The organism is Achromobacter sp. DH1f (assembly GCF_000633435.1).
Taxonomy (GTDB): domain Bacteria; phylum Pseudomonadota; class Gammaproteobacteria; order Burkholderiales; family Burkholderiaceae_B; genus Achromobacter; species Achromobacter deleyi.
Genome location: NZ_AYMF01000011.1, coordinates 1 through 56,635 on the forward strand (window position 1 = coordinate 1; position 56,635 = coordinate 56,635).

At 68.2% G+C, this 56,635-nt stretch carries 51 protein-coding genes and 1 pseudogene (1 of these 52 cut by a window edge); 27 read left to right on the forward strand and 25 right to left on the reverse strand.

Annotated features, from left to right (window positions below):
* Both U858_RS0110960 and U858_RS0110965 read left to right on the forward strand, forming a co-directional pair.
* A pseudogene (locus U858_RS0110960) lies at positions 1-262 on the forward strand (amino acid ABC transporter ATP-binding protein); the annotation flags it as partial.
* Between the two features lie 166 nt (positions 263-428).
* On the forward strand, positions 429-1,445 hold the full coding sequence (locus U858_RS0110965; RefSeq protein WP_025137202.1) for a tripartite tricarboxylate transporter substrate binding protein: 1,017 nt from the start codon (positions 429-431) through the stop codon (positions 1,443-1,445).
* Between the two features lie 126 nt (positions 1,446-1,571).
* On the opposite strand, the gene U858_RS0110970 is transcribed toward U858_RS0110965, so the two are convergent.
* Positions 1,572-1,931, reverse strand: a complete 360-nt coding sequence (locus tag U858_RS0110970) for a hypothetical protein (protein ID WP_025137203.1) — start codon at positions 1,929-1,931, stop codon at positions 1,572-1,574.
* 94 nt (positions 1,932-2,025) lie between these two features.
* On the opposite strand from U858_RS0110970, the gene U858_RS0110975 reads away from it, so the two are divergent.
* Positions 2,026-2,388, forward strand: coding sequence for a glyoxalase superfamily protein (locus U858_RS0110975; RefSeq protein WP_025137204.1), 363 nt, complete (start codon positions 2,026-2,028; stop codon positions 2,386-2,388).
* A 3-nt stretch (positions 2,389-2,391) separates the two neighbouring features.
* Here the strand turns inward: U858_RS0110975 and U858_RS0110980 are convergent, their stop codons facing one another.
* The 8 genes from U858_RS0110980 to gtdA all read right to left on the reverse strand — a co-directional run bounded on the left by U858_RS0110980 (position 2,392) and on the right by gtdA (position 10,080).
* The gene (locus U858_RS0110980) at positions 2,392-3,567 is read right to left on the reverse strand and encodes an ABC transporter substrate-binding protein (protein ID WP_025137205.1); all 1,176 of its coding nucleotides are present in this window, start codon (positions 3,565-3,567) and stop codon (positions 2,392-2,394) included.
* 28 nt (positions 3,568-3,595) lie between these two features.
* Positions 3,596-4,819, reverse strand: a complete 1,224-nt coding sequence (locus U858_RS0110985; RefSeq protein ID WP_025137206.1) for a 3-hydroxybenzoate 6-monooxygenase — start codon at positions 4,817-4,819, stop codon at positions 3,596-3,598.
* 19 nt (positions 4,820-4,838) lie between these two features.
* The gene (locus tag U858_RS0110990; protein ID WP_025137207.1) at positions 4,839-6,191 is read right to left on the reverse strand and encodes an FAD-dependent oxidoreductase; all 1,353 of its coding nucleotides are present in this window, start codon (positions 6,189-6,191) and stop codon (positions 4,839-4,841) included.
* A gap of 20 nt (positions 6,192-6,211) precedes the next feature.
* A complete protein-coding gene (locus U858_RS0110995) occupies positions 6,212-7,216 on the reverse strand; it encodes a tripartite tricarboxylate transporter substrate binding protein (RefSeq protein ID WP_025137208.1) in 1,005 nt (334 codons plus the stop codon).
* Entirely contained in the window at positions 7,209-7,607 is a 399-nt protein-coding gene (locus U858_RS0111000) for a chorismate mutase (protein ID WP_025137209.1), read from the reverse strand. The genes U858_RS0110995 and U858_RS0111000 overlap by 8 nt, the downstream gene beginning before the upstream one ends.
* Entirely contained in the window at positions 7,604-8,242 is a 639-nt protein-coding gene (gene maiA / locus U858_RS0111005; RefSeq protein WP_025137210.1) for a maleylacetoacetate isomerase, read from the reverse strand. The genes U858_RS0111000 and maiA overlap by 4 nt, the downstream gene beginning before the upstream one ends.
* 12 nt (positions 8,243-8,254) lie before the next feature.
* Entirely contained in the window at positions 8,255-8,953 is a 699-nt protein-coding gene (locus U858_RS0111010; protein ID WP_025137211.1) for a fumarylacetoacetate hydrolase family protein, read from the reverse strand.
* Between the two features lie 74 nt (positions 8,954-9,027).
* Positions 9,028-10,080 carry a gentisate 1,2-dioxygenase gene (gene gtdA, locus U858_RS0111015; protein WP_025137212.1) on the reverse strand — a complete coding sequence of 351 codons (1,053 nt, stop codon included), beginning with the start codon at positions 10,078-10,080 and terminating at the stop codon, positions 9,028-9,030.
* 212 nt (positions 10,081-10,292) lie between these two features.
* Between gtdA and U858_RS0111020 the strand changes: the two genes are divergently transcribed.
* Both U858_RS0111020 and U858_RS0111025 read left to right on the forward strand, forming a co-directional pair.
* Positions 10,293-11,228: a LysR family transcriptional regulator gene (locus U858_RS0111020; RefSeq protein ID WP_025137213.1), complete on the forward strand. Its 936-nt coding sequence runs from the start codon at positions 10,293-10,295 to the stop codon at positions 11,226-11,228.
* Complete coding sequence (locus U858_RS0111025; RefSeq protein ID WP_025137214.1) at positions 11,225-11,818, forward strand: hypothetical protein; 594 nt, start codon at positions 11,225-11,227, stop codon at positions 11,816-11,818. The genes U858_RS0111020 and U858_RS0111025 overlap by 4 nt, the downstream gene beginning before the upstream one ends.
* An 86-nt stretch (positions 11,819-11,904) precedes the next feature.
* Here U858_RS0111025 and glpK read toward each other — a convergent pair whose 3' ends face one another.
* Positions 11,905-13,428, reverse strand: a complete 1,524-nt coding sequence (gene glpK, locus U858_RS0111030; RefSeq protein ID WP_025137215.1) for a glycerol kinase GlpK — start codon at positions 13,426-13,428, stop codon at positions 11,905-11,907.
* A complete protein-coding gene (locus U858_RS0111035; protein ID WP_025137216.1) occupies positions 13,415-14,869 on the reverse strand; it encodes a DHA2 family efflux MFS transporter permease subunit in 1,455 nt (484 codons plus the stop codon). Before U858_RS0111035 ends, glpK begins: the two co-directional genes overlap by 14 nt.
* A 98-nt stretch (positions 14,870-14,967) precedes the next feature.
* Here U858_RS0111035 and U858_RS0111040 point away from each other — a divergent pair, with 98 nt between their 5' ends.
* The 4 genes from U858_RS0111040 (at position 14,968) to U858_RS36360 (ending at position 17,678) form a co-directional block, all read left to right on the forward strand.
* Positions 14,968-15,156, forward strand: a complete 189-nt coding sequence (locus U858_RS0111040; RefSeq protein WP_025137217.1) for a DUF3460 family protein — start codon at positions 14,968-14,970, stop codon at positions 15,154-15,156.
* A gap of 16 nt (positions 15,157-15,172) precedes the next feature.
* A complete protein-coding gene (locus tag U858_RS0111045) occupies positions 15,173-16,063 on the forward strand; it encodes a ScpA family protein (RefSeq protein WP_025137218.1) in 891 nt (296 codons plus the stop codon).
* A 97-nt stretch (positions 16,064-16,160) separates the two neighbouring features.
* Positions 16,161-17,015, forward strand: a complete 855-nt coding sequence (gene panC, locus U858_RS0111050) for a pantoate--beta-alanine ligase (protein WP_025137219.1) — start codon at positions 16,161-16,163, stop codon at positions 17,013-17,015.
* A 108-nt stretch (positions 17,016-17,123) separates the two neighbouring features.
* Positions 17,124-17,678 (forward strand): response regulator transcription factor, encoded by a 555-nt coding sequence (locus tag U858_RS36360; protein ID WP_025137220.1) that lies wholly within the window; start codon positions 17,124-17,126, stop codon positions 17,676-17,678.
* Between the two features lie 140 nt (positions 17,679-17,818).
* Here the strand turns inward: U858_RS36360 and U858_RS0111060 are convergent, their stop codons facing one another.
* Positions 17,819-18,607, reverse strand: coding sequence for a copper resistance protein NlpE N-terminal domain-containing protein (locus tag U858_RS0111060; protein ID WP_025137221.1), 789 nt, complete (start codon positions 18,605-18,607; stop codon positions 17,819-17,821).
* A 193-nt stretch (positions 18,608-18,800) separates the two neighbouring features.
* Between U858_RS0111060 and U858_RS0111065 the strand changes: the two genes are divergently transcribed.
* The 8 genes from U858_RS0111065 (at position 18,801) to U858_RS0111100 (ending at position 31,722) form a co-directional block, all read left to right on the forward strand.
* On the forward strand, positions 18,801-19,658 hold the full coding sequence (locus U858_RS0111065) for an A24 family peptidase (protein ID WP_029953736.1): 858 nt from the start codon (positions 18,801-18,803) through the stop codon (positions 19,656-19,658).
* Positions 19,659-19,793: 135 nt separating this feature from the next.
* On the forward strand, positions 19,794-20,441 hold the full coding sequence (gene coaE, locus U858_RS0111070) for a dephospho-CoA kinase (RefSeq protein WP_025137223.1): 648 nt from the start codon (positions 19,794-19,796) through the stop codon (positions 20,439-20,441).
* Between the two features lie 42 nt (positions 20,442-20,483).
* On the forward strand, positions 20,484-21,236 hold the full coding sequence (gene zapD / locus U858_RS0111075; protein ID WP_025137224.1) for a cell division protein ZapD: 753 nt from the start codon (positions 20,484-20,486) through the stop codon (positions 21,234-21,236).
* A gap of 193 nt (positions 21,237-21,429) precedes the next feature.
* Positions 21,430-22,698 (forward strand): MdtA/MuxA family multidrug efflux RND transporter periplasmic adaptor subunit, encoded by a 1,269-nt coding sequence (locus U858_RS0111080; RefSeq protein ID WP_025137225.1) that lies wholly within the window; start codon positions 21,430-21,432, stop codon positions 22,696-22,698.
* Positions 22,699-22,713: 15 nt separating this feature from the next.
* Complete coding sequence (locus tag U858_RS0111085; protein WP_025137226.1) at positions 22,714-25,812, forward strand: MdtB/MuxB family multidrug efflux RND transporter permease subunit; 3,099 nt, start codon at positions 22,714-22,716, stop codon at positions 25,810-25,812.
* Entirely contained in the window at positions 25,809-28,922 is a 3,114-nt protein-coding gene (locus U858_RS0111090; RefSeq protein ID WP_025137227.1) for a multidrug efflux RND transporter permease subunit, read from the forward strand. The genes U858_RS0111085 and U858_RS0111090 overlap by 4 nt, the downstream gene beginning before the upstream one ends.
* On the forward strand, positions 28,919-30,508 hold the full coding sequence (locus U858_RS0111095; RefSeq protein ID WP_025137228.1) for an efflux transporter outer membrane subunit: 1,590 nt from the start codon (positions 28,919-28,921) through the stop codon (positions 30,506-30,508). Before U858_RS0111090 ends, U858_RS0111095 begins: the two co-directional genes overlap by 4 nt.
* A gap of 203 nt (positions 30,509-30,711) precedes the next feature.
* A complete protein-coding gene (locus tag U858_RS0111100) occupies positions 30,712-31,722 on the forward strand; it encodes a tripartite tricarboxylate transporter substrate binding protein (protein WP_025137229.1) in 1,011 nt (336 codons plus the stop codon).
* Positions 31,723-31,755: 33 nt separating this feature from the next.
* Here U858_RS0111100 and U858_RS0111105 read toward each other — a convergent pair whose 3' ends face one another.
* The 13 genes from U858_RS0111105 to U858_RS0111165 form a co-directional block, all read right to left on the reverse strand.
* Positions 31,756-33,009, reverse strand: a complete 1,254-nt coding sequence (locus tag U858_RS0111105) for a D-amino acid dehydrogenase (protein ID WP_025137230.1) — start codon at positions 33,007-33,009, stop codon at positions 31,756-31,758.
* An 85-nt stretch (positions 33,010-33,094) separates the two neighbouring features.
* Positions 33,095-34,630 (reverse strand): amidohydrolase family protein, encoded by a 1,536-nt coding sequence (locus U858_RS0111110; RefSeq protein WP_025137231.1) that lies wholly within the window; start codon positions 34,628-34,630, stop codon positions 33,095-33,097.
* A gap of 8 nt (positions 34,631-34,638) precedes the next feature.
* Positions 34,639-35,304, reverse strand: coding sequence for a TetR/AcrR family transcriptional regulator (locus U858_RS0111115; RefSeq protein WP_025137232.1), 666 nt, complete (start codon positions 35,302-35,304; stop codon positions 34,639-34,641).
* The gene (locus U858_RS0111120; protein ID WP_025137233.1) at positions 35,291-36,220 is read right to left on the reverse strand and encodes a hypothetical protein; all 930 of its coding nucleotides are present in this window, start codon (positions 36,218-36,220) and stop codon (positions 35,291-35,293) included. Before U858_RS0111120 ends, U858_RS0111115 begins: the two co-directional genes overlap by 14 nt.
* 27 nt (positions 36,221-36,247) lie before the next feature.
* Positions 36,248-37,147: a carbohydrate ABC transporter permease gene (locus tag U858_RS0111125; RefSeq protein WP_025137234.1), complete on the reverse strand. Its 900-nt coding sequence runs from the start codon at positions 37,145-37,147 to the stop codon at positions 36,248-36,250.
* Positions 37,140-38,081 (reverse strand): carbohydrate ABC transporter permease, encoded by a 942-nt coding sequence (locus U858_RS0111130; RefSeq protein ID WP_025137235.1) that lies wholly within the window; start codon positions 38,079-38,081, stop codon positions 37,140-37,142. The genes U858_RS0111125 and U858_RS0111130 overlap by 8 nt, the downstream gene beginning before the upstream one ends.
* Positions 38,078-39,199: an ABC transporter ATP-binding protein gene (locus tag U858_RS0111135; RefSeq protein WP_025137236.1), complete on the reverse strand. Its 1,122-nt coding sequence runs from the start codon at positions 39,197-39,199 to the stop codon at positions 38,078-38,080. Before U858_RS0111135 ends, U858_RS0111130 begins: the two co-directional genes overlap by 4 nt.
* Position 39,200: 1 nt before the next feature.
* Positions 39,201-40,652 carry an ABC transporter substrate-binding protein gene (locus U858_RS0111140; RefSeq protein WP_025137237.1) on the reverse strand — a complete coding sequence of 484 codons (1,452 nt, stop codon included), beginning with the start codon at positions 40,650-40,652 and terminating at the stop codon, positions 39,201-39,203.
* Between the two features lie 272 nt (positions 40,653-40,924).
* On the reverse strand, positions 40,925-41,887 hold the full coding sequence (locus U858_RS0111145) for a Nudix family hydrolase (RefSeq protein WP_025137238.1): 963 nt from the start codon (positions 41,885-41,887) through the stop codon (positions 40,925-40,927).
* Entirely contained in the window at positions 41,880-42,746 is an 867-nt protein-coding gene (locus tag U858_RS0111150; protein WP_025137239.1) for an ATP-binding protein, read from the reverse strand. Before U858_RS0111150 ends, U858_RS0111145 begins: the two co-directional genes overlap by 8 nt.
* Positions 42,747-43,009: 263 nt before the next feature.
* The gene (gene argJ / locus U858_RS0111155) at positions 43,010-44,236 is read right to left on the reverse strand and encodes a bifunctional glutamate N-acetyltransferase/amino-acid acetyltransferase ArgJ (protein WP_025137240.1); all 1,227 of its coding nucleotides are present in this window, start codon (positions 44,234-44,236) and stop codon (positions 43,010-43,012) included.
* 121 nt (positions 44,237-44,357) lie between these two features.
* Positions 44,358-45,398, reverse strand: a complete 1,041-nt coding sequence (locus tag U858_RS0111160) for a hypothetical protein (RefSeq protein ID WP_025137241.1) — start codon at positions 45,396-45,398, stop codon at positions 44,358-44,360.
* Between the two features lie 106 nt (positions 45,399-45,504).
* The gene (locus U858_RS0111165) at positions 45,505-45,999 is read right to left on the reverse strand and encodes a MarR family winged helix-turn-helix transcriptional regulator (RefSeq protein WP_025137242.1); all 495 of its coding nucleotides are present in this window, start codon (positions 45,997-45,999) and stop codon (positions 45,505-45,507) included.
* A 307-nt stretch (positions 46,000-46,306) separates the two neighbouring features.
* On the opposite strand from U858_RS0111165, the gene U858_RS0111170 reads away from it, so the two are divergent.
* The 10 genes from U858_RS0111170 to U858_RS0111215 all read left to right on the forward strand — a co-directional run.
* Positions 46,307-47,470 carry an ABC transporter substrate-binding protein gene (locus U858_RS0111170; RefSeq protein ID WP_025137243.1) on the forward strand — a complete coding sequence of 388 codons (1,164 nt, stop codon included), beginning with the start codon at positions 46,307-46,309 and terminating at the stop codon, positions 47,468-47,470.
* Positions 47,471-47,641: 171 nt separating this feature from the next.
* On the forward strand, positions 47,642-48,562 hold the full coding sequence (locus U858_RS0111175) for a branched-chain amino acid ABC transporter permease (RefSeq protein ID WP_025137244.1): 921 nt from the start codon (positions 47,642-47,644) through the stop codon (positions 48,560-48,562).
* A gap of 2 nt (positions 48,563-48,564) precedes the next feature.
* Complete coding sequence (locus tag U858_RS0111180; RefSeq protein WP_029953742.1) at positions 48,565-49,533, forward strand: branched-chain amino acid ABC transporter permease; 969 nt, start codon at positions 48,565-48,567, stop codon at positions 49,531-49,533.
* Positions 49,530-50,336 (forward strand): ABC transporter ATP-binding protein, encoded by an 807-nt coding sequence (locus U858_RS0111185; protein ID WP_025137246.1) that lies wholly within the window; start codon positions 49,530-49,532, stop codon positions 50,334-50,336. Before U858_RS0111180 ends, U858_RS0111185 begins: the two co-directional genes overlap by 4 nt.
* Positions 50,336-51,040 (forward strand): ABC transporter ATP-binding protein, encoded by a 705-nt coding sequence (locus U858_RS0111190; RefSeq protein ID WP_025137247.1) that lies wholly within the window; start codon positions 50,336-50,338, stop codon positions 51,038-51,040. Before U858_RS0111185 ends, U858_RS0111190 begins: the two co-directional genes overlap by 1 nt.
* 241 nt (positions 51,041-51,281) lie before the next feature.
* A complete protein-coding gene (gene siaA, locus U858_RS0111195) occupies positions 51,282-53,276 on the forward strand; it encodes a biofilm regulation protein phosphatase SiaA (RefSeq protein WP_025137248.1) in 1,995 nt (664 codons plus the stop codon).
* Between the two features lie 23 nt (positions 53,277-53,299).
* Positions 53,300-53,839, forward strand: coding sequence for a biofilm regulation protein kinase SiaB (gene siaB, locus U858_RS0111200; protein ID WP_025137249.1), 540 nt, complete (start codon positions 53,300-53,302; stop codon positions 53,837-53,839).
* Positions 53,840-53,875: 36 nt separating this feature from the next.
* On the forward strand, positions 53,876-54,253 hold the full coding sequence (gene siaC, locus U858_RS0111205) for a biofilm regulation phosphoprotein SiaC (RefSeq protein WP_025137250.1): 378 nt from the start codon (positions 53,876-53,878) through the stop codon (positions 54,251-54,253).
* Positions 54,250-55,047, forward strand: a complete 798-nt coding sequence (gene siaD / locus U858_RS0111210) for a biofilm regulation diguanylate cyclase SiaD (protein WP_025137251.1) — start codon at positions 54,250-54,252, stop codon at positions 55,045-55,047. Before siaC ends, siaD begins: the two co-directional genes overlap by 4 nt.
* A 40-nt stretch (positions 55,048-55,087) precedes the next feature.
* Positions 55,088-56,635, forward strand: partial view of an EAL domain-containing protein gene (locus tag U858_RS0111215; protein WP_115596951.1) — the 5' portion only. Its footprint extends 1,029 nt past the window's final position; only the first 1,548 of its 2,577 coding nucleotides appear in the window; its start codon is at positions 55,088-55,090; its stop codon lies off the right edge, out of view.

Sequence of the window (56,635 nt, forward strand, 5' to 3'; positions counted from 1 at the left end):
GATCATGCTGTTCGATGAGCCGACCTCGGCGCTGGACCCGGAAATGGTCAAGGAAGTGCTGGACGTGATGGTCAACCTGGCCCAGGAAAGCGGCATGACGATGCTGTGCGTGACCCACGAAATGGGCTTTGCGCGCAAGGTCGCCAACCGCGTCATCTTCATGGACCGCGGCGAGATCATCGAGCAGAACAGCCCGGACGAGTTCTTCGACAATCCGCAGAACGAACGCACCAAGCTGTTCCTGAGCCAGATCCTGCATTGATCTGCATCGCGGGCGCTGCACCGTCGATCCCAGGCCGCCTTCCTCTGAAGGCGGCTTTTCTTTTGGTCGAATTCGAGCCGCTTTCGGCGGTAGCCCTTTGTTACGCTGTTCTGCTCGCTGCGGTATGCTACCGACCGCCAATGATGCATCGAGAGGAGAACACGAGATGAAACAGACCCCCCGTAGCGCCCTGCGCCGCGCCTTGCTGGGCGGCGCCGCGGCCCTGGCCGCCACGCTGGCCTTTTCCGCGCCCGTGCTGGCCCAGGCCACCGATTTCCCCACCAAGCCGCTGCGCTTCGTGGTGCCTTACCCGCCCGGCGGTCCGCTGGACACCATGGCCCGCATGCTGGCCGAAAAGGTGCGCGGCTCGCTTGGCCAGCCCGTGATCGTGGAAAACCGCTCGGGCGCCGGCGGCAACATCGGCGCCGACCTGGTGGCCAAGGCCCCGGCCGACGGCTACACCCTGGTGATGGGCGCCGTGGCCACCCACGCCATCAATCCCTGGCTGTTCGCCAACCTGCCTTATGACCCGGTGAAGGACTTCGCGCCCATCACCATCGTCACGTCGGTGCCGAACGTGCTGGTCATGAACGTCGAATTCGCCACCAAGAACAAGATCCAGACGCTGGCCGACCTGATCGACTATGCCAAGAAGAACCCGGGCAAGCTGAACTACGGTTCAGGCGGCAACGGCAGCGCGGGCCACCTGTCCGGCGAACTGCTCAAGGCGCGCGCCGGCATCAACGTCGAGCACATCCCCTACCAGGGCGCCGCACCCGCGCAGCTGGCGCTGCTGTCGGGCCAGTCGGACTTCATGTTCGACAACCTGGCGGCCTCGGCACCGCTGATCAAGGACGGCAAGGTCAAGGCGCTGGCCGTGACCACCGCCAAGCGCTCGTCGCTGCTGGCCGATGTGCCCACCGTGGAAGAGTCCGGCATCAAGGGCTTTGACCTGGGCACCTGGTTCGGCGTGTTCGCCACGGGGGGCACGCCCGCGCCGGTGGTGGCCAAGCTGCACAAGGCCTTCGCCGACGCGATGGAGCTGCCGGATGTGAAGCAGCGTTCGCTGCTGATGGGGTCGGAAGTCGGCCCGATGACGCCCGAAGCCTTCGCCGAATTCGTCAAGAACGAAAAGGCCAAGTACCAGGAGATCGTGAAGATCTCCGGCGCCAGCCTGAATTGAACGCAGGCGCCTGATGCGTGCTTGCCGGCGATAGGCCGTCAGGCACACGGGCCTGATGCAAGCCGCGCCCGAGGGCGCGGCTTTTTCTTTGGCCGGCCAGATTGCATACGTGGTCGGCCGATGGCGTTACGCCACGGGCGCGGCCAGCAGGTTGTCGACCAGCCGCAGCAGCAGTTTGCGGTCGGTTTCCAGGTCGGTGCAGCCGTACTGGTCGGCCTCGCGATTGACCCAGGCATTGCTCGCGCGCCATTGCTCGCCTTGCGGCTGCAAGGTCACGGCGTAGATCCAGATGCCGGTCCAGCTGCGGTGAAAGCGCAGCACGCCGTCGTCCAGGTAGATGAACCACTTGTCTTCCATTTCCTGCGGCACCCGGCCTTGGCGCAGGCGGGCGTACTGTTCGGCCGTATAGACGACATCAAAGGGCAGGGCAGTGCGCTTTTTCGGCGCGGGCAGGTGTTTCCAGGAAGCGGCTTGGGCGTCGGGCATGGGGATCGATTTGATATATGCTGGCTGATGCGCGTGCGGTTGTCGCGGCGCACCGACACCCGGTGCGCGACCCTACGCATACTAAGGCCTGACCATGCATTTGTCCCCTGCCATTCCCATCCTGCGCATCTTTTCCGAAGAAAAGGCGCGCGAGTTCTATCTGGATTTTCTGGGCTTTGAATGGGACTGGGAGCACCGCTTCGAACCCGGCCTGCCGCTGTACGCGCAGGTGCACCGCGGCGACCTGGTGCTGCACCTCAGCGAGCATCACGGCGACGCCACGCCCGGCTCTGCGATCTTCGTGCGTACGCAGGGCGTGGATGACTACCAGGCCGAATTGGCCGCCAAGCAATACGGCTATGCGCGCCCCGGCATCGAAGACGCGCCCTGGGGCCGGCTGCTGCAGGTTACCGACCCCTTCGGCAACCGGCTGACGTTCTGCGAGTCGCAGGATTAGGGCCTACATCTTGCAGTCGGCCGCGTGCACGTCGGTGTGGTCGCGCGCAATCACCTTGAGGTTCTTGTAGACCAGCTTGCCGTCGGGGCCGGCCTCGATGTGCAGCAGATACCAGTCCTGTACGGGATGCTGGTTGGGGCCGAACTTGAACTTGCCGCGCACGCTGGGGAAGTCGGCGCGGCGCAGGGCGTCGCGGAAGGCGTCGGGCTTGCCGGCGATGTCGCCGCCCGCGGCCTTCAGGGCCGTGCCGATCAGGTTGGCGGTGTCGTAGGCCTGCGCGGCATAGGCGGTGGGCGCGCGGTTGTAGGCCTGGGTGAAGGACTGGACGAAATGCTTGTTCTGCGGGTTGTCCAGGTCTGCGCTCCACAGCGAACTCAGGTAGAAGCCCTTGCCCGCGGTGCCGGTGGCGGCCAGCATGCGCTCGTCCATCGAATAGATCGGCGTGATCATCTTGATCTTGCCGTCCAGCCCGGAATTGGCGAACTGCTTGGTCAGGTTGATGCCCGCGCCGCCCGGATGGAACTGGAAGATGGCGTCGGGCGCCAGCGATCGTACGCGCGCCAGTTCGACCGAAAAATCGGCCTGGTCCAGCTTGGTGTAGATCTCTTCGGCGATCTCGCCCTTGTAGGTGCGCTTGAAGCCTGCCACGGCGTCGCGCCCGGCCTGGTAGTTGGGCGCCATGACGACGACGCGCTTGGCGCCCAATTCGTTGGCGGCCATGCCGGCGGTGTCGGCGTACGAATCGTTCTGGAACGACACCGAGAAGTAGTTGGGGTTGCAGGCCTTGCCGGCGTAGTTGGACGGCCCGGCGTTCAGGCTGACATAGAAGCCGCCGGCGTTGAGCACGGTGGGCGCCACCGCGGCCAGCACGTTGGAGAAATTGACGCCTGTGAACAGGCGCACGCCGCCCTGCACCATTTTGTCGGCGATCTGCTTGGCATTGGCCGGCTTGAGCGCGTCGTCTTCGACCCGCACGTTGACCGGCACGCCGCCCAGCTTGCCGCCGCCTTCCTTGACGGCCAGCATGAAGGCGTCGCGCTCGTCCTCGCCGATGTAGCCGGCGGGCGTGGACAGCGTGCCGATGAAGCCGATGTCCACGGGCTTTTGCTGGGCCTGGGCAGCCAGGGCTGCCATTGCCAGCAGCGCCGCGGCGGCGCCGCGGATGGTGGGGTGTGTCATGGTGGTCTCCTCCTTGCCTGCCGTTTTTCTACGGCTCGATGGGTCCCGCGAGACAGTTCTCCACTTTCCAGCCATAGAGCCACTGCAACGCGTCATAGAACTGGGACTGGCTGCGGCCGGTCCACAGCATGTTGCGCACGGTGCGTTCGACGCCCCGCGCGTGATACAGGCGGCCCATTTCGCGGGTCGACCAGACCACGCGCGCGCTGCGCGGAATGCGCACCGATTCGTACAGGCGGAAAGCGGCTTCCAGATCGTGATCGCAGCGCTTGACGGCTTCGCCCAGCGTCACCGCGTCTTCCAGCGCCATGCAGGCGCCTTGGGCCATGTATTGCGTCATCGGGTGGGCGGCGTCGCCCAGGATCGTGACGCGGCCCTGGCCCCAGCGTTCGACCGGTTCGCGGTCGGCGGTGGCCCAGCGTTTCCATGACGTGGGGCGGTCCAGCATCTGGTGCGGCCGCGGGTGGATGCCCTGGAAGTACGACAGCACTTCTTCCTTGCTGCCTTCGCGCACGCCCCATTGTTCTTCTTCGCGGCTGTGGAAGGTCACGACCAGGTTGTATTGCTGGCCGCCGCGCAAGGGGTAGTGCACCAGGTGGCAGTGCGGCCCGGCCCACAGCACCGGCGCGTTGATGCGCAGTTCCTCAGGCATGTTGTCGCGTTCCACCACGGCGCGGTAGACCACGTGGCCCGTCACGCGCGCCGGATCGCCGATCAGGCGTTCGCGGATGACGGACTTCACGCCATCGGCGCCTACCACGGCATCGGCCTGGTAGCGATTGCCGTCGGTGTCGACCACTTCGACCCGCCGGCCGTCCTGGAACACGCTGGCTATCTGGGTCGAGGTGCGAAAGCGGATCAGCGGGTTCTGCTGCACGGCTTCCAGGATGGACAGGTGGATGTCCGCGCGGTGGATCACGGCATAGGGGCCGTTGAAGCGCTCGCGAAACGCCGCGCCGGTGTCGATGCGCACCACTTCGCGGGCATCGACCGCGTCCATCATGATGATGTGGTCGGTGAATACCGCCCGCTGACGCGCGGTGGCGCCCACGCCCAGCGCGTCCAGCGCGGCAAAGGCGTTGGGCCCCAGCTGGATGCCGGCGCCGATTTCGCCGATGTGCGCGGCCTGTTCCAGCAACTGCACCGCGATGCCCTGGCGGGTCAGCGCCAGCGCGGCGGCCAGGCCGCCGATGCCGCCGCCCACGACGATCACGGATTGCGGGGAAGTAGAGACTGCCGGTGTTGCGTTCATTGCCTGGTTCCTTGCAGGTTCATTCCTGGCGGCCCAGGAAGGCGCCCTGGCTTTCCAGCTGCGCCTGCAGCGCCGCCACGGGCACGTCGGCCGGCGCGATGCCGGCGCGCAGCGCCATCGCCGATGCCGTGCCGGCCGCTTCGCCCATGACGAAGCAGCTGCCGCTGACACGCGCCGCCGACTGGCCTTCGTGCGTCATCGAGGCGCAGCGCCCGGCCACCAGCACGTTGCCGGCCACGCCCGCGCCGCGGCGCGGCACCATCATGCGAAACGGCAGCTGGTTGTAGCCGCGCGATTCGGGAATGGGCGGCCACATCCATTGCACGTCGCCGGCCGTGTGCATTTCCAGCGGCCAGCCGTTCACGCCGATGCTGTCTTCGAAATCGGCGCAGCCCAGGACGTCTTCCTTGGTCAGCACGGCTTCGCCGACGATGCGGCGGGTTTCGCGGATGCCCAGTTGCGGGGCGATGTCCAGCACATAGGCCTGTTCGAAGCCCGGCACCTTGGCGCGCAGGAAGGCCAGGTACTGCGTGATCTGGCGGCGGCCTTCCAGTTCGCCGGCCGACAGCGACGCGGCGTCGGTGCCGTCGGCCGCGCTACCGTCGGCGTTGGCCAGCTGCGTGACGTTGACGCGCCATTCGTAGTCATGCTTTTGCGGCCGCACGATGGCGCCGCGCCGCGGAAAGGTGAACTCGCCGCTGGCGGCGGCCTGGTCCATCAGCAGCGGAATCGTCTTCCAGGCTTCCTGGGCGCGGACGCCGTCGACATTGCCGACCTTGAACATCAGCGTGGGGTAGAGCATGTGCCCCTGGGCATCGCCTTTCTCGAAGGGCAGGCCGCCCCACTGGGCGATGTCGGCATCGCCCGAGCAGTCGATGAAGACCTTGCCGCGCACCGCGCAGCGGCCCGACTTGGTTTCCAGGAACAGCGCGTCGACATTGCCCGCCGCGTCGCGCGTCAGGCCGGTGGCCAGGGCGTGGAACAGGATCTGCGCGCCGCTGTCCTGCACCATGCCATCGGCCGCGCACTTGAAGGCCGAGATGTCGTAGGCCTGGGCGTGGATCTTGCCCAGGATCAGGTGCGGGTCGTTCAGGCCGTCCAGCGCGCGCATGCGGTCCAGCAGCTCGTCGGTCATGCCGTGCACCACCTGGCGGATGTCGCCGTGGATGTTGGCATGCAGGCCGCAGAAGTTGGACACCCCCGCGGCCGTGCCCATGCCGCCCAGAAAGCCGTAGCGTTCCACCAGCAGCACGCGGGCGCCGTTGCGGGCGGCGCTGGCGGCCGCGAGAATGCCGGCGGGGCCGCCGCCCAGCACCACGACGTCGTATTCGCCATACAGCGGAATCTGGCGGGCGGGTTCGGTAATGCTCATGCTTGTCTCCTTGCGCAACGCTATTGGCCCTTGATGCCGAGCTTCTTGATCAGGGGCTCCCAGCGCTTGAGTTCGTCGTCCATGTAGGCGCGGAATTCAGCCGGGCTGCTGCCCACGGGGTCCATGAATTGCGCTTGCAGGCGCTTGACGACTTCCGGGTCGCGGATCGCCTGGATCAGCGCGTCGGACAGCTTTTTCTGGATGTCGGCCGGCACCTTGGACGAGATCACGAAACCGATCCAGGCCGAGCCTTCGATGCCCGGCACGCCGGCTTCGGCCAGCGTAGGAATCTCGGGCAAGAGGCCCGAGCGCTTGGACGAGGTCACGGCCAGCGCCTTCAGGCGGCCATCCTTGACCATCGGCATCACGGCGATGGGCGGCAGCGCGGCGAACTGCGTGTCGCCCGACAGCAGCGAGGTCAGCGCGGCGGGCGATGACGGATAGGGCACGTGCGTGGCGCGCGCGCCGATCTGCTGCAGCAGCAGTTCCACGGCCAGGTGCGACACCGTGCCGGCGCCCGGCGAGGGGAAGTTGTACTTGTCCGGGTTCTTCTTCAGTGCCTCCAGCAATTGGCCGACGTTGGCAATACCGGCGTTGGCCGGCACCACCAGCACGTTGGGCTGGTGCACCGCCAGCGTCAGGGGCGCCAGGTCGGTGGCCGGCGCATAGGGCAGCTTGTCGAACAGCAGCGTGTTGTTCACCAAAGGGCCGGTGATGGACACGCCGAAGGTGTAGCCGTCGGGCTTGGCGTTGGCGATGGCGAAGGTGCCGATGTTGCCGCTGGCGCCGGGCTTGTTTTCCACCACCACGGTCTGGCCCAGGATGGCGCCGGCCTTCTCGCCGACGATGCGCGCCACCTGGTCGGGGCTGGAGCCCGGGCCGAACGGCACGATGGCCTTGAGCGGCTGCGTCGGCCAGGCATCGGCGGCCTGCGCCGCGCCCAGCGGTGCCAGCGCGATCAGGCCCAGGGCCAGGGCGCGTGCCGCGGCACCGCGCGCTCGGGTCAGGGGGGTGAAATCACGCATGCTTGTCTCCCACGATTCTCATGGTGTTGAAATAGGTTTGTTCATTGGCGATGAAGGCCGCGACCATCGCGCGGTAGGCTGCGTCCACCACCTGGTCCAGGTTCTCGAAGCCGCGGTCATGGCGTTCGGCCAGGCGCCGCACTTTGTCGAACACCTCGGCCTGGCGGGCCGGGGCGCTGACCTGGAAGGCGTCGCGCTTGAAACGCGCGGCGTCCTTCACGTACATGGCGCGTTCGGCCATCAGCCGCACGATCTCGTCATCGAGCCGATCGATGTTGGCGCGCACCTCGGACAGGGTCGCGCACAGGGGCCGATAGGCGGGGTCGGTGTATTCGCGCAGCGGCGCGCCCTGGGGGTCGGGCTCCTGGCCCGGGGTGGCTTGGCGGCTCATTTGACGTAGTCCGGCTGGTTGGCGGGCGCGGCCTGCTGGAAGGCGGGCTGGGCGGTGCAATGCGCATAGACGCGCAGCGCGTTCGGGTAGGCCGACAGGTCGCAACCCATGCGCTGGGCGTTGGCCACTTGCGGCACCAGGCAGCAGTCGGCCAGCGTCGGCGCATCGCCAAAGCAATAGGCGCCGTGGCCGTGGCGGGCCAGCAGGGTCTCGACCGCCGTCAGGCCTTCGCGGATCCAGTGGTGGTACCAGGCGTTCTTCTGCGCCTCGGTGGCGCCCAGTTCTTCCTGCAGGTAGCGCAGGATGCGCATGTTGTTGACCGGATGGATATCGCAGGCAATGGCGTCGGACAGCTCCAGCACGCGGGCGCGCTCGCGCGCATCCTGCGGAATCAGGCGCGGGGTGGGGTGCGTGGCGTCCAGGTAGTCGATGATGGCCAGCGACTGCGACAGCGAGAAATCGCCGTCGGTCAAGAGCGGCACGCCGGCCGACGGGTTGATGGCGACGTAGCCGGCGGCGCGCTGTTCCTGCTTGCGCAGGTTGATGGGCAGCACCTCGAACGCCACGCCCTTCAGGGCCAGCGCGATGCGCACGCGGTACGAGGTGGAGCTGTTGAAGAAGCTGTGCAGTTGCATGGGGCCCCCGGCTCAGTCGATGCGCACGCTGAGCGTGCCCAGGCCGTCCACGCCGCCGACCATCGTGTCGCCGCGCACCACCGGGCCCACGCCTTCGGGGGTGCCGGTGTAGATCAGGTCGCCGGCTTCCAGGCGGAAGTACCTGGACAGGTAGGCGATGGTTTCGGCGACCGACCAGATCAGCTTGCCGATGTCGCTGCGTTGCTTGTCCTTGCCGTTGACCTGCAGCCAGATGGCCGCCTGGTGGATGCCGGCGACGTCGGCCGCGGGGTGCAGCGGACCGATCGGGGCGCTTTGGTCGAAGGCCTTGCCCAGTTCCCACGGGCGGCCGGCTTCGCGCATTTTCATCTGCAGGTCGCGGCGGGTCATGTCCAGGCCGACGGCATAGCCCCACACGTGTTGCAGGGCCGCTTCGACGGCAATGTTCGCGCCGCCTCGGCCGATGGCCGCGACCAGTTCGATCTCGTAGTGCAGGTTGGCAGTTTCGGGCGGGTAGGGCAGCGACAGCGTGGTGTCCGGGGCCACCGGCACCACGGCGTCGGCCGGCTTGCAGAAGAAGAAGGGCGGTTCGCGGTCGGGGTCGAAGCCCATCTCGCGGGCATGGGCGGCGTAGTTGCGGCCCACGCAGTAGACGCGGCGCACGGGGAAGCGGTCGGCGCTGCCGGCGACGGGCACGGCAACGGGAGCGGCGGGATCAAAGACAAAAGACATGGGTCACCTTGTAGGAATGCGGGGCCGGCGCCCGTGCGGGCACCGGTCGGCATGAAGCGGGGAACGCGGGGCGTTCAGGCGATGCGCGCTTCGCGCCACAGGCCCAGGGCGTCCTGCACCGGGCGGTCGGAATAGCTGAACAGCGTGGCGTCGTCCAGCGCCGCCAGCTGCACCGGCAGCCACGACGGCGCCACGAACACGTCGCGCGGGCCGAAGTGGAATTCGGCGTCGCCGATGCGCGCCGTGCCGCGGCCTTCGACCACGCTGTAGACGGTGGAGTCGGTGCTGCGAAACGGCTTGCCCTGAAAGCCCGCGGGCAGCAGCTGCATGAAGGTGGCCATGGTGGGCATGGGGTAGCCGCCGGTGGCCGGGTTCAGGTAGCGCAGCTTCACGCCATCCCAGGGGTCGAGTTCGCCGTGGCGGTACAGCGAATCCAGGGCTTCGCGGCTGCGCTCGTAGGGGTAGTTGAAGATCGGCGAGGTGCCGCCGGCCGCGCGATGCCGCACGGGCGCCATGTTGTGGCCAAAGCGCGCCATGCTGTCGCCTTCGGGGCGCGTGACGGGCTGCGTGGCCGACGGGTAGTTCTCGGCAAAGCCCGCGTCCAGGAAGCGCAGCAGCGGAATGTCCAGGCCGTCCAGCCACACCACGGGTTCGCCGCCGTCGACCGTTTCGGCGTTGCCGTGGTCGTGCCAGGTCCAGGACGGCGTGATGATGAAATCGCCCGGGTGCATGGTGGTGCGTTCGCCGTTGACGGCGGTGTAGGCGCCGCGGCCTTCGACGATGAAGCGCAGGGCCGACTGGGTGTGGCGATGGCTGGGCGCGATTTCGCCGGGCAGGATCAGCTGCAGGCCGGCGTACAGGCTTTGCGTGATGCTGGCCTGGCCGGGCAGGCCGGGGTTCTCCAGGATCAGCACGCGGCGCACGGCCTCTTCGGCGGTGATGAGCGAGCCCGAGGCCAGCACGTCATCGCGCACGTCGTCGTATTTCCAGAGGGCGGGCACGCAGCGCGGCGCAGGGTGGCGCGGCACCAGGTTGTGCAGCGATTCCCACAGGGGCGCCATGTGTTTCTGCGCGATGCGCGCGTAATAGGCGGCGCGGTCCGCGCCGGTGGAATGGCTGTCGGGCATGCTTGTCTCCTGTGGAGCCGGCATCGAGGCCAGCTCTCTTCTAGGCATGGCCCGCCGCTGCGAGAGGCGCGGCAGGTCCTGATGTGGAGACGATTATGCGGAACGAGCTATGTGTTTAATAATGAAATTATCTTATTATCCATACCAATAACCATATACGTACGGCGCCGCCCGGCCCACGTACGACACCTCACAAGAGACAAGAGGGCGCCATGGACTGGACCCACCGCCTGCGCCTGCGCAACCTGAAAATGTTGCTCAGCCTGGCCCAGACTCGCAACATCAGCCACTCGGCCGCCATGCTCAACACGACCCAGCCGGGCCTGTCGAAATGGCTGAAGGACCTGGAAGACGATATCGGCCTGCCGCTGTTCGAGCGCCATGCGCGCGGCCTGCGGCCCACGCCGCATGGCGACGTGCTGATCGCGCATGCGCAGCGGGTCGAGGCGCAGCTGGACCGCGCCAGCGCCGACATGGCCGCGCTGCGCGAAGGCGGCGGCGGCCGGGTGGTGATCGGCGCGTCGGGCGCTTCCGCGTCCGACACCGTGCCGCTGGCGGTGATGAAACTGTTGGAACGCATGCCGCAGGCGCGCGTGAAGCTGGTGGAAGGCACCACCGACCGCCTGCTGGCGCAACTGGCCCAGGGCGACCTGGACATCGTGGTGGGCCGTTCGGCGCCCGAGCACCACGACCCCGCCATCCGCTTCGAAGCCCTGTACCTTGAACCGATCCACCTGGTGGCGCGGCCGCGCCATCCGCTGTTCGCGCTGGAACAGCCGGGCTGGCCGGACCTGCTGTCGTACCGCTGGATCCTCTGGCCCAAGGGCACGCCGATTCGCAACGCAGTCGACGCCGCGCTGGCCGCGGCCGGGCAGGCGCCGCCCGCAGATCACGTGGAATCCAACTCGGTCACCATCAACCTCACCTTGATCAACAACAGCGACATGATCGGCGTGGCCTCGCACCGCGCCGCGCTGCGCTTTGCGCAGATGAAGGCGATGCGCATTATCCCGGTGCGGCTGTCGGGCTTTGGCTCGGTGGCGATGTACTGGCGCGAAGACGCCTTCCGCCCGGCCGCCGTGCAGGAAGCCATGGCGGCGCTGCGCAAGACGGTGGCCGAACACGCCCCGGGCGTGACGAGGCTGTGATGGCATCCAGCCCGGGCCTGAATGCGCTGATCGCGCAGTGCCGCAAGCTGGAAGCGGCGCTGCGGGACGAGGCCGGGCGCGAAAATGGCGCGGCGCCAGAGCGGGAGCGCCGCGCTGCCGCCACGTCCACCGCCATGCATCGCTTCATTGCCGACGTGGACGCGCGCCAGACGCCGCCCGGGCTTTGGTCGCCGCTGGTGCTGGCGGTGTTGACGATGGTCGGGGGCATCGGCGTGGGCATCGGCCTGTTGAGCCTGCTGCTGCGCCCCGCGGGGCCGGCGTTGGCGGCCTTTGCGCTGGTGCTGGCCTGCGCGGTCACCGCGCTGGCGCTGGCCATCGGCGTGGTGGCCTTCATGGGCGGCCACGCGTTCGGCCTGGTGCTGCTCAAGCGCACCGCGCTGACCCTGGCGGCCAGCGGCGCCCTGGGGCTGATCGCCTGGTCGCAGGGAGACATGCGGGCCGTGGGCCCGGTGGTCGCCTTGTTGGGCGGCGCGGGCGCCTGGCTGCTGATGAACAGCAATGCGTTCTATGTGTTCGCCGGCTACCAGATGGCGCGGCGCGTGATGCAGGCGCAGGCGCGGCGGCGTTGAGCCGCCGTCCGGCTGGACTTGCCCGGCCGATCCAGCCAGATCGTGCAAGGGGCATACGGCAGCGGCGTGGCCCGCTGCCGGTTGGCCTAGTTGGCGGTGTTGGACCAGCCCTTGGACAGTTCCACCGCCTGGCGCCAGCGTTTCATGCGGGCGTCGCGCACCGATTGCGGCCAGGACGGTTCGAACGTGCGTTCGGCCTGCCACTTGGAGGCGAATTCATCCTGGCTCGACCAGAAGCCGACCGCCAGCCCGGCCAGGCCGGCCGCGCCCAGCGCGGTGGATTCCGGCACCCGCGGGCGCACCACGGGCACGCCCAGCAGGTCGGCCTGCATCTGCATCAGCAGGTCGTTGCGGGCGGCGCCGCCGTCCACCCGCAGTTCGGTCAGCGCGATGCCGCTGTCGCCGTTCATGCAGGTGAGCAGTTCGGCGCTTTGCAGCGCGATGGATTCGAGCGTGGCGCGGGCGATGTGGGCGCGGGTGGTGCCGCGCGTCAGGCCCACCAGCGTGCCGCGGGCGTAAGGGTCCCAGTGCGGCGCGCCCAGGCCGGCAAAGGCCGGCACCATGAAGACGTCGTCGGTGTCGGCCACGCTGGCGGCCAGCGATTCGATTTCCTCGGACCGCTGGATGATGCCCAGCCCGTCGCGCAGCCACTGCACCGCGGCGCCGGCCACGAACACGCCGCCTTCCAGCATGTAGGTGGGACGCCAGGCGTTCTGGCCTTGGGCCGGCAGGCCCCAGCCGACGGTGGACAAAAGGTGGTTATGCGACTGCACCGGCTGGTCGCCGACGTTCATCAGCATGAAGCAGCCGGTGCCGTAGGTGTTCTTGGCCATGCCCGGCTTGAAGCAGGCCTGGCCGAAGGTGGCGGCCTGCTGGTCGCCCGCCACGCCGGCGATGGGAATGGATCCGCCCAGCCATTCGGGCAGGGCCTCGCCCACCACCGCGCTGCTGGGCGCGATGGCCGGCAGCACGCTGCGCGGAATGTTGAGCAGCGCCAGGATCTCGTCGTTCCAGTCTTGCGTATGCAGGTCGAACAGCATCGTGCGCGACGCGTTGCTGGGGTCGGTGCTGTGCACCGCGCCGCCCGTCAGTTGCCACACCAGCCAGGTGTCGACCGTGCCGAAGGCCAGTTCGCCGCGCTCGGCCTTCTGGCGCGCGCCGGGCACGTGGTCCAGCAGCCAGGCCAGCTTGGTGCCCGAGAAATAGGCGTCCAGCACCAGGCCCGTGCGCGCCTGCAGGAAGTCGGCGTGGCCGTCCGCGCGCAGCTGGTCGCACAGCGGCGCCGTGCGGCGATCCTGCCAGACGATGGCGCGGGCCAGCGGGCGGCCGGTGGCGCGTTCCCAGATCAGGGTGGTTTCACGCTGGTTGGTGATGCCGATGGCCGCCACGTCGGCGGCGCTGGCGGCGGCGTTGCGCAAGGCTTCGCGGGCCACGTCCAGCTGGCTGTGCCAGATTTCGCCGGGGTCGTGCTCGACCCAGCCCGGCCGCGGGTAGTGCTGGCGGAATTCGCGTTGGCCGATGCCGCGCACCACGCCGTCGCGATCGAACACGATGGCGCGGGAGCTGGTGGTGCCCTGGTCCAGGGCTAGGACAAATTCATTCGTCGTCACTTTGTTTGGCGCCGTTCAGGTGTGCCCCGGCCAGCGGATCGAGGCGTCTAAAGGAAAAGACCGAGGCCGCGCACAGCAGGCCGATGACGATGAAGCCGGCGATGACGTCGCCGACCGCCAGTGTTTCGGCGCCGCGCAGCGTCATGCTGATGTTCAGCGTGACGGCGGCCACACCCACGCCAAGGCTGATGCCCAGTTGCTGCGCCATGGCGGCGAAGCTGCTGGCGCGGCTCATCTTGGCAGGGGGGATGTCGGCATAGGTTAGCGTATTTACCCCGGTGAACTGCAGCGAACGGAAGAAGCCGCCGACCAGCAGGATGGCGATCAGCAGCCACACCGGCGTGGCGGGCGTGAACGTGGCGCACACCATGATGAAGATGCCGGTCAGCACCGCGTTCACGGTCAGCACGCGGCGAAAGCCGAAGTGGCGCACGATGGGCGTGGCCACGAACTTCATCAGCAGGGCGCCGGCCGCGCTGGCAAAGGTGATCAGGCCGGCCGAGAACGGCGACAGGCCGAAGCCCACCTGCAGCAGCATGGCCAGCAGGAAGGGCGTGGCGCCCACGGCGAAGCGGCACAGATTGCCGCCCAGGGTCGAGATGGCGAAGGTGGGAATGCGCATCAGCGACAGGTCGATGATGGCGTAGTCGATGCGCCGCGCGTGCCAGCCATAGGCCAGGCCGCAGGCCGCGCCCAGCGCGATCAGGCCCAGTAGGGCGGGCAGGGGCATCACGTCGCGGCCGATGGCCTCGAAGCCGCTGACCAGCGCGGCCAGGCACACGGCGCTGAGCAGAAAGCCCAGCCAGTCCAGGCGCGGCGCGGTCTCTTCCTTGATTTCGGCCACGAAGCGCAGCACCAGGGCGATGCCCAGGATGCCGATGGGGATGTTGATCAGGAAGATCCAGTGCCACGACATGTACGTGACCATGAAACCGCCCAGCGGCGGCCCGATCACCGGCCCCAGCAGCGCCGGGATCGACAGGAACGACATGGCCTTGAGCAGGTCCTGCTTGGGCACGGTGCGCAGGAGGATGATGCGCCCCACCGGCACCATCATGGCCCCGGCCATGCCCTGGATGACCCGGGCGATGACCAGCTGGGGCAGGTCTTGCGACAGGGCGCAGGCCACCGAACTGAGCGTGAACAGGCCGATCGCGGCCACGAACACCCGGCGCGCGCCGTAGCGGTCGGCCGCCCAGCCGCTGACCGGCACGAACACGGCCACCGACAGCAGGTAGGAGGTAATGGCCACGTTCAGGCGCACCGGGGTCGATCCCAGGGCCCGGGCCATGGCCGGCAGGGCGGTGGCCACCACGGTGGCGTCCAGCATCTGCATGAACAGCGCGCAGCCCACGATGAAGGGGATCATTCGCGCCGCGCGTACCGCGTCCGGGGTTGAGGGGGGAGCGGGATTGGCTGCGGCTGCGGATTCTGCGGACATGGCGGGAGGGGGCGTTGGGAGCCAAAAGATTGTAACGCCGGGGCCCGGTCCCGCGTGAAGTAAACTCCGGGTATCCGAAACCCAATGAAATTGGTGCCATGGCGACCAACTACGAATCCGAGATCACCCTTTTCCTGAAAGACTTCAAGCAGTCGCATCCTGGCACCGAAGAACGCCAGCGCGAAGGCCGCGCCCGTCTTTGGGACAAGCCGCAAGACGCGGAGCTGCTGGAAGGCTTCCGCGCGGCCCGCGTGCCGCAAAAGCCGTACGTGTATCAGGCCGACTGATCTCGTTGCGGCAAACATGGCCCACCCCCCCTCCGTCCCGGGCGATGCCCTGGCCGCGCTAGTGGAACCGCCCGTCGACAGCACCCCCGACACGATAGACAGCGTCGCTTTCGCGCGTCTGTACGGCGAGCCGCTGTTCCAGATGCCGACGGACCTGTACATTCCGCCGGACGCGCTGGAGATCTTCCTCGAGGCGTTCGAGGGGCCGCTGGACCTCTTGCTCTACCTGATCCGCAAACAGAACTTCAATGTGCTGGACATCCCCATGGCGGATGTCACGCGGCAGTATCTGTCCTATGTCGACCAGATCCGCATCCACAACCTTGAGCTGGCGGCGGAATACCTGCTCATGGCGGCGATGCTGATCGAGATCAAATCGCGCATGCTGCTGCCGGTGAAAAAGACCGACACCGGCGAAGAACCCGAAGATCCGCGCGCCGAACTGGTGCGCCGCCTGCTCGAATACGAGCAGATGAAGCTGGCCGCCCAGAAGCTGGACGCCATGCCCCAGCTGGGCCGCGACTTCGTCAGCAGCCACGCCGTGGCCGACCTGAGCGTCGAGCGCATGCTGCCCGAAGTCAGTGTCGATGACCTGCGCGAAGCCTGGGCCGACATCATGAAGCGGGCCAAGCTCAACCAGCACCACCACATCACGCGCGAGCAGCTGTCGGTGCGCGACCACATGACGCACATCCTGCGGCGCCTGAACGACGTGCGTTTCATGGAATTCGGCGACCTGTTCATGGAACGCGTGCGCGAAGGCGCGCCCGCCGCCGTCGTCGTGGTGCATTTCATCGCCATGCTGGAACTGGCCCGTGAATCCCTGCTGGAAATCACGCAGGCCGAACCCTATGCTCCCATCTACGTGCGCCTGGCCTACACCAGCGTCGCGGCGGTCGCGGCCTAGGGCCTGTGCGAGGCTCCTTTTAGTGTGAACAGGCCCTAAGGCCTTCGTCAACAGGCCCTGAACCTGACCGGGCTGCCCCCCTCCCCGGAGAATCCCCTTGAAAGTCGTACACACCATCCAGGAATTGCGCGATCAACTGCGCGGCCAGAACCGCGTGTCGTTCGTGCCCACCATGGGCAACCTGCACGAAGGCCATCTGGCGCTGATGAAACTGGCGCGCCAGCATGGCGACCCGGTGGTGGCCAGCATCTTCGTGAACCGCCTGCAGTTCGGGCCCAACGAGGATTTCGACCAATACCCGCGCACCCTGGCCGCCGACATCGAAAAGCTGGAACGCGAGCGCGACGTCTATGTGCTGTTCGCGCCCAATGAGCGCGAGATGTATCCCGAGCCGCAGAATTACCGCGTGCAGCCGCCCGACGACCTGGGCGACATCCTGGAAGGCGAGTTCCGCCCGGGCTTTTTCGCTGGCGTCAGCACCGTGGTGCTCAAGCTGTTTTCCTGCGTGCAGCCGCGCGTGGCCGTGTTCGGCAAGAAGGACTACCAGCAGCTGATGGTGGTGCGCAACATGTGCCGCCAGTTCCAGCTGCCCGTCGAGGTGCTGGCGCACGAAACGGTGCGCGCCGACGACGGCCTGGCCCTGTCGTCGCGCAACCGCTACCTGACCGAGGGCGAGCGCGCCGAAGCCCCGGCGCTGTACGCGCAATTGCAGACGATCGGCCAGCGCCTGGCCGCGGGCGGACGCGATGCGGCCGCCCTGGAACGCGATGCCACCCAGGCCCTGACTGCCCGTGGCTGGCAGGTGGACTACATTGCCCTGCGCCGCCAGCGCGACCTCAAGCGCCCGGAAGCCGCCGACCTGCAGGCCGGCGAGCCGGTGGTGGTGCTGGCTGCCGCCAAGCTCGGCGCGACCCGCCTGATCGACAATCTGGAACTGTCCTACACCGCGTAGGGCGATGACTGGGGGGCGTGGGCACCCCTGTCAGAATTGCCAGCTTACGGCGCTGTCGGGTGCCGGGCAGACTCACTGCAATCCTTCATTGCAGAGCCGAGTCTTTCCATGCAGACACCCCGTCCCGACCTCGATGCCGTCCTGTCCGCCCTGACCCCGCGCGAGCGGCAAATCGTCGCCTACGTCGCGGCGGGCCGCCCCAACAAGGTCATCGCCATCGACCTGGGCATTTCCCTGCGCACCGTGGAATCCCACCGCGCCCGTATTTTCACCAAACTGCGGGCGCGCAATGCCATGCAACTGGCCTGCCGGCTGTGCGCCCATGGCCGCTCGGGCGCATCGCCGGTGCTGGGCATCACACGCGAAGACCCTCTGGCGCCTTCCCTGGCGCCGTCCTTGCCGCCAAGGCCCGGGTCACTGCCCTGGCCCCTTCACCAGGCATCCCCTGAGTTCCCCCGTGGTCGGGCCACGGCTCAATCGGCGGCGTACCAACTGCATGAACCGCAAGACGCGACAGCGGGGTACGCCACCCGGCCGGCGCCGTCGGCGGTTGACACGCAGGCGGGTGGCACAAAAGGTGGCGGCATAGACGTCGGTGGCATGGACGCCGATGATGCAGCGAGCGGTGATGCAGAGCCCGGTCATTTCCATGAACCCAATTAAATTGGTATCTTGGAAGTAAGTGTGTGCTTACATACGATTGGCGTTCGCCCAAAATTCAGGGCCTGGCGAACACAAGGTTCGGTAGGCCCTGGATGGGAACCGCGCGGCTCAGGCCAGGGCGAATACCCGGCCCGTCAGGTTCAGGGGCACTGAGGCGCGTTGGCCTTGGCCAGTTCGTCGATCGGGTCCAGATCCGGCTGGCGGGTCAGGTTGTAGTTCAGGTTGGGCGTCTGGCCGCCGATGGAGCGCACGCGCAGCACGTTGTTGGCGGCCACCAGGAATTCCACCCGCACATTGCCCTGGCCGTCCAGCAGGATGACGCGCGGCGGGCGTTCGTCGGTGGCGTCCCAGCAGCCTTGTTCCACCACCGGGGCGGCCTTCTTGGCGGCGTCTTCCAGGTAGGCGGTGCGGCCGCGCCAGCGGCCGTTGGGCGCCAGGGTCAGCGTGACGCGCTGCGCCGTGCATTGCATGGCGGGCGAGAAACACGGCAGGGTGCCCATATAGGTTTGCGGTTGCGGCACCAGGCTGTTGGCCGTGGCGCTTTGGGTCGCACCGCCCGCGGGGGCGGTGACCGGTGCGGGCGCCGAACCGGCCGACGATGCCGAAACGCTTTCCGCGCCTTCCGGTACGGCCTGGCCGTCTTCGGTGACGTTGCCGCCCTGGGCGGGCTGGCCGGATTGGGCCTGGGTTTTCTTCTGGTCGGGCTTGAGCGCGATCTGCACTTGCGAAGGCGCGCGCAGCACGGTGCGATAGCCGGCGCCCGAGCCCTGGTATTGGGCGTCGGTAACCGTGCTTTCGACCGGTGGGTCGTAGTAGCCTTCGGTGCGTTGCTGGGCGCAGCCGGCAGCGCCCAGTACCGTGCCCGCTAACAGCAGCCCCACGATGCTGAGTTTGCGGGGGCGGGAGAGGATATCGACGCGCGCGGCCATGGCAGCTGATCCGTAAGTTGAGTCTGTCTCCGATTTTACGCACTTATGCGAAGATTCGATACGTTCCCCCACACCCCGAAAGACACTGTTCGCCCTTTATGCACAAATTACGACACGGTCCCTGGCGGCAAGCCTGCCGTTTTGCCGAAAATGCCGGATGTTCGGCAGGGCAGGCCGCGTCGCGGGGCCCCGCATGACCGCCTTGTGGCATGTCTTTCCGATCCCCCTGGCAGGCTTCATTGGCCTGGCGGCACTGGCCGGCCTGTTCGTGGGCGGCTGGCTGACCCGGCTGACCTACCGGCTGCCGCGCATGATGGAACGCGAGTGGCAGGCGCAGTGCCTGGACGCCGTGGGCAAGGCCCGGCCGCCGGCCGACTACGGCTTGCTGGCCCCGCCTTCGCACTGCCCGCATTGCGAAGCCCCCGTGGCCGGTTGGCGGCGGCTGCCGCTCGTGGGCTGGCTGGCGCTGCGGGGCCGCTGCGGCGCCTGTCATGGCGCGATCGGCTGGCGCTATCCCGCGATTGAACTGACCACGTGCGTGCTGTTTGCCGCGTGCGCCTGGCGCTTCGGCGCCACGCCCATCGCGCTGTGCGCCATGGGCCTGTCGGCCGCGCTGGTGGCATTGGCCTGGATCGACCTGGAATCCACCCTGCTGCCCGATTCGATCACGCTGCCGCTGGCCTGGGCCGGCCTGCTGGTGAACCTGTTCGATGCCTTCACCACGCTGCAACTGGCGGTGGTGGGCGCGGTGGCCGGCTATCTGTTCCTGTGGGTTATCTTTCATGCCTTCCGCCTGCTGACCGGGCGCGAGGGCATGGGCTTTGGCGATTTCAAGCTGCTGGCCGCGCTGGGCGCCTGGTTTGGCGTGGGCGCCTTGCCGATGCTGCTCTTGGGCGCGTCGGTGGTGGGCGTGGTGATCGGCGGGGCGCAAACGCTCAGTGGCCGCGCCAGCCGCGGGCAGGCTCTGCCGTTCGGACCGTATCTGGCGCTGGCTGGCGTAGTGGTGCTGCTCCTGGGTGGCGAGCAGGGCCTTAACTGGTTGCTGCGTTGAGACGGGCCGTAACGCAGACGCGGGCCGTGGACCAGCCACAAACAGACAAGCCCGCTTTGGGTACCCGGCCGATGCAGGCGTTGCCGTTCAGACTACCGTTCAAGCTACCGTTCAAGTAAGCAAGGAATGACGCACATGTTCAATATCGGCCTGACAGGCGGCATCGGTTCCGGCAAATCGCGCGTGGCCGACATGCTGGGGGAATGGGGCGCATCGGTGGTCGACACCGACGAGATCGCACGCGCATTGACGGCGGCAGGCGGCGCCGCGATGCCCGCCATCGAACGCGAATTCGGCCCCGGCGCATTGACGGCCGACGGCGCCTTGAACCGCGACTGGATGCGCGAGCGCGCCTTTGCCGATCCGCAGGTTCGCCTGCGCCTGGAAGCCTTGCTGCATCCGGTCATCGGCCAGGAAACCGAACGCCAGGCCGCGGCCGCGCAAGGACCTTACCTGGTGTTCGTGGTGCCGCTGCTGGTCGAGTCGATCGACCGTTGGCGCAGCCGCGTCGACCGCATCTGCGTGGTCGATTGCGACCCGGAAACCCAAGTGGCGCGCGTGCGTTCGCGCAGCGGGCTGACGGACTCTGCCATCAGGCGTATCATGGCGGCACAGGCTGCGCGGGCAAGCCGGTTGGCCGTCGCCGACGACGTCATTATTAACGACGGTGCGACCTCTCCAGAACAATTGCGCGCGCAGGCGAAGACCCTGCATGATCGCTGGCTGGCGCTGGCGGCCACGACGGGCCGGCAAGCCCAGGGCTTGGCCGGCACCCCTGAATAATCTCGGCCTTCAGGCCGACCTCTGATGGGCCTGTTTACAAGCGTGATTGTTTACGAATATCCCTTCAATGAGCGCATCCGCGCTTACCTGCGGCTTGAATACCTGTTCGACAGGTTGTTCTTCTTTGCCCGCGAGGGAGACTCACGCCAGCACCAGGTCGCCGTCACGTCCCTGTTCGATCTGCTCGACGCGTGCGAACGCACCGACGTCAAGGGCGCCGTGCTGCAAGACCTGGAACGCCAACGCGTGGCCCTGATGGGCCTGCGCGACCACCCTGGCGTGGCGCAGGATGCGCTGGAAGGCATGCTGCGCGAACTTGAAAAAGTCTCCGCGGCCCTGGCCGCGCCCGGCAAGACCGGCCAATCGCTGCGCGAAAACGAGTGGCTGACCAGCCTGCGCGGCCGCCTGTCGGTGCCCGGTGGCGCCACCCAGGTCGACATGCCGTCCTATTACGCCTGGCAGCACAAGTCCGAAGCCGCGCGCTGCGCCGACCTGCAAGCCTGGTTGGCGCCTTTCGGGCCGCTCTACGACGGCCTGACGCTGGCGCTGCGGCTGTTGCGCGAGTCCGGCCGCAAGACCGACATCGTGGCCGAACAGGGTGCCTACCAGCAGATGCTGGCCGGCAAGCAGTTCCAGCTGCTGCGCGTGTGGGTCGACCCGACCCAGGGCGCGTTTCCCGAGATCAGCGCCAATAAGTACATGATCTGGATCCGCTTTTCGACGCAGGACGGCGAATTCAAGCCCCAGCAGGTCGCCCGCGACGTCCCGTTCCAGATGACGCTCTGCAATTCCTGACCTGAAGGGCCGGCCCAGGATGGCCGTACCCCGGATGGCCGTACCCCGGATGGCCGGACCCCCGGATGGCCGTACCCGCCCATCGTGCCCCGATTCCTGTTGCGCCCTATTTCAGTCGTAACGGCCAATCGCTGAAATGACGCCTGTCTAGTACACAATACGGCTTTCTCCGTCAGTGCCGGAACCGTTTCCCATGTCCGATAGCCGTCCCGTTTCCCCGACCTCCCGCTGGACCCGCCGCAGAATCATCGGTTTAGGGGTGCTTTTGCTGGTGGTGGCCGGCATTGCCTGGGTGGCGCTGCGGCCGGCGGCCAAGCCGGGCGGCGCGGGCGGCGGACGCCCCGGCGGCGGGCGGCCCAACATGGCGGCGGCCATGGCCAACCTGGCCGTGCCGGTACGGGTAGCCACCGCTGTCACGCAGGACATCGACATCTTCCTGAAGTCGCTGGGCACCGTGACCGCCTACAACACCGTCACCGTGCGCAGCCGCGTCAGCGGCGAACTGGTGGACGTGCCGTTCCAGGAAGGCCAGATGGTCAAGGCCGGCGACCTGCTGGCGCAGGTGGACCCGCGCGCCTTCCAGGTGGCGCTGGATCAGGCCCGCGGCACCCAGATGCAGAACCTGGCGCTGCTCGAGAACGCGCGTCGCGACCTGCAACGCTACCAGGCCCTGTTCAAGCAGGATTCCATCGCCAAGCAGCAGGTCGACACCCAGGCCGCGCTGGTGCGCCAATACGAAGGCACCATCAAAAGCGACCAGGCCAATGTCGACAATGCGCGCCTGCAGCTGGACTACGCCCGCATCACCGCGCCGATCAGCGGCCGCCTGGGACTGCGCCAGGTCGATCGCGGCAATCTGGTGTCCAGCTCGGACACCAACGGCCTGGTGGTGATTACCCAGACCCAACCGATTTCGGTGGTGTTCACGCTGCCCGAAACCCAACTGCCCGAAGTGCGCGCCGAACTGGCCCAGGGCAAGACCCTGGCGGTCGAGGCCTATGACCGCGCTGACACCCGGCGCATCGCGGCCGGCAAGCTGGAAACGCTGGACAACCAGATCGACGTCACGACCGGCACGCTCAAGCTGAAGGCCAAGTTCGACAACCAGGACGACGCGCTGTTTCCCAACCAGTTCGTCAACGTGCGCCTGCACGTGCTGACGCGCAAGGACGTCACCGCGATTCCCACGGCGGCGATCCAGCAGGGATCGGCCGGCGCCTTCGTGTTCCAGGTGCAGGCCGACAACACCGTGCAGGTCAAGCAGGTCAAGCTGGGCGCCATCAACAATGGCATGGTGGCCGTGAACGAAGGGCTGCAGCCCGGTGACCGCGTCGTGACCGAGGGCACCGACCGCCTGCGCGCCGGCGCCAAGGTCGAGGTCGTGGGCGGCGCCGAGGTGATTCCCAAGGACAAGTCGCTGGGCGGCGGCGCCCCGGCGGGCACCACGCCGGCCACCCGGTAAGCCAGGGGTATCGCCGTGAGCCCGTCGCGCCTGTTCATTCTGCGGCCCGTGGCCACCACGCTGTCGATGGTGGCCATCCTGATTGCCGGCTTCATCGCCTACCGCCTGCTGCCGGTCTCGGCCCTGCCCGAGGTCGATTACCCCACCATCCAGGTGACCACGCTGTACCCCGGCGCCAGCCCGGACGTGATGACCTCGCTGGTCACCTCGCCGCTGGAGCGGCAGTTCGGGCAGATGCCGGGGCTGAACCAGATGTCGTCCACCAGTTCGGGCGGCGCGTCGGTCATCACCATGCAGTTCAACCTGACGCTGCCGCTGGACGTGGCCGAGCAGCAGGTGCAGGCGGCCATCAACGCCGCGTCGAACCTGCTGCCCAGCGACCTGCCGGTGCCGCCGACCTATAACAAGGTCAACCCGGCCGACGCCGCGGTGCTGACCCTGGCGATCACCTCGCCGACCATGCCGCTGCCGCAGGTGCGCGACCTGGTCGATACGCGGGTGGCGCAGAAGCTGTCGCAGATTCCCGGGGTGGGCCTGGTCAGCGTGGCGGGCGGGCAGCGCCCGGCCGTGCGGGTGCAGGTCAATCCGCAGGCGCTGGCGGCCAACGGCCTGGGGCTGACGGACCTGCGCACCGCGGTAGTGGGCGCCAACGTCAACCAGCCCAAAGGCAACCTGGACGGGCCGCTGCGCTCGACCACCATCAACGCCAATGACCAGCTCAAGTCGCCCACCGACTACAACGACCTGATCATTGCCTACAAGAACAACGCGCCCCTGCGCCTGTCGGATGTGGCGCGCGCCGTGGAAGGCGCCGAAGACACGCGCCAGGCGGCCTGGGCGGGCGACAAGCCGGCCATCTTGCTGAACATACAGCGCCAGCCGGGCGCCAACGTCATCGACGTGGTCAATCGCATCCAGACGCTGCTGCCGCAGCTGCGCGCCGCGCTGCCGGCGACGCTGGATGTGACGGTGGTGTCCGACCGCACCCAGACCATCCGCGATTCGGTGGCCGACGTGCAGTTCGAGATGCTGCTGGCGGTGGCGCTGGTGGTGATGGTGACCTTCGTGTTCCTGCGCAGCGTCACGGCCACGCTGATTCCCAGCGTGGTGGTGCCGCTGTCGTTGGTGGGCACGTTCGGCATCATGTATCTGGCTGGATTCTCGATCAACAACCTGACGCTGATGGCGCTGACGATTGCCACCGGCTTCGTGGTGGACGACGCCATCGTCATGATCGAGAACATCGCGCGCCACATCGAAGAGGGCGAAACGCCGCTGCAGGCCGCGCTCAAGGGCGCCTCGCAGATCGGTTTCACGTTGATCTCGCTGACGTTCTCGCTGATCGCGGTGCTGATTCCGCTGCTGTTCATGACGGAAGTGGTGGGGCGGCTGTTCCGCGAGTTCGCCATCACGCTGGCGGTGTCGATCCTGATTTCGCTGGTGGTCTCGCTGACGTTGACGCCGATGATGTGCGCGCGCCTGCTGCGCGCCGAGTCCGAGCAGAAGCACGGCCGCTTCCACCAGGCCACCGGCGCCTTCATCGACCGCGTCATTGCCGCCTACGACCGCATGCTGCAGAAGGTGCTGCGCCATCAGCCGCTGACCCTGCTGGTGGCCCTGGCGACCTTCGCACTGACGGTGCTGCTGTATATCCTGGTGCCCAAGGGCTTTTTCCCGCAGCAGGATACCGGCCTGATCCAGGCCATCACCCAGGCGCCGCAATCGATTTCGTTCACCGCCATGGCCGACCGCCAGCAGGCCGCCGCACGGCTGGCGCTGGAAGATCCGGACGTGCAGGCGGTGTCCTCGTTCATCGGGGTGGATGGCAGCAACGCCACGCTCAGCGCGGGCCGCATGCAGATCGCGCTCAAGCCGCAGGCCGAGCGCAACGGCGACCTGGCCACCGTGATGGCGCGGTTGCAGCAGTCGTTTGCCAAGCAGGACGGCCTGACGGTGTACATGCAGCCGGTGCAGGACCTGACGATCGAAGACCGGGTCAGCCGCACGCAGTACCAGATGACGGTGTCCAACCCCGACCTGGCGGTGCTGAGCGAATGGACCCCCAAGCTGATCGACCGCCTGCGCCAGGTGCCGGGCTTGAAAGACGTGACCGACGACCTGCAGGACGACGGCCTGCAGACCTGGGTCGAGATCGACCGCGATGCGGCCTCGCGCCTGGGCATCACGGCGGCGGTGGTGGACGAGGCGCTGTACGACGCCTTTGGCCAGCGCCTGATCTCCACCATCTTCACCCAGTCCAACCAGTACCGCGTGGTGCTGGAAGTGCAGCCGCAATTCCAGATGAACCCGGCCTCGCTGGGGCAGATCCACGTGCCGACCTCGACCGGGGCGCAGGTGCCGCTGTCGTCGATTGCCCGCATCACGGAAGGCAAGACGGTGCTGGCCGTGAACCGGCTGGATCAGTTCCCGATGGTGACGGTGTCGTTCAACCTGGCGCGCGGCGCATCGCTGTCGGCGGCGGTCGAGGCCATCACGGCGGCCGAGGCCGAGATCGGCATGCCGGCCAGCGTCGAGACGCGCTTCCAGGGCGCCGCGCTGGCATTCCAGAATTCGCTGACCAGCACGCTGTGGCTGATCCTGGCGGCGATCGTCACCATGTACATCGTGCTGGGCGTGCTGTACGAAAGCTACATCCATCCCATCACCATCCTGTCGACGTTGCCGTCGGCCGGCGTGGGGGCGCTGCTGGCGCTGCTGATCAGCGGCACCGAGCTGGACATGATCGGCATCATTGGCATCATTCTGCTGATCGGTATCGTCAAGAAGAACGCGATCATGATGATCGACTTCGCGCTGGACGCCGAGCGCAAGCGCGGCCTGTCGCCGCGCGCGGCGATCCATGAAGCGGCGCTGCTGCGGTTCCGGCCCATTCTGATGACTACGCTGGCCGCGCTGTTCGGTGCGCTGCCGCTGATGCTGTCGTCGGGCACCGGCGCTGAACTGCGCCAGCCGCTGGGCCTGGTGATGGTGGGCGGCCTGCTGCTCAGCCAGGTGCTGACGCTGTTCACCACGCCCGTGATCTACCTGATGTTCGACCGCATGTCGCGGCGCTGGCGCGGCATGCGCGAGGCCCGCGCCGGGGACGCGCGATGATCCTGTCGGCCCCCTTCATCGTCCGGCCGGTAGCGACCACGCTGCTGTCGCTGGCGGTCGTGCTGGCGGGCATGCTGTCGTTTTTCCTGCTGCCGGTGGCGCCGCTGCCGCAGGTGGATATTCCCACCATCTCGGTGTCGGCCAGCCTGCCGGGGGCCAGCCCCGAGACCATGGCTTCCAGCGTGGCCACGCCGCTGGAACGTTCGCTGGGCAGCATCGCGGGCGTGACCGAAATGACCTCCAGCAGCACGCAGGGCTCGACCCGCGTGACGCTGCAGTTCGATCTGTCGCGCGACATCAACGGGGCGGCGCGCGACGTGCAGGCGGCCATCAACGCCGCCCGCTCGCTGTTGCCGACCAGCCTGCGCAGCAACCCCACGTATCACAAGTCCAACCCGTCGGACGCGCCCATCATGACCCTGGCGCTGACGTCCGACACGCTCAGCCAGGGCAAGATGTACGACCTGGCATCCACCATCGTGGCGCAGAAGCTGTCGCAGGTGGACGGCGTGGGCGAAGTGACGGTGGGCGGCAGTTCGCTGCCGGCGGTGCGCGTGACCGTGCTGCCGGGCGCGCTGGCCAACCGCGGCGTGTCGCTGGACGACGTGCGTACCGCGCTGGCCAATGCCAACGCCAACCGGCCCAAGGGCGTGCTGGAAAACGACCGCTATCACTGGCAGGTCATGGTCAACGACCAGCTCAGCCGCGCCGAGCAATACCGGCCGCTGATCGTGGCCTGGCGCGACGGCGCGCCGGTGCGCGTGTCGGACGTCGCCAAGGTCGAGGATTCGGTCGAAGACCTGTACCAGACCGGCTTCTACAACGAACGCAATGCCATCCTGATGATCGTGCGGCGCCAGGCCGACGCCAACATCATCGAGACGGTGGACGCGGTGCGGGCGCAACTGCCCGTGCTGCTGGCGCTGATGCCGGCCGACGTGCAACTGACCGTGGCCCAGGACCGCACGCCCAGCATCCGCGCGTCGCTGCACGAGGCCGAGCTGACGCTGATCATCGCGGTGGGCCTGGTGGTGCTGGTGGTGCTGCTGTTCCTGCGGCGCTGGCGGGCGGCCATCATTCCCAGCATTGCGGTGCCGGTATCGTTGATCGGCACCTTCTGCATCATGTATCTGTGCGGCTTTACGCTGAACACCATTTCGCTGATGGCGCTGATTGTCGCCACCGGCTTCGTGGTGGACGATGCCATCGTGGTGCTCGAAAACATCATGCGCCACGTCGAGAACGGCATGTCGCCCATGCGGGCGGCGCTGCGCGGTTCGCGCGAAGTCGGCTTTACCGTGCTGTCGATGAGCCTGTCGCTGGTGGCGGTGTTCATTCCCATTCTGTTGATGGGCGGGGTGGTGGGGCGGCTGTTCCGCGAGTTCGCCGTGACGCTGTCGGCGTCCATCATGGTGTCGCTGGTGGTGTCGCTGACTTTGACGCCCATGATGTGCGCCCGCCTGCTCAAACCCGAACCCAAGGAACCCGAACCGCCCGGCCGGCTGGCGCGCTGGGCCGAAAGCGGCTTTGCCTGGATGCAGGACGGCTACCGCCGCAGCCTGGCCTGGGCGCTGGCGCACAGCCGCCTGATGATGGTGATACTGGCCGCGGCGGTGGGCCTGAACGTCTACCTGTACACCGTCGTGCCCAAGGGCTTTTTCCCGCAGCAGGACACCGGCCAGCTGCTGGGCTTTTTCCGGGTCGACCAGGGCACGTCGTTCCAGGCCACGATCCCGAAACTGGATGCGCTGCGCAAGATCGTGCTGGCGGACCCGGCCGTGCAAAGCATGACCGGCTATGCCGGTGGGCGTGGCGGCAGCAACAGCAGCTTCATGCAGATCCAGCTCAAGCCGCTGGGCGAACGCCAGGTGTCGGCCGACCAGGTCATCAACCGCCTGCGCGCCCGGCTGCAGAACATGCCCGGGGCGCGCATGTTCCTGGTGTCGCAGCAGGACATCCGCATCGGCGGCCGGCAGAGCCAGGGCTCGTACGACTACACGCTGATGTCGGGCGACCTGCAACTGCTGCGCACCTGGATGCCCAAGGTGCAGCTGGCGATGTCGAAGGTGCCCGAGATCACCGACGTGGACACCGACGTCGAGGACAAGGGCCGCGAGATCAATCTGGTGATCGACCGCGAGGCCGCCACGCGGCTGGGCGTGAGCATGTCGACGATTTCGACGGTGCTGAACAATTCGTTCAGCCAGCGCCAGGTGTCGGTGATGTACGGGCCGCTGAACCAGTACCACGTGGTGCTGGGGGTGGACGCGAAATTCGCGCAGGACATCGAATCGCTCAAGCAGGTGGAAGTGATCACGTCTACCGGCGCGCGCGTGCCGATGGCGGCGTTTGCCCGCTTCGAGAACGCCAATGCGCCGCTGAGCGTGCAGCACCAGGGGCTGTTCGTGGCCGACACGGTGTCGTTCAGCCTGGCGCCCGGCGTGTCGCTGGGGCAGGCCACGGCGGCCATCGATGCGGCCGTGGCGCGCATTGGCCTGCCGTCGGACCAGATCCAGGCCGGCTTCCAGGGGACGGCGGCGGCGTTGCAGCAGACGCTGGCGCAGCAGCCGTGGCTGATCCTGGCCGCGCTGGTCACCATGTACATCGTGCTGGGCATCCTGTACGAAAGCTTCGTGCATCCGCTGACGATTCTGTCGACCTTGCCGTCGGCAGGGCTGGGCGCGCTGCTGGCGCTGCTGCTGGTGCGCACCGACTTCACCTTGATCGCGCTGATCGGGGTGTTTCTGTTGATCGGCATCGTCAAGAAGAACGCCATCATGATGGTGGACTTTGCGCTGGATGCCGAGCGCAACCAGGGCATGGCGCCGCGCGAAGCCATCTTCCAGGCCTGCCTGACGCGTTTTCGTCCGATCATGATGACCACCATGGCGGCGATCTTCGGCGCGCTGCCGCTGGTGGTGGCCACCGGCGCCGGCGTCGAGATGCGCCAGCCGTTGGGCATTACCATCGTGGGCGGGCTGGTGCTGAGCCAGATCCTGACGCTGTACACCACCCCCGTGGTTTATCTTTATCTAGACCGTTTCCGTCTCTGGGCCGCGCGCGGGCGCACCCGGCGAACGGGCGGCGACGCTTCCATAGAACAAATATGATCCGCAACGCCAAGCCTTCTTCTTACGCAACCCTGCCGCGCGCGGGCGCCGTACTGGCGCTGTGCGCCCTGCTGAGCGCCTGCGCCGTCGGCCCTGATTACCAGCGCCCGGCGCTGGACGTGGGCGCGGCCTACAAAGAAGGCCAGGTCGAGGTGCCGGGCTGGAAGCGGGCCCAGCCGCGCGACGACGCCGACCGCGGCCAGTGGTGGCGCGTATATGACGATGCCACGCTGAACGACCTGGTGACGCGCCTGAACGCATCGAACCAGACCATCGCGCAGGCCGAGGCCAACTACCGGCAGGCGCTGGGCCTGGTGCGCGGCGCGCGCGCGGGCTTCTTCCCGACGGTGGGCGCGGGCGCGGGCCTGACGCGCTCAGGCAGCGGCGGGGGCAGCGGATCTTCGTCGTCATCATCGGGGGGCAGCGGCGGCAGCAATGTGTCGAACCAGTATTCGCTGACCGGCAATGTCAGCTGGGAGCTGGACGTGTGGGGCCGCGTGCGCCGCAGCGTCGAGTCGTCCGAGGCCAGCGCCGCGGCCAGCCTGGCCGACCTGGCCGCCACGCGCCTGAGCGCACAGGCTGCGCTGGTGCAGGCTTATCTGCAATTGCGCGTGCTGGACGAACAGAAGCGCCTGCTCGATGCCACCGTGGCGGCCTACGAGAAGTCGCTGCAGCTGACGCAGAACCGCTACAACGTCGGCGTGGTGGGGCAGTCGGACGTGGCCGTGGCCCGCACGCAGGTGGAAAGCACCCGCGCGCAGTCCATTGACCTGGACTGGCAGCGTGGCCAGTACGAGCACGCCATTGCCGTGCTGATGGGCCAGGCACCGTCGCATTTCACGCTGCCGCCCGCGACCTTCAATGTGCAGCTGCCGCAGATTCCGGTGGGCCTGCCGTCCGAATTGCTCGAACGCCGGCCCGACGTGGCGGCTGCCGAGCGCCGCGCGGCCGCGGCCAATGCGCAGATCGGCGTGGCGCAGGCGGCCTGGTTCCCCAGCCTGACGCTGTCGGCCAATGGCGGCTTCCGCAACGGCGAATTCGCCGAACTGTTGACGGCGCCGGCACGCTTCTGGTCCTTGGGTCCGGCGCTGGCGCTGACCATTTTCGACGGCGGCGCACGCGAGGCCCAGGTCGAACAGGCGCGGGCCTCGTATGACGCCCAGGCGGCGGCCTATCGGCAGGCCGCGCTGGTCGGGCTGCGCGAGGTCGAGGACTACCTGATCCAGCTGCGCGTGATGGAAAGCGAGCAGACCGTGCAGCGCCGTGCGCTGGAATCGGCGCGCGAATCGCTGCGCCTGATCCAGAACCAGTACAAGGCCGGCCTGGTCGACTACCTGAGCGTGGCGGTGGTGGATGCCACCGCGCTCAGCAACGAGCGCAGCGCGCTGAGCCTGTACGGCAACCGCCTGGTGGCCAGCGTGAACCTGATCGTGGCGCTGGGCGGCGGGTGGGACGGGTTGGGGGCGGTGTCCGGCACGGCCACAGCACCCGCGTCGCCGGGCGCGACGGCCACTGACGCCTCAGCGCCCGCTGCGGCGGCCAGCCCGACGCCTGCGCCCGCGGCAACCCCCTCAGCCCAACCCTAGGGATAACGCCTAACCTCTCCTTCCCCCGATTGACAAGCCAGGGCCGCGGGTTCCTAATGCGTCAAAAGTGACCAACTGGTCACGCTGGGCTTGCCGCCCGGGACGCGCTACGTGCCACGCCTGGCCGGCCCGTCCGCATCGCGAAGTACCGTGGCGCCGGATTCCGTTTGATCAATCGAACACTTCTTGTGAAGGGGAAGAGGATGGGCAGGTTTTTTCGTGCAAATGCGGGCGGCGCGTCCGCTCGCCTGGCCGTCGCCGGCATGGCCGTGGCGGCAGGCGCCATGGCGGTCTGCGCACCCGCGGCCGCGGCCTGGCCCGAGCGGCCCATCACCCTGATCGTGCCGTTCCCGCCGGGCGGCACCACCGACATCTTCGCCCGCACCATCGCCGAGCACATGCGGGCGGCGCTGGGCCAGTCCATCGTGGTCGAGAACAAGCCGGGCGCGGCCGGCAACCTGGGCGTGGCCGCGGCAACGCGCGCGCAGCCGGACGGCTACACCATCGTGCTGGGCTCGGTGGGTACCCAGAGCGTCAATCAATTCCTGTACAGCAACATCGGTTTCAACCCCGCCACCGACCTGGTGCCGCTGGGCATGATCGCGTCCACGCCCAATGTGATGGCGGTGGCGGCGGGCTCGCCCTGGCGCACGCTGGACGACGTGATGAAGGCGGTGAAGAAGGACCCGGGCAAGTATTCGTATGCGTCGCCGGGCATCGGCTCGTCGGTGCACCTGACCGGCGCGTATTTCGAGTCGATGGCGGGCCTGCAGATGCTGCACGTGCCGTTCAAGGGCTCGTCGGCCGCGATCCCCGCGGTGATCGGCGGCCAGGTCGATATCCTGATGGACAACCTGCCCAGCTCGATGGCGGCGCTGAAGGCGGGTGACCGGCTGCGCGGCATTGCGGTCACGTCGGCCGAACGCAGCCCCGCCGCCCCTGATCTGCCCACCATGGCCGAGGCCGGGCTGCCGGGCTTCGAGGTCACTGCGTGGTCCGGCTTGTATGCGCCGCGCGGCACGCCCGCGCCGGTGGTGGACAAGCTGATCGCGGCGATGAAAGAGGCGCTGCAATCGCCCGCCTTGAAGCAGTCGCTGGCGCAAGGCGGCGCCACGCCGGGCAACCTGTTCGGCGCGGATCTGGCGGCCTTCGAGGTGAAGGAACGCGATAAATGGGGCAAGCTGATCCAGAGCCGGGGGATCAAGGCCGATTGAGGTCGGGCGGGGCCGGCAATCGGCCCCGCGCCGTCATGCCGCCAGCGCGAACGCCGCCGGATCGACCGCCGGACGGCGGCCCCGCATCAAGTCCGCCAGCATGCGCGCACTGCCCGCGGCCAGCGTGAAGCCCAGGCCGCCATGGCCTGCGTTCAGCCATAGATTGCGCCACGGGGTCGCGCCGATGAGCGGCTTGCCGTCGGGCCGCGCGGGGCGCAGGCCCGCCCAGGCCTGGGGCGCACCGGCTGGATTCAACCGCGGAAAGAACCGCGCCACGTCGTCGCGCAGGCTTTGCACGCGGCGCGGGTCGATATGCGCGTCTTGCGCGCCAATGTCGACCATGCCGGCCACGCGCAGGCGCTGGCCCAGCCGCGCATACACCACCTTGCGGCCGATATCGCTGATGCTGGAGACGGGCGCGACACTGTCGGGCGTCAGGTCGTAGGTCAGGCTGTAGCCCTTGAGCGGATAGATGCGCAGGTCCAGCCCGATGCGCCGCGCCAGCGCCTGCGCGCCGGTGCCGCCGGCCAGCACGTAGTGATCGGCCTGCAGGTCGCCGTGGGGCGTGGACAGCGCGACGATACGGCCGTTCTCGGTGCGCAGGGCCGACACCGGGGTATTGAAATGAAAGCGCGCCGGGCCGGGCGCGGCGCGCAGGATGCGGGCCAGTTCATCGCACAGCCGCAGGCAGTCGCCGGCATCTTCGGTGGGCGTATAGATGGCGCCGGCGATGCTGGCGCCGATGTCGGCCAGCGCGGGTTCCAGGTCCAGGCAGGCCTGGCGGTCCAGCGCACGCTGCTCGCAGCCCAGCGACGCCTGGTAGTCCATCTGCGCCAGCGCGCGGCCGTAGCTGGCGGCATCCTGGTAGACCAGCAGCTTGCCGGCCGAACTGAAATCGAACGCCGGCCGTTCCTGGCCGACCAGCTCATGCACGCACAAGCGGCTGTACAGGCCCAGCGCCAGCAGCTCGCGCGTGGTGGCGCGGCTTTGGGCGCGGGTGCAGGCGCGCAGGAAGTCCAGGCACCAGCGCCATTGCGCCGGGTCCAGCCGCGGACGCCAGCGCAGGGGCGTGTCGCGGCCCAGCAGCCAGGCGGGTAGCTTGGGCAGCACGGCGGGGTCGGCCAGCGGCGCCACGAAGCTGTAGCTGAGCTGGGCGCCGTTGGCCCGGCTGGTGCCCAGGCCCGGGCCTGGGCCGGCGTCCACCACGCTGACCTGGTGGCCTTCGCGATGCAGGGTGTAGGCGGTGGCCATGCCGACCACGCCCGCGCCGATGACGATAGTGTGCATGATGCTCCGGGGAAAGGGCGCCGCCCGCGGGGTGGCGCCGGATGGCAGGGATGCCGCGCGGCGGCGCCGCGCGATGCAAAAGGGATCAGGCCGCAGGCTGGTCCGACGAGGCAGGCGTGCCGGGGCCGGCCCAGGCGGGTGTGTCAAAGCCCGGCGCCGCGCGATCGTCGCCGCGCAACAGGCGGCCCGGCCGGGCACCGGTGGGCGCGCCGTGTTCCTCGACCAGCTGGCCGTTGACCAGCACCGCCTGGATGCCGGCGGACGGTTGCAAGGGGTCGGCGAACGTGGCCAGGTCGGCTACGGCGGCCGGGTCGAACACCACCACGTCGGCGTAGCAGCCGGCGCGCAGCACGCCGCGGTCGCGCAGCCCGAACTGCGCGGCGGTCAGGCTGGTCATGCGGCGGATGGCCTGTTCCATGCCCAGCACGCGCATTTCGCGCACATAACGGCCCAGCACCCGCGAAAACGCGCCCCACAGCCGCGGGTGCGGCCGCTGGTCATGCGGCAGGCCATCAGAGCCGATCATCACGTTGTCGTGGCCGATGACGCGCTTGACGTCGTCTTCGTCCATCGAGAAATAGATGGCGCCGCCCGGCGACAGCTCTTCGGCCAGGCGCTGCGGGTCCTTGCCTTCGCGGGCGGCCAGCTCGCGCAGGTCCACGCCCTGGATCTCGGGCCGCGTCTGCGACCAGGTGACGATGATCTTTTCACCGGCCGGCACCCGGCGCGGCTCCAGGATGGTGGACGAGGCCGCATAGGGATACACATCCATGCCCACCGGCTGGTCGGCGCGCACGCGGTCGTACAGCGCCAGCGTCTCGGCGGTGCGGCCGTGGTTGTGCTTGCCGGTGACCTTGTGGTGCGACAGGATGGCCGGCACGTCGGCTGCGCGGCCGATCAGAAAGGCCTCTTCCATGGACTCGCAGACGTGGTCGGCCTCGTCGCGCAGGTGGGTGGTGTACAGGCCCTGCCAGGCGGCCAGCGGCGCGGCCACGCCGATCACTTCTTCGGTGCTGGCGTGCATGGCGGTGGGGTAGTACAGGCCGGTGGACAGGCCCGCCGCGCCCGCGGCCATGGCCTGGTCCAGCGCATGGCGCATGGCGGCGATTTCCTTCTTGTCGGCGGGTCGGTCCAGCCGGTCCATGGCCGACACGCGCAGGCTGGAATGGCCGACCAGCGCCAGGCTGTTGACGGCGGCGGGGCTGGCGTCCAGCGCGGCGGCGTAGTCCTGCATGCGGGCATACAGCTCGCCGGTGTGCTGGGCCAGCAGGTTCAGCGGCGGGGGCACGATGTTGCCCGGCGCGCGCACCGGCGCCAGGCTGATGCCGCAGTTGCCCGTCACCACGGTGGTGACGCCCTGGCTGACCTTGGGGCGCATCAGCGGCGACCCCAGCAGGGCGCGATCATCGTGGGTGTGGCAGTCGATGAAGCCCGGCGCCACCACCTTGCCGGTGGCGTCCAGGCGGCGCGGGGCGGTCCAGCCGGCGCCGTCGCCGATGGCGGCGATGCGCTGGCCCGAGATGGCCAGGTCGGCGCGGCGGGCCGGGCCGCCCAGGCCGTCGGCGATCAGGCCGCCGCTGATGATGAGGTCGTAGTCCTGCGGGTGGGGATGCGCTGGCATAGAGGGGTTCAGGTGTCGGTGTCGGCGGGCGGCCGGGTGGTCTTGCGGCGCGCCTCCAGGGTGGCGAGGGATTCGGTATTGAGCGGTTCGGGAAAGCCGTGCTTGACCAGGTGTTCCAGCGCGCCGTTGATGCGGTCCCAGCCTTCCGGGGTGCGCAGCGGCACGCCCAGGAAGTGGCTTTCGGTCTTGGCGCGCAGCATGAGGTACAGCACGCCGGCCAGCATCACACTGACGACGGCGGGGGCGTCCATGTCGGTGGTCAGGCCGTCGACGCGGTCGATGAAGCCGCGTGCGGCGCGCTCGCGGCGCTCGGCCAGCGGGGCGGACACGTCGTTGCGTTCGATCAGTTCCCAGCGGCGCACTTCACGCAGCGACTCGTTGCCGGCCAGCGCGTCGATCTGGGCCCGCAGCATGGACAGCACCAGGTCGCCGGGGCTGCGCTGGCTGGATTCGTCGGCGGCCAGCAGGTCGGGGTTGCGGGTCCAGAAGTCCTGTTCCTGCATCCAGGCCAGCATCAGGCCGGGCATGCCGTCGAAATAGCGGTAGATGAGTTCCTTGCTGACCCCGGCGCGCTTGGCGATGGCGTTGATGCCCACGCCCTGCATGCCGGTTTCCTTGATCTGGTCTTCCAGGGCTTGCAGGATCTGGCGCTCGGTGTTTTCACGTCGGGACATGGGCCGATTCCTTCATGAGGATGAGGGAGCGGGCGGGGTCCGGCAGACCGAACACCCGGCCGTCGGCCATGTCGACGACTAGCTCGCTGACGGTATGGCCGATATGCCTGCCATCTTGCCAGACTTCGCTGCCCAGGTAGACGGCATTGGCGCGTCTGCGGGCGGTGGGAAACGACGGGTCGGCCTGCTCGATGGCGGTGACGCGCAGGTGGGCGTCGACGTGCACCCGGTCGCGCGGCCCCGGCTGGATCGCCACCGGCGCCCGCAGGCTCAGGGCCCGCCAGGCGCAGGCCTCCCCCGTCAGTGCATGCCAGGCCAGGTCGGCCATGGCTTGGGCCAGCGGCGGGCAGGGAAAGATCGAGTTGTGCAGCAGCGCCAGCCGGCAGGCGCCGTTGTCGCGGGCGGCCTGGCCCTGGTCGGGGCGGCGCGCCACCCGGTCGGTGTTGCCCCAGGCCAGGCGGCCATCGGCGGACAGGGCGATCAGGCCGGCGTCGATTTCAGGGTGCGCCCGCAACACCTCGGCCACGGCGGTGTCTGGCGCCTGCCCGGCGGCCAGGCGCCGCAGCACCGCCTGGTTCAGCGGCACGCCGTCCGCGCCCGGCCGGTTGGGCAGGCGGTGCCCGGTCACCAGCCCCACGCCGTCGGCGCCCGGCAGGAATTGCACCAGCGGCTCGGGGCGGTCGGGGCCGCTTTCGATCAGGGCCGCGTGGCGCGCGCGCAGCCAGGCCGGCGGCAGGTCCAGCGCCGTCACGCCGCCGCGCTGGACGGTGGCGTGCTGCACCCGGCCGTCGTCGTCCAGCACGGCGAACACCGCGAAGCCGCCGATGGCGCCGTGGCCCAGCAGTTCGGCGGCCAGGGCGGCGGCGCGCACGGCAGCGCCGGCATGGGGGCCGTGGGCGGCGACGCCGATGGTCATGTTGGATTCCTGGTTGCGGGCATGGCGTCAGTCCGTGTTGCTCGTCACCGGGTCGACGATGTTCAGGTTGGTGATGAAGCGCTGGAACAGCATGGCCAGCGCCAGCGGCGGCAGGGCGGCCAGCATGCTGGCCGCGGCGAACAGGCCCAGGTCGGCCCGAAAGCCCGGCATCAGCGGCGACAGGCCCAGCAGCGCCGCCGACAGCGTCTGCGCCGTCGTGCCGCCCGTCAGCACGATGGCGAACAGCAGGTCGTTCCAGCCCACCAGGAAGGCGATGATGAAGGCTGCGGCAATGCCGGGCAGCGCCATCGGCAGGGTCACGTGGCGCAGCATCTGCCAGCGGGTGCAGCCGTCCATCCGCGCGGCGCGTTCGATTTCCACCGGCAGCGATGCGAAGTAGCCCATCAACACCCACGACAGCAGCGGTATGACGGCGGTCAGGTAGACGATCCACAGCCCGAACAGGCTGCCGGCCAGGCCGATGGCGGCAAAGAACACGTAGTACGGAATCAGCAGGGCAATCGGCGGCAGCGTGCGCGAGGCCAGCAGCACATACAGCAGCGGCCCCTTGAAGGGAAACTCGAAACGCCCCAGCACGTAGCCCGCCAGCGTGGCGATGGCGGTGCCGGCCGCCGCCGCGGGCAACGCCACCAGCGCGCTGTTGACGAAGCCGGCCATGATGGCACGGGTCTGCCCGCCGAAGATCGAATCGGAACTGGATAGGCCGAGCACCCGCAGGTAGTTGTCGACGGTATAGCCGCCGGCGTTGTGCGCCACGCCCATGATGATGGCCGACTCGTCCATGAACGAGGCCTTCAGCGTCCAGTACAGCGGGAACAGGCACCAGAACGCCACGGCCGCCACGCCGGCCCCGACCAGCCAGGGGCGCCAGCCTTCGCCGGCCGCTCTTGCGGTTTCGCTACGCATGGCTGGCTCCTTGCGGACGCTTCTTGCGGATCAACATGAAGTACGCCGTGGCCAGCAGCAGCGACAGCACCGTCAGCAGGAAGGCGGCGGCCGACGCCAGGCCGTACTTCGAGAATTCGAAGTTGTAGCGGAAGATCAAGAGCGGCAGGATCTGCGTGGACGTGCCGGGTCCGCCGCGCGTCAGCGAGAACAGCAGGTCGAACTGGCGGACGGCTTCCACCGTCATCACCACCAGCACGATCAGCGTGGTGTGCTTCAAGTGGGGCAGTGTGATGTGGCGAAAGCGCGCCAGGGGGCCGGCGCCGTCCACCCGCGCGGCGCGGTACAGGTCGCGTGGAATGGTCTGCAAGGCAGCCAGGTAGAAGAAGCTGCCCAGCGGCGCGATGTGCCACACGAAGGCCAGCGCCACCCAGAACAGCGCCCAGTCGCTGCCCAGCCAGACCGTGCCCGGGCCGGCCAGCCCCAGCGGCGTCAACAGGCCCGTCAGCGCGCCGAAGCTGGGATTGAGCAGGAAGGAAAACACCGTGGCCGTCACCACCTGCGACATGGCCCAGGGCAGCAATGCCAGGCCGCGCACCAGGCCGCGCAGCGGCATTTCTTCGTTCAGTACCAGCGCAATGCCCAGCGCCGCCACGAACGACCCCACCACGCACATCGCCACGAAGCCCAGGCTGCGCCAGATGGCGTCGGTGACGGCGGGGTCGGTCAGCACTTCGCCGTAGAGATCGGCGCCGACGAATTCCTCTGTGCGCAGGATGGCATTGGTGTCGTGCAGGCTGAGCCAGAACGAATAGCCCAGCGGCACGCCGATGATGAGCGTGTTCAGCGCATACACGGCGATGATGACCGTCAGCGCAAAGCTCAGGTCCGACATCTCTTTGCCGCCAGGGGCGGCGCGCGGCGCGGACGCCTGCGGCAGGCTGGCGGCGCTCATGTGCGCGGCTCCTCGCCGCCATGCACGCGCAGGCCGGCGGCGTCGAACAGGTACAGGCGGGCTTCGGGCAGGGCCAGCGCGATGGGGGCGCCGACCTCGTAGCGGCGCTCCGGCGGCAGGCGGGCGCGCAGCCGCGGGCCGTCTTCGCCGGCCGTGGCCACGTCCACGAACTGATCCGGGCCCACCGGTTCCACCGCCCAGACCTGGCCTTGCAGCAGCAGGCCGTTGCCGGCCAGCGGCGCGGGTGCCATGGCTTCGGGGCGGATGCCCAGGGCCGCCTGGCTGCCGGCGGGCAATGCGCGTGCGGCAGCGGCCAGTGCGGGCGGCAGCGCATAGACGCCGCCGGCGGTGCGCAGGGCCGGCGCGCCGTCCTGGGACTCCAGCGTGCCGCGCAGGAAGTTCATGCCGGGGTTGCCGATGAAGTCCGCCACTTCCATGCTGGCCGGGCGGCGATAGATCGTGTCCGGGTCGGCGAACTGCAACAGGTTGCCGCCCGACATCACCGCGATGCGGTCGGCCAGCGTCATGGCCTCGACCTGGTCGTGGGTGACGTAGATGAAGGTCGCGTTCAGGCTGCGGTGCAGGCGCTTGAGCTCGACCCGCATGTCGGTGCGCAGCTTGGCGTCCAGGCTGGACAGCGGCTCGTCGAACAGGAACAGGTCGGGGTCGCGCACCACGGCGCGGCCGATGGCCACGCGCTGGCGCTGGCCGCCCGACAATTGGTAGGGCTTGCGGTCCAGCATCGATTCGACCCGCAGCAGCGCGGCCGCGCGGTCGACCCGGCTGCGCACCTCGGCCGCCGGCATCTTCTGCATGCGCAGCGGAAAGCCGATGTTCTCGCGCACGGTCATGTGCGGATACAGCGCGATGCTCTGGAACACCATGGCCACGTTGCGCCGATGCGGCGGCACCTGGTCCACCCGCCGGTCGTCGATGCGGATCTGGCCCCCGGTGGGCGTGTCCAGCCCGGCGATCATGTTCAGCGTGGTGGTCTTGCCGCAGCCCGACGGCCCCAGCAGCACCACGAATTCACCATCGCGGATGTCCAGGTCCAGCGAGCGCACCGCCGTGAAGCGCGTGTACGACTTCTGTATGCCTTGCAGGGAAACGCTGGCCATGTCAGCTCCGCTTCAAGATCTTGGCATACTTCTTGTACAGGCCGTCCCAACGGGCCCGCAGCTCGGTGGCGACCTGCACGGGCGTGCGGGTGCCTTTGATCAGCATGTCCTGCGCAATCATCTCGTGCATGCCGGTATCCCATTCCTGGTACCAGGGCGCCTTCAGGATATTGGCGGCCACGGCCTTCTCGCGGCCTTCGAACAGCCACTGGTAGACCTGTTCCTTGTAGGCCGGGTACATCCATTTCATGATGGCGGCGCGGCTGTCGGCATCGCGGTACAGCTCGGGAAACGGCACTTCCAGGTTGGCCTTGGCGATCCAGTTCTTGTGCGTCGTCAGCTGGCCCGCGCGGTCGCGGTAGCCGAAGTACTTCACCAGTTCCCACAGCGCGGCCTGTTCGGCGTCGCTGCGCTTGCGGGTCGACATGCACAGCAAGGCATGGCCCACCAGCACCGTGTCGTGGGTGGCGCCGGGCACCACCGGGTTGTAGCTGGAGTACGCGGCGATCTGGCTCTTGGCCGGATCGTTGTAGTTGAAGCTGTAGTAGTCGATGTTCAGGTGGAAGGCATGCTGGCCTTTCATCCACGAGCTGGACGTCTCGGTGCCCGACCAGGTCAGCACGGCGCGTTGCACCAGTTCGTCGTCCCACCAGCGTTTCCAGTCGGACAGCACCTTCACCAGCGGCGTGTCGGGGCCGAAGGTGGCGCGCAGTTCGCCGTCGACAAAACGTTCGCCTTCGGCGAAGCACTGGGCGATCAGCGCCCACGGCAGGCCGGTCCAGGCGTTGTACCAGGGCATCAGCATGGGATGCTGGGCCAGGCCCTTTTTCTTGATCTCGCGCGCCTGCTTCTCGACGGTGGCCCAATCTTGCGGGTAGTCGGCCGCGTTGGCCGTGCCGCCAAAGCCCGCCTCGCCCAGCATCTTTTCATTGCGGAACAGGGCGTAGGGGCCGCCGTTGTAATAGGTCAGGCCCAGATAGCAGCCGTCGGTGGCGCGGGCGTCTTCGACGATGCCGGGAAACATCTGCTTCTGGATATCGGCCAGGCCGGGCATGTCGTCGATCGGCCGGATCCACCCGGCCGCATACCAGCGGGAAGCCTGGCCGCGCTGGGCGTAGAACAGGTCCAGCGGCGCCTTGGCGGCCAGCTGGGTTTCCAGCACCGCGGCGTAGTCGCCGGGAATGGGCGACAGGTTCACCGGCACGCCGCTTTCCTGGGTGAAGCGTGCCGCACCTTGCTGCACGATTTCGCTGCCCCAGGGCCAGAAGGCGAAGGTCAGCGGCGCAGCCTGCTGCGCCAGCGCCCGTAGCGGCCAGCCGCCGGCCGCCAGCCCGGCCGCACCGGCCAGGCCCGCGGCGCCGCGCAGGAGAAAGTCGCGGCGGTCCAGGCCGGCGCGGTCGGACGACGCCAGGCCCGGGTGGGGGCGGCCATCAGGAAAGGGGGGCAGGGGCATGCTGGACTTCCTTGTTGTGGGAACGACGACAAAGAAACGGTGCAGCAAAAGCGGGTGCAGCAAAGGCGGTGGGGCAAAAACGATGTGACTGCGTGGTCACATCAGGGATGAAGATATTGCTTTCGCGTCCGGGGCAGCAAGGGGGGAGTTTCCCTAACGGGATGCGCGCCGCCTGGACTTGTACCCGGGCGGGGCATGCCATGGGGGCGTTGCGGGCGGGCGCGCAGCCCGGCAGGAATGGGCCGGCGCGCCGCGGCGCCGGCCTGGGGCCATCAGATCAGCCCGCGAATCCCGGCGATGCCGTGCGCGCCATGGCGCAAGGCCTGCGACACGGTCTGGGTGGATTGCCCGCCCAGCGCGAACACCGGAATGCCGGCGTCGCGGTTGCCTTCGACGAAGCCTTCCCAGCCCAGCGTCGGGGCGCCGGGGTGGCTGGGGGTGTCCAGCACCGGACCCAGCACGGCAAAGTCGGCGCCCAGTTCGCGCGCATGCACGACCTGCGCGTTGTCGTGGGCGGACACGCCGACCAGCGCGCCGGCCGGCAGCTCGGGCCGGGCCGTCAGGCGGGCGGCATCCGCGCTGCGCAGGTGCACGCCATCGGCCTCGCGCCACCAGGCGGCCGGGTGGGCGCTGTTGACCAGCACGCGTGCGCCCGCGGCGCGGCAGCGCTTGACGATCTGCTGCAGCGCCTCGTGCAGCGAGGCCGACGCCGCGCCGTCCGGCCATTGCGGTTCACGCAGCTGCACCAGCTTGACCCCGCGCGCCAGCGCCGCGTCCAACCGGCCCAGGAACGCCGACAGGCCGGCCCGCGACCCGATCGAACTGATGCCGTACGTCGTGGGCAGTTGTAGCCAGCGCAGCGGCGGCAGCGTAGCGGGCAAAAGGTCGCCCACCGACGCGGCGTTGGCCGGGTCGACCCATTCCAGGCGCTGGTTTTCCAGGCTGCGCGGTTCGCCTTCCCACGCCGTGACGTGGCAGAACGCCAGGCGCACCGTGGTGTGGGGGTAGACGTGCACGTAGGTCACCCACGGGCGCGATTGCGTCACGCGGATGCCGATTTCTTCCTGCAATTCGCGCGCCAGGGCCTGCAGCACGGTTTCGCCGGGTTCCAGCTTGCCGCCCGGCAGTTCCCACCAGCCCGACCAGGGCTTGCCTTCGGGGCGCTGCCCCAGCAGCAGCATGCCGTCCGGGCGCAGGATCAGGCCGGCGGCGACGTCGATGATCTTGTCAGACATGGCGGGCAGCCCAGTCACGCGCGAATTGGTAGGCGACGCGGCCCGAACGCGAGCCGCGTTCGATGGTCCATTGCAGCGCCTCGGTGCGCGACGGCTCGATCTGCGCCTCGGGGCAGCCCAGCTCGCGCAGCCAGTGGTAGACGATGTCCAGGTAGTCGTCCTGCTTGAAGGGGTAGAACGACAGCCACAGGCCGAAGCGTTCGGACAGCGAAATCTTTTCTTCCACGGTTTCGCCGGGGTGGATCTCGCCGTCGGGCTGGTGCTTGGCCTGCAGGTTTTCGCTCATGTATTCCGGCATCAGGTGGCGCCGGTTGGACGTGGCGTAGATCAGCACGTTGTCGCCCGACGCGGACACCGAGCCGTCCAGCACCGACTTCAGCGCCTTGTAGCCCGCTTCGCCTTCCTCGAACGACAGGTCGTCGCAGAACACGATGAAGCGTTCGGGGCGCGAGGCCACCAGTTCGACGATGTCGGCCAGGTCGCCCAGGTCGGACTTGTCGACTTCGATCAGCCGCAGGCCGCGGTCGCCGTAGGCGGCCAGCATGGCCTTGACCAGCGAGCTCTTGCCGGTGCCGCGCGCACCGGTCATCAGCACGTTGTTGGCCGGCTTCTTGTCGATGAACTGCTGGGTGTTGCGGTCGATGATGCCCTTCTGGCGCTCGATGTGCTGCAGGTCCTGCAGGTCGATGGTGGCCACGTGGCGCACGGCGTCCAGCCAGCCGCGCGAGCCGCGCTTGCGCCAGCGGAACGCATGCGCGCTCCAGTTGATTTCGGGCGGGGCCGGGGGCAGCCAGGCTTCAAGCTGGGCCAGCACGCGTTCGGCGCGCTGGATGAGGGTGGTGAATTCGTTTGCGGTCACGGTGTAGTCCTGGGAGAGCGAACGGGCGGGCCCTGGCGTCGGGCCCGCAGCGCATTCGCGGGCATCGTCGGATGAGGGGGCGCGTTCCGCCGCAAGGCGTCCTGGAACACGCGCCGCTCAACGGTTGTCACCGGCCGGGGCCGCAGTGATGCCGCGGGCCGCCGGGGGGCAGTGACAGGCGATGGGTAAGGCACAGCCACTGGAGTTCACTGCTGTCGCCTGCCGCACCGGGGTCAGCCGGGCGGCGGGCGAGGGTAAAGCGATCAGGAACGGTAGTCGGCGTTGATCGTCACGTACTCGTGCGAGAAGTCGCAGGTGTAGACGGTGTCGCTGACCTGGCCGCGGCCCAGCGCGATGCGGACCGTGATCTCGGCCTGCTTCATGACGCGTTGGCCATCGGCTTCCTGGTAGTCGGGGTTGCGGCCGCCGCCCGTGGCCACCAGCACGTCGTCCAGCCACAGGCGGATGTGCGACACGTCCATGTCGTCGATACCGGCGTAGCCCACGGCGGCCAGGATGCGGCCCAGGTTGGGGTCCGACGCGAAGAAGGCGGTCTTGACCAGCGGCGAGTGCGCCACGGCATAGGCCACCTTCAGGGCTTCTTCGGTGCTGCCGGCTTCTTCGACGCGTACCGTCATGAACTTGGTGGCGCCTTCGGCGTCGCGCACGATCTTCTGTGCCAGTTCCAGGGCGGCGGCCGACAGGGCCTCGCGTACGGCGGCGTAGTCGGCGTCGGTTTCAGCGTTGATTTCCACGCCCGACTTGCCGGTGGCGGCGATGATGAACGAGTCGTTGGTGGAGGTGTCGCCGTCAACCGTGATGCGGTTGAACGAGGCGTCGGCGATCTCGACGGCCAGCTTGCGCAAGAGCGGCTGGGCGATGCCGGCGTCGGTGGCCAGGAAGCTGAGCATGGTCGCCATGTTGGGGCGGATCATGCCGGCGCCCTTGCTGATGCCGGTGAAGGTGACGGTCTTGCCGCCGATCTGGACGCGGCGCGACGAGATCTTGGGCAGGGTGTCGGTGGTCATGATGCCGTGCGCGGCGCTGGACCAGTGGTCGGCGCCCAGGTCGGCGATGGCGCCGGGCAGGCCGGCGAACAGGCGATCCAGGGGCAGCGGTTCAAGAATCACGCCGGTCGAGAAGGGCAGCACCTGCGCGGCGGGCACGCCCAGCAGGCGGCCGAGTTCGACGCAGGTGTCCTGGGCTTTCTTCAGGCCTTCGGCGCCGGTGCCGGCGTTGGCATTGCCGGTGTTGATGACCAGCGCGCTGATCGGGCCGCCGGCGGCCAGGTGGGCCTGGCAGACCTGCACGGGCGCGGCGCAGAAGCGGTTGCGGGTGAACACGCCGGCGACGCTGGTGCCTTCGGCCAGGCGGAAGACCGTCAGGTCGCGTCGGTTGGCTTTGCGGATGCCGGCCTCGGTGACGCCGATTTCAACGCCGGCAACAGGGAAAATTTCGGACTCGGAGGGGATCTGCAGGTTAACGGCCATGACTTCGTCTCATGAATGAGAAGGACGGAATCGCCGCCTGGGCCAGGCGGCGCGCGGGGGAAAGCTTCGTATTATCCCACTGCTTTGCGACAGGCCAAGGCGGGCGGCTGAAAGCCGGCTGTCAGGGAGCGGTCCGCATGGCCGCCACGTCCAGCACGCCGGCATCGCGGTTGGACAGGATGCTGCGCACGGTGCCGTCCGGCGCCTGCAGCACCGACATGCCGGCAGCGATTTCGCGGCCGTCGGCCTGGCGCGCCGAACGGCCGCGCGACGGCGAAAACAGCAGGTCGCCGGCCTGCACGCCGGGCACGCGCGGGCCGGCGGTCAGCATGCGGGTGCCGGTAGGGTAGGTGATGCCGCCCAGCGCGCTTTCGCGTGCCAGCAGGCCTTCGAATGTCAGCAGGCGGCGCTGGGCGTCCAGCGTCATGTCCACCTTCAAGAGCGGCATGCCGGCCACGGTCAGGGGTTCGCTGCCTTCGGCGCTCAGCCGCCAGCGCGGCGCCGGGCTGGCCGGGTCCGGGGCATTGCCGCGGACGGCCTCGTCGACCTTGATCCAGGCGCCCGCGGGCACCGGCTGCTGGTTCAGGGTGTTGCCGATGGCCAGGTGGCAGCTGGCAAAGCGCGGCTGGCCGCCCAGCATCACGAATTCCAGGCGGTGGCCGTGGGCACAGAGCCAGCCGTCCTGGGCCTGGTCGCGGGCGATCTCGACCGACAGGGTTTCGGGCTGGCGGGCCGTGGCTGCGTAATGGAACAGGCGGGTCGCGCTGACCCCCTGCACCGAGGCCAGGTGGCCCTCGGGAAAGGTGGCGCGGTCGAACGAGGCCGGGTCGCCCGGGGCGGTGACGCGCAGCACCGTGCCGGCGGGCATGTCCACTCCGGCCAGCCGGGCGGGCTGGGGCAGCGTCATGTTCAGGCTGGCGTCCTGGCGGGCTTCGCGCTGGGCGGCCAGCCATTGGCTCAGCTGCTGGTAGGGGAAGATGCCGCCGATGACGGCCAGCAGCGCCATCAGGATCGCGCCGCCGCGCCGGTGTTCGCCCAGCCACAGCCTGGCGCCGCGGCTGGTGGCCAGCACGGCCAGCCAGGTGAGCAGCGTGGACAGGCAGGCCAGCGAGACCACCATCAACACGTAGAAATTACCGCCAGGAAGAGATACCGGAATCATGGCGGCAATTATGCGCCAAACCGATGCCGATTTCCGGCGTGGGCGTGGGGATGTCGAGCCGGCGAAAACGGCTGCCGGGACGGCGCCTGCCGCCCGTGGCCGTTGCCTAGTCCTTGGCCGCGGCCGAACGCGTGGCCACCACCTGCAGCTTCAGTTCGCCCAGCGCCTGAAAGAGCGCATTGCGGCTGGCCTCTGGCAGTTCGCCGAACATGGACTTCACCCACGACTCGTGCGCCCGCGCCATCTTGGCGAAGCTTTTCTTGCCCTGCGGCGTCAGCTTGATGAGCGAGCTGCGGCGGTCGGATTCGACCTTGGTGCGCACCACCAGGCCTTCCTTTTCGAGCTGGTCGGTGATGCCGGTGATATTGCCGTTGGTCACCATCATGTGGCGCGACAGTTCGCCCATCTTCATGCCCTTGGGGGCGCGCTGCAATTGCGCCATCAGGTCGAAGCGGGGAAGGGTGGTGTCGAACTCGTTGCGCAGCCGGCTGCGGATCTCGCCTTCGATGAGATTGGCGCAGGTCAGCATGCGCAGCCACAGGCGCAGCGCATGGTGGTCGTCGGGCGCGGCGCGGGATTCCAGGTCGGGAGCGTCTGTCATGGTCGGGAAGGTTACCGGGAATACAGGGTGAAGGGCGGTTTTCGACGGGCGGATTTCTTGAGTATCCGCCGGATGTCGGGTAATGTCCGCGCGGGCCTGGTGAAAACCCTAGACTTGTTTTGGCGAATACTTTAAACCTAAACTATGAACCACGCCAGTTCTCCCCATGCCGCATCACGGGATCGGCTGCTGCGGGCGCCGGTCTGACGGCCGCCTAACCAGGCCGGCGGGCCGGGCATAGAAGTCCTTCGAATCGCAATTCCAAAAACAACACCCTCTGCGCGGCTCGCGCACGGAGCACACCACCATGCGTTTGATCACTTCCCTCGTTGCCGCCGCCGCGCTGGTTCCGGCACTGGCTTGCGCCGACCCGGTCAAGGTCGGCATCGCCAACGATATTTCCGGCCCGTTCTCGGCGCTGGGCGCCGAAGCCCGCGACGGCTTCAACCTGGCCATCAAGCAGCTGGGCAGCAAGCTGGGCGGCCAGCCCGCCGAATTCCTGCAGACCGACATGGGCGGCAACCCCGACCAGGCCCGCCAGCTGGTCACGCGCTACATCCAGCGCGACAAGGTCGATTTCTTCACCGGCCCGATCGGCTCGAACGTGGCGCTGGCCGTCGGCCCCGCGCTGTTCGCCGCCAAGGTGCCGTACCTGTCGAACAACCCGGGCCCCAGCCAGTTCGCCGGCGCCCAGTGCAATAACTACTGGTTCGGCTCGTCGTACCAGAACGACGCCTTCCACGAGGCCGCCGGCAAGGTCGCCGCCGACCGCGGTTTCAAGAAGATGTTCATCATGGCGCCGGACTACCCGGCGGGCAAGGACGCCCTGACCGGCTTCAAGCGCGGCTACAAGACCGCCCCGGGCGACGAGGTCTACACCAAGCTCGGCCAGATCGACTACGCCGCCGAAATCGCCCAGATCCGCGCCGCCAAGCCGGACGCCGTCTATATCTTCCTGCCGGGCGGCATGGGCATCAACTTCGTCAAGCAGTTCGTTTCGGCCGGCCTGTCGCAAAGCGTCAAGCTGATCGGCCCGGGCTTCTCGGCCGACGAAGACGTGATCCAGGCCGTGGGCGAACCCATGCTGGGCATGTACAACACCGCGCAGTGGGCGCATGACCTGGACGTGCCGCAGAACAAGGCCTTCGTCGAGGCCTTCCGCAAGGAATACAACGGCCGCTACCCGTCGGTGTACGCCGCCCAGGCCTATGACGTCATCATGGCCATGGACGCCGCCGTCAAGCAGGCCGGCGGCAAGGCCGCCGACCGCGATGCCATCGTCAAGGCGCTGGAAAAGGCCGACTACCCCTCGGTGCGCGGCAGCTACACCTACGGCAAGAACCACTACCCGATCCAGGCCTACTACCTGCGCGTCGTCGACAAGGACGCCAGCGGCCGCATCACCAACAAGCTGGTGGGCAAGGTCTTCGACAAGTATCAAGACGTCTACGTCGGCGACTGCAAGCTTTAAAACGTACGGCCACACGATAAAGCCCGGCCCCGCTGCGTCGCAGGGGGCCGGCATTGCCGGTTCGATGCCTGACCCAGCAGGGTCGCACGCATTCGGCTTTGCTGGTCCGTAGCGATGTCCCTTTCAGGGGGAGCAGCACTTCGGGGTGGGCACACAGCAGGGGATTTTTTCATGACGTTCACGCTCATCGTCGAGCAATTGCTGAACGGTCTGCAGTTTGGGTTGATGTTGTTTCTGATCGCGGCCGGGCTGACCCTGGTGTTCGGCATCATGGACATCATGAATCTGGCGCACGGCTCGCTCTATATGGCAGGCGCCTATGTCGCCGCCGAAACCATGCAACGCACGGGCTCGTTCACGGCCGCGGTGCTGGTCGCAGCGGTCGCCACCGGCCTGGTCGGGGTGGCGCTGGAACTCACGCTGATCCGCCGCCTGGCGCTGCGCGACCACCTGGCCCAGGTGCTGGGCACCTACGCCATCATTCTCATCGCCAATGACCTGGTCAAGATGATCTGGGGCCCGGCCCCCGTCATGCTCAACATGCCGGCCGTGCTGTCCGGCCCGGTGCGGCTGCTGCCCGACCTGCTCTATCCCGCCTACCGCCTGATGATCATCGTCTTCGGCGTGGCCTCGGCCGTGGGCTTGTACTGGTTCGTCACGCGCACCCGTGCCGGCGTGCTGGTGCGGGCCGGCGCCTCGAATCGCCAGATGGCCACGCTGATGGGCGTGCGCGTACCGCTGTTGTTCCTGGGCGTGTTCGTGCTGGGCGCCATGCTGGCGGCCGTGGCCGGCGCGTTGCTGGGGCCGATCACTTCGGTGCAGGTCGGCATGGGCGAGGAAATCCTGATCCTGGTGCTGGTGTGCATCGTCATCGGCGGCATCGGCTCGATCCGCGGCGCCTTTGTCGGGGCGCTGCTGGTGGGCATGGTGGATACCGCCGGGCGGGCCTTCCTGCCGATGCTGCTGCGCCAGGTGTTCTCGCCTGCCGTGGCTTCCAGCGTCGGCCCCACGCTGGCCGCGATCGCCATCTATGTGTTGATGGCGGCGGTGCTGGTGTTCCGGCCTTCCGGCCTGTTTCCGGCGCGAGGCTGAGCATGCGGATTTCGTCGACTCTCTGGACCGTGGCCCTGCTGGCCCTGCTGGCGGCGTTTCCGCTGGTGGCGCCGGCGCTGGGCCTGGACTTCTATATTTCCTTCGTGCGCCGTGTGCTGATCTACGCGCTGGCCGCGACCAGCCTGAACCTGATCCTGGGCTATGGCGGCATGGTGGCGCTGGGCCACGCGGCCTTCTTCGGCGCGGGCGCCTACGCAGTGGGCATCCTGGCCATGTCGGGCGTGACCTCGGCGCTGGTGTCCTGGCCGGTGGCGATGGGGCTGGCGGGGCTGCTGGCTTGCATCACGGGCGCGATCTCGCTGCGCACCCGCGGCGTGTACTTCATCATGATCACCCTGGCGTTCGCCCAGATGCTGTTCTACATCTTCATCTCGCTGCGCCAGTACGGCGGTGAAGACGGCCTGAACCTGCCGGGCTATTCGACGCTGCCCGGCATCGACCTGGCCAACGACGTGTCGTTCTATTACCTGGTGCTGGCGCTGTTCGCGGTGGCGATGTGGCTGTTCGGCCGGGTGGTGGCCTCGCGCTTCGGCACGGCGCTGCAAGGCATCCGTGAAAACGAGTCGCGCATGGAATCGCTGGGCTATCCCGTCTACCGCATCAAGCTCACGGCGTTTACGCTCAGCGGCGCGGCGGCCGGGCTGGCGGGCGCGCTGCTGGCCAACCACAACCTGTTCATCTCGCCCAGCCTGATGCACTGGACCCAGTCGGCCAACCTGCTGATCATGGTGCTGGTGGGCGGCATCGGCCTGCGCTACGGCGGCGTGGCCGGCGCGGTGGTGATGCTGGTGCTGGAAGAAGTGCTGCGCCAATGGACCGAATATTGGCATCTGCCCCTGGGCGTGCTGCTGCTGTGCGTGGTGTTCGGCGCGCCGCGCGGCCTGGTGGGCCTGTTCGGCCCGCTGTTCGGCGGCGCCAAGGCGGCATCAACCGGCAAGGCGGGATCATGAGCCAACCCCAATCCCCATCGCAGTCCAACGCGCCTGCGCTGCAGGCCAGCAACCTGGTGCGCCGCTTCGGCGCGCTGGTCGCCACCGACAATGTCTCGATCTCGCTGAACCCTGGCGAAATCCACGCCCTGATCGGGCCCAACGGCGCCGGCAAGTCCACGCTGATCCACCTGCTGTCCGGCACCCTGGCGGCAGACTCGGGCACCCTGGCCGTGGGCGGGCGCGACGTCACCGCCCTGAACGCGCACCAGCGCGTGGCGGCGGGCCTGTCGCGTTCGTACCAGATCACCAACATCTTCAAGCAGTCCAGCGTGCTGGACAACCTGGTGCTGGCCGTGCAGGCGCACGCCGGCAGCAGTTTCCGCTTCTGGCGGCCGCGCGCCGCCGAAGCGGCCCTGTACGAGCAGGCCCGCGAACTGGCGCACGAATGCGCCATTGACCCGGCGCTGCTGGGGCGCGCCGCCGGCACGCTGCCGCATGGCGAGCAGCGCAAGGTGGAATTCGCGCTGGCCCTGGCCGCCCGGCCCAGCGTGCTGCTGCTGGACGAACCCATGGCCGGCATGGGGCCCGACGAGACCCTGCGCCTGACCGAACTGATCGACGCCCTGCGCGGCCGCGCCGCGATGCTGCTGGTCGAACACGACATGCAGGCCGTGTTCCGGCTGGCCGACCGCATCTCGGTGCTGGTCTATGGCCGCGTGATCGCCACCGGCACGCCCGACGAAATCCGCGCCAATCCGGACGTGCGCCAGGCCTACCTGGGCGATGACGAGACGGCGCCCGCGCGCGAGGAGACAGTCTGATGCTCAGCATTGAATCGGCCCAGAGCGGCTACGGCGCCAGCCAGGTGCTGTTCGGCGTGGACCTGCAGATCGGCGCCGGCCAGGTGGTGACCTTGCTGGGCCGCAACGGCATGGGCAAGACCACGCTGCTGCGCACGCTGTTCGGGCAACTGCCGCTGCGCGGCGGCAAGATCAGCTTCGCCGGCCAGGACATCAGCGGCTGGAGCCCCGACCGCATCGCGCGCACCGGCATGGCGATCGTGCCGGAAGGGCGCCAGTGCTTTCCCAACCTGACCGTGCGCGAACACCTGACGGCCTTCGTGGCCGCGCGCAACCCGTCCATCGGCGAGCCCTGGACGCCTGAACGCGTGTTCGAACTGTTTCCCCGGCTGGGCGAACGCGCCCGCAACATGGGCAACCAGCTGTCGGGCGGGGAACAGCAGATGCTGGCCATCGGCCGAGCGCTGGTCACCAACCCGCGCCTGTTGATCCTGGACGAGGCCACCGAAGGCCTGGCGCCCAAGATCCGCGAGGAAATCTGGCACTGCCTGGCGCGCCTGCGGCAGGCCGGCCAGACGATCCTGGTGATCGACAAATACGTCGAACGCCTGCTCAGCCTGGCCGACCGCCACGTCATCCTGGAACGCGGCAAGGTGGTCTGGAACGGCGACTCCGCCGCGCTGGACGCCGACCGCGGCCTGTGGGAACGCTACCTGGGCGTGTAGCGCGAAAGCCGCAGCCCCGTGCGGGCGGCGGCTTTTCTTTCGATATAAAACGCAATAAACCCGTCGATGGGCACAGCCTGCGCAAAACAGGCTGACCTTTGGCAAATTCGCGCGTTTACGCCTGTTTCAATTCATCCCGCTGTTCTCTACACTTAGCGCGCCGTGCGATCCCGCGTGGATGCGTCACGTCTCAACCAGGGCCTACCGTCTCAACAGGCCCGGACTGTCAGGAAGACTTCGCATGGCGAAATGGGGTTTGCGCAAAAAATCATTGATGGCGCTGTTGCTGGCGTGCCTGGTCGCTTTGGCGCCCGCCGCGCTGATAGGCTGGCAAGTGCTGGACGGGGTCCGCGACCACTTCGGCCGCGCGTTCTCCGACAATTTCACGCAGTTGAACCGCCAGCGCATCCTGGCGCCGGTGTCCAGAGAACTGGCGCTGTCGCAGCGCCTGGCCGACAGCGAAGTCACGCGCCGCTGGCTGCGCAACGAAAGCGATCCGGCCGCACGCGAGCTGTTCTTCCGCGAGGCCGACGGCTACCGGCGCGACCTCCTGGGCCGCGCCTATTTCATCGCCAGCGCCGCTACCGGCCACTATTACTTCAACGATGACCAGCCCCTGTCCGAGGCGCCGCGCTACACGCTGAGTCGCGAGGCCGCCGACGACGGCTGGTTCTACAGCACGCTCAAGTCGCCCAACCGTTACAACATCAACGTCAATCCCGACCTGAAGCTCAAGACCACGCGGGTCTGGATCAACGTGCAGGTGCGCGACGGCGACAAGGTCATCGGCCTGACCGGCGCCGGCCTGGACGTGGGCGGCTTCCTGCGCGACTTCGTCAACAGCGGCCAGCCGGGCGTGACCCCCATCATCGTCGACGAAGACGGCGCCATCCAGGCACACATGGACCCCACCCTGATCGCCTACAACTCGGGCGCGGGCGGGGCCGGCGGCAAGGACGGCCATGGCATGGTGTTCAACCTGGTCGACGCCGGCCACGGCCGCGACGAGCTGCGCGCGGCGCTGCACGCCGCCCAGGCCGACCCGCAGTCGGTGCAGTCGGCGTGGGTGGCCATCGACGGGGTGCGCCAGCTGGTGTCGGTGGCCTACATGCCCGAATTGCGCTGGCATGTGCTGACCGTGGTGGACCTGGGCGCCGCCCGGGTGCTGGACACCGACTGGCTGTGGCCCGCGGCCATCGGCCTGGTGCTGCTGTTTGCCGCGCTGCTTCTATGTTTCGGCTACGCCATCGAACGCCTGATGCTGCGGCCGCTGCGCCGCCTGCAGCAGTCCGCCCGCGCCATTGCCAACGGCAGCTACGACGTGCGCCTGCCGCCGGGCGGCCAGGACGAGATCGGCGACCTGAGCCGCGCCTTCGGCGTGATGGCCGACAAGGTGCGCCAGCACACCGCCGAACTCGAGACCAAGGTGCGCGAACGCACCTCCGAGCTGGAAGACGCCAACCGCGCCATGGCCGCGGCCCACAAGAAGATCGGCGATTCCATCGACTACGCCAGCCTGATCCAGCGCGCCATCCTGCCCGACCGCCAGCTGACCCAGTCGCTGGGCGCGCACCACTTCGTGCTGTGGAAGCCGCGCGACGTGGTCGGCGGCGATTTCTACGTGTTCCGTTCCGATGGCAACAATTGCCTGCTGGGCATCATGGATTGCGCCGGCCACGGCGTGCCGGGCGCGCTGATGACCATGCTGGCCCGCGCCGCCATCGACCTGGCCATCACCGAGGCCGGCCCGGCCGACCCGGCGGGCATCCTGGCGCGCACCGACAGCGCGATCCGGGCCATGCTTGCGGATGCGCAACTGCCTCGCGCCCTGGCCACCAATACTGACGCGGGCCTGGTATATATTGACCGCGAATCCGGCAGCTTGCGGTATGCCGGCGCCAAGATCAGCCTGTACGCCAGCGACGGCCGGACCCTGCGCGAAGTGCCCGGCGGCAAGCGCGCGCTGGGCGACAAGCGCACCGGGGTTTACCAGAACATCGAACTGCGCATGGAGCCCGGCTGGACCTATTACCTGGCCACCGACGGCTTCCTGGACCAGGCGGGCGGTGAGCACGGTTTCGGTTTTGGCAACACGCGTTTTGCCGAAATGCTCAAGAGACACGCGCAGCAGCCGTTAACCGACCAGGCGGCCGCTTTTTCCGAAGCCTTGGCCCAGTATCAAGGCGGACGGCCGCAGCGCGACGACATTACCTTGCTGTCTTTCCGTTTCGAATAATCGTTATCAGGGCGGTAACTCCCATGAATGCCTCCGATCTCTACGCATTGGGCGAGCGGTTCGACCAGAACCGCACCCTGCTGTGCTTCAACGGGCCGATCTCCCGTAGCCTGATCGAGGAAATCGGCAATGCGCTGAAGAACTACCTGAACGCCGAGCATGCCCGGCCGGCGGAAGCCATGGACGTGTTCTCGGTCTATATCGAGATGATCCAGAACATCCGCCAGTACGCCGCGCAGAACGGCGACGCCGATGCCGCCGCCACGGTGGTGATCGGCCGCCGCGACGAAAGCCGCTACGTGGTGTCGGCCGGCAACCTGGTCAAGGCCGAAGACGGCCGCCACCTGGTGGACCGCATCCAGCAACTGGCCGCGCTGGACAAGGCGGCCCTGAAAGCCGAATACAAGGCCCAGCTGCACAAGCCGCGCACCCCGGGCACTGCCTCGGGCGCCGGCCTGGGGCTGATCGACATCGCGCGCCGGGCGGGCGCACCGCTGGAAGCCAGCCTGACGCCCGCAGCGGGCGAGGGCAAGGCGTTCTTCAGCCTGAGCGTCGTGATCTGACCGCCGCCCGCGCACAGACCCTTTTCGGAGTGATTGATGAAAGACCTGAATATTCCCGGGACCCAGTCCACGCCCGCCATCACCGCCGACTTCGCTGCCGGCGTGCTGGCGATGCGCGGCGATTCCTACCCCGAGAATTCCTTCGAGCTGTTCGGCCCGGTCATCGAGTGGGTCGAGGCCTACCTGCAAAGCGGCGCCGCGCCGCTGAACCTGGAGCTTGAGCTGCTGTACCTGAACACCAGCAGCATCAAGTCGGTCATGGACATCTTCGACCTGCTCGAAGCCGCCCATGGCAAGGGCCGCAACGTCAGCGTGACCTGGTTCTACGACATGCGCAACGAGCGCGTGGGCGAGCTGGCCGAGGAATTCAAGGAAGACTGCACCTTCCCGTTCTCGGTCGTCGGCCGCCAATGAAGCCCGGCAACGCCGAGCTGGACGAACGCATCGGCCGCCTGCTGGCGGACCCGGCCTACGCCGGACACCCCCTGCGCGAGGCGCTCCAGGACCTGTGGCGGCACACGGCCGAGCAGATGGCGCGAATCGAGCGCGTCACGCACCTGTCCGACGCCTACCAGTCCATGGCGCACCAGCGCGAAATGGGCCTGTGCGAACAGTTCGACCGGCAGTTGCGCCGCCTTGCCCGCATCGCCCGTATCTCCGACCATTACCAGAGCATGATGCGCGACCTGAACGCGGCGCTGGAAGAGACCTCCAGCCGCGATCCCCTGACGGGCCTCTTGAACCGGCGCGCCCTGATGGAAATGATCAAGCAGGAAGTCCAGCGCGCCGCCCGCGGCGGCCAGGCCTTCGTCGTCGCCATGCTGGACGTGGATCACTTCAAGTCGGTCAACGACCGCTATGGCCACGAAATCGGCGACCGCGCCCTGGTCGAGCTGGCCGGCGCCATGCGCGACAGCGTGCGTGAATACGACCTGTGCGGCCGCTGGGGGGGCGAAGAATTCCTGGTGCTGCTGCCCGCGACCCCGCCGGAAACGGCACAAGGCGTGATGGACCGCCTGGTGGGCGCGGTGCGCGGCCTGGCGATCGATGTCGGCGCGGACGTGCTGCGCCTGACCGTCAGCATCGGCATGGCATATCACCAGCTCGGAGAAACTTTTTCAGAAACGCTCAGCCGGGCGGACCAGGCGCTGTACCTGGCCAAGCAGGACGGACGCGATCGCGTCGCGCTTGGATTCCCCCGGCCCTGAAATGAACCCGGAATCGCAGTCTTCCGGTATGGAGCCCCTTATGCTTGATTCTCATCCAGGTGGTTCAAGCGCGGCCCCGCAGGGCGCCGCGTGGCAGGTGGACAACTACCTGGCGTCGATGGACCGGGCGCTGCTGCTGTTCGATTTCGACGCGGCTGGCTCCCTCTTGCACGCGAATGACAACTTCCTGGCCGCCGTGGGCTATACCCGCGACGACATCGCCGGCCTGCGCCACGACCTGCTGTGCGACAGCATGGACGAAGGCAAGGGCATCGCCAGCGCCGAACACATCTGGGCCCGGCTGCGCCGCGGCGACTTCTTTTCTGGCACCTGCCGCTACCGCAGGCAGGATGGCGGGTCCCTCTGGATCGAAGCCACCTACCTGCCGATGCGCGACGACTCGGGCGAGGTGCGCCGCATCTCGGTCATTTCCCGCAAATCCATCGCCGATGCCGAACGCCAGGAAGAAATCCGCCTGCTGCTGCTGGGCATCAACGAAACCGGCAATGCCGTGGCCGTCTCGGGCCGCGACGGCCGCATCGTCTACGTCAACGATGGTTTCCAGCGCATGCTGGGCTTTGCCCGCGGCGACGCGCTGAACCAGGAACTGGGCGAACTGCTGGCCGGCGGCCGCCCCGACGGCGGCACCCGCGAAGAACTCGACCGCCGCATCGCCTGCCGCGAGGGCTACCACAAGGACGTACTGGTCTACGACCGCGGCGGCAAGCCGCTGTGGGTCTCGGTGATGGCCAACTCCGTGTTCGATGAACGCGGTTCGCTGGTCAACATCGTCGACGTGCTGACCGACATCACTCCCACCAAGGTGCACGAGGTGCTGCAGCGCCGGGTGCTGCAGGCCATGGTGAACGAGGCCTCGGTGGTGGAAGTGATGAACATGGTGTGCCGCGAGGTCGAGCGCCTGGCGCCCGAAGTGGCGGCCACCGTGTTACGCGTGGACGAGGCCGGCAAGCTGCGGCCCCTGGCCGCGCCCAGCCTGCCGTCGGCCTACGCCGACGCGCTGGACGGAGAGGCCATCGGCCCGCAGTCCGGCGCCTGCGGCACCGCCGCCTTCCTGGGCCGCCCGGTGATCGTGCCGGACATCGCCACCGATCCGCTGTGGGACGGCTACCGCCACCTGCCGCTGCCGGAAGACATCAAGGCCTGCTGGTCCTCGCCCATCAAGTCCAGCGACGGCCGGGTGATCGGCACGTTCGGCTTCTATTTCCGCGAACGCCGCCTGCCCGACGATTTTCACCACCGCCTGGTCGACGTCTGCGTCTACCTGTGCGCGCTGGCGCTGGAACGCGAAGAAGCCCGCGCCCGCATCCGCCAGCTGGCGTTCTACGACGAACTGACGGGCCTGCCTAACCGCAACCTGCTGCTGGCCCAGGCCGAACAGGCCATCGCCCGCGCCGAACCCGAACGCAAGCGCGTGGCGGTGCTGTTCCTGGACCTGGACCGCTTCAAGCAGGTCAACGACACGCTGGGCCACCCCATCGGCGACGCGCTGCTGCGCGACATCGCCCAGCGCCTGCGCCGCCTGGCCCGCGCCACCGACATCGTCGGCCGCCTGTCGGGCGACGAGTTC

What these genes read in the sequence shown, in the direction of transcription:
- U858_RS0110965 (WP_025137202.1), top strand. Translation starts at nt 429, where the DNA reads ATGAAACAGACCCCCCGTAGCGCCCTGCGCCGCGCCTTGCTGGGCGGC.
- U858_RS0110970 (WP_025137203.1), bottom strand. Translation starts at nt 1,931, where the DNA reads ATGCCCGACGCCCAAGCCGCTTCCTGGAAACACCTGCCCGCGCCGAAA.
- U858_RS0110975 (WP_025137204.1), top strand. Translation starts at nt 2,026, where the DNA reads ATGCATTTGTCCCCTGCCATTCCCATCCTGCGCATCTTTTCCGAAGAA.
- U858_RS0110980 (WP_025137205.1), bottom strand. Translation starts at nt 3,567, where the DNA reads ATGACACACCCCACCATCCGCGGCGCCGCCGCGGCGCTGCTGGCAATG.
- U858_RS0110985 (WP_025137206.1), bottom strand. Translation starts at nt 4,819, where the DNA reads ATGAACGCAACACCGGCAGTCTCTACTTCCCCGCAATCCGTGATCGTC.
- U858_RS0110990 (WP_025137207.1), bottom strand. Translation starts at nt 6,191, where the DNA reads ATGAGCATTACCGAACCCGCCCGCCAGATTCCGCTGTATGGCGAATAC.
- U858_RS0110995 (WP_025137208.1), bottom strand. Translation starts at nt 7,216, where the DNA reads ATGCGTGATTTCACCCCCCTGACCCGAGCGCGCGGTGCCGCGGCACGC.
- U858_RS0111000 (WP_025137209.1), bottom strand. Translation starts at nt 7,607, where the DNA reads ATGAGCCGCCAAGCCACCCCGGGCCAGGAGCCCGACCCCCAGGGCGCG.
- maiA (WP_025137210.1), bottom strand. Translation starts at nt 8,242, where the DNA reads ATGCAACTGCACAGCTTCTTCAACAGCTCCACCTCGTACCGCGTGCGC.
- U858_RS0111010 (WP_025137211.1), bottom strand. Translation starts at nt 8,953, where the DNA reads ATGTCTTTTGTCTTTGATCCCGCCGCTCCCGTTGCCGTGCCCGTCGCC.
- gtdA (WP_025137212.1), bottom strand. Translation starts at nt 10,080, where the DNA reads ATGCCCGACAGCCATTCCACCGGCGCGGACCGCGCCGCCTATTACGCG.
- U858_RS0111020 (WP_025137213.1), top strand. Translation starts at nt 10,293, where the DNA reads ATGGACTGGACCCACCGCCTGCGCCTGCGCAACCTGAAAATGTTGCTC.
- U858_RS0111035 (WP_025137216.1), bottom strand. Translation starts at nt 14,869, where the DNA reads ATGTCCGCAGAATCCGCAGCCGCAGCCAATCCCGCTCCCCCCTCAACC.
- U858_RS0111040 (WP_025137217.1), top strand. Translation starts at nt 14,968, where the DNA reads ATGGCGACCAACTACGAATCCGAGATCACCCTTTTCCTGAAAGACTTC.
- U858_RS0111045 (WP_025137218.1), top strand. Translation starts at nt 15,173, where the DNA reads ATGGCCCACCCCCCCTCCGTCCCGGGCGATGCCCTGGCCGCGCTAGTG.
- U858_RS36360 (WP_025137220.1), top strand. Translation starts at nt 17,124, where the DNA reads ATGCAGACACCCCGTCCCGACCTCGATGCCGTCCTGTCCGCCCTGACC.
- U858_RS0111060 (WP_025137221.1), bottom strand. Translation starts at nt 18,607, where the DNA reads ATGGCCGCGCGCGTCGATATCCTCTCCCGCCCCCGCAAACTCAGCATC.
- U858_RS0111065 (WP_029953736.1), top strand. Translation starts at nt 18,801, where the DNA reads ATGACCGCCTTGTGGCATGTCTTTCCGATCCCCCTGGCAGGCTTCATT.
- coaE (WP_025137223.1), top strand. Translation starts at nt 19,794, where the DNA reads ATGTTCAATATCGGCCTGACAGGCGGCATCGGTTCCGGCAAATCGCGC.
- U858_RS0111080 (WP_025137225.1), top strand. Translation starts at nt 21,430, where the DNA reads ATGTCCGATAGCCGTCCCGTTTCCCCGACCTCCCGCTGGACCCGCCGC.
- U858_RS0111090 (WP_025137227.1), top strand. Translation starts at nt 25,809, where the DNA reads ATGATCCTGTCGGCCCCCTTCATCGTCCGGCCGGTAGCGACCACGCTG.
- U858_RS0111095 (WP_025137228.1), top strand. Translation starts at nt 28,919, where the DNA reads ATGATCCGCAACGCCAAGCCTTCTTCTTACGCAACCCTGCCGCGCGCG.
- U858_RS0111100 (WP_025137229.1), top strand. Translation starts at nt 30,712, where the DNA reads ATGGGCAGGTTTTTTCGTGCAAATGCGGGCGGCGCGTCCGCTCGCCTG.
- U858_RS0111105 (WP_025137230.1), bottom strand. Translation starts at nt 33,009, where the DNA reads ATGCACACTATCGTCATCGGCGCGGGCGTGGTCGGCATGGCCACCGCC.
- U858_RS0111110 (WP_025137231.1), bottom strand. Translation starts at nt 34,630, where the DNA reads ATGCCAGCGCATCCCCACCCGCAGGACTACGACCTCATCATCAGCGGC.
- U858_RS0111115 (WP_025137232.1), bottom strand. Translation starts at nt 35,304, where the DNA reads ATGTCCCGACGTGAAAACACCGAGCGCCAGATCCTGCAAGCCCTGGAA.
- U858_RS0111120 (WP_025137233.1), bottom strand. Translation starts at nt 36,220, where the DNA reads ATGACCATCGGCGTCGCCGCCCACGGCCCCCATGCCGGCGCTGCCGTG.
- U858_RS0111125 (WP_025137234.1), bottom strand. Translation starts at nt 37,147, where the DNA reads ATGCGTAGCGAAACCGCAAGAGCGGCCGGCGAAGGCTGGCGCCCCTGG.
- U858_RS0111130 (WP_025137235.1), bottom strand. Translation starts at nt 38,081, where the DNA reads ATGAGCGCCGCCAGCCTGCCGCAGGCGTCCGCGCCGCGCGCCGCCCCT.
- U858_RS0111135 (WP_025137236.1), bottom strand. Translation starts at nt 39,199, where the DNA reads ATGGCCAGCGTTTCCCTGCAAGGCATACAGAAGTCGTACACGCGCTTC.
- U858_RS0111140 (WP_025137237.1), bottom strand. Translation starts at nt 40,652, where the DNA reads ATGCCCCTGCCCCCCTTTCCTGATGGCCGCCCCCACCCGGGCCTGGCG.
- U858_RS0111145 (WP_025137238.1), bottom strand. Translation starts at nt 41,887, where the DNA reads ATGTCTGACAAGATCATCGACGTCGCCGCCGGCCTGATCCTGCGCCCG.
- argJ (WP_025137240.1), bottom strand. Translation starts at nt 44,236, where the DNA reads ATGGCCGTTAACCTGCAGATCCCCTCCGAGTCCGAAATTTTCCCTGTT.
- U858_RS0111160 (WP_025137241.1), bottom strand. Translation starts at nt 45,398, where the DNA reads ATGATTCCGGTATCTCTTCCTGGCGGTAATTTCTACGTGTTGATGGTG.
- U858_RS0111165 (WP_025137242.1), bottom strand. Translation starts at nt 45,999, where the DNA reads ATGACAGACGCTCCCGACCTGGAATCCCGCGCCGCGCCCGACGACCAC.
- U858_RS0111170 (WP_025137243.1), top strand. Translation starts at nt 46,307, where the DNA reads ATGCGTTTGATCACTTCCCTCGTTGCCGCCGCCGCGCTGGTTCCGGCA.
- U858_RS0111175 (WP_025137244.1), top strand. Translation starts at nt 47,642, where the DNA reads ATGACGTTCACGCTCATCGTCGAGCAATTGCTGAACGGTCTGCAGTTT.
- U858_RS0111180 (WP_029953742.1), top strand. Translation starts at nt 48,565, where the DNA reads ATGCGGATTTCGTCGACTCTCTGGACCGTGGCCCTGCTGGCCCTGCTG.
- U858_RS0111185 (WP_025137246.1), top strand. Translation starts at nt 49,530, where the DNA reads ATGAGCCAACCCCAATCCCCATCGCAGTCCAACGCGCCTGCGCTGCAG.
- U858_RS0111190 (WP_025137247.1), top strand. Translation starts at nt 50,336, where the DNA reads ATGCTCAGCATTGAATCGGCCCAGAGCGGCTACGGCGCCAGCCAGGTG.
- siaA (WP_025137248.1), top strand. Translation starts at nt 51,282, where the DNA reads ATGGCGAAATGGGGTTTGCGCAAAAAATCATTGATGGCGCTGTTGCTG.
- siaB (WP_025137249.1), top strand. Translation starts at nt 53,300, where the DNA reads ATGAATGCCTCCGATCTCTACGCATTGGGCGAGCGGTTCGACCAGAAC.
- siaC (WP_025137250.1), top strand. Translation starts at nt 53,876, where the DNA reads ATGAAAGACCTGAATATTCCCGGGACCCAGTCCACGCCCGCCATCACC.
- siaD (WP_025137251.1), top strand. Translation starts at nt 54,250, where the DNA reads ATGAAGCCCGGCAACGCCGAGCTGGACGAACGCATCGGCCGCCTGCTG.